This window comes from Thermorhabdus hydrogeniformans (assembly GCF_049310025.1).
GTDB lineage: Bacteria > Bacillota > Thermosediminibacteria > Thermosediminibacterales > Tepidanaerobacteraceae > JBJYKD01.
This window is the reverse complement of the sequence record NZ_JBJYKD010000019.1, coordinates 1-57,593: the sequence shown is the minus strand read 5'-3', so window position 1 is coordinate 57,593 and position 57,593 is coordinate 1. Positions and strand designations below refer to the sequence as shown.

Annotated in this window: 41 protein-coding genes, 1 tRNA gene and 3 riboswitches; of the genes, 7 read left to right on the top strand and 35 right to left on the bottom strand. The window is 48.3% G+C overall.

Translation table 11 applies throughout. The annotated features are described in order from the left end of the window. Positions 1 to 134: 134 nt before the first annotated feature. A complete protein-coding gene (locus tag ACKX14_RS10290; RefSeq protein WP_422447286.1) occupies positions 135 to 1,886 on the bottom strand; it encodes a sigma 54-interacting transcriptional regulator in 1,752 nt (583 codons plus the stop codon). A 236-nt stretch (positions 1,887 to 2,122) separates the two neighbouring features. Between ACKX14_RS10290 and ACKX14_RS10285 the strand changes: the two genes are divergently transcribed. Beyond that, on the top strand, positions 2,123 to 3,052 hold the full coding sequence (locus ACKX14_RS10285) for a L,D-transpeptidase family protein (RefSeq protein ID WP_422447284.1): 930 nt from the start codon (positions 2,123 to 2,125) through the stop codon (positions 3,050 to 3,052). A 30-nt stretch (positions 3,053 to 3,082) separates the two neighbouring features. On the opposite strand, the gene ACKX14_RS10280 is transcribed toward ACKX14_RS10285, so the two are convergent. The 15 genes from ACKX14_RS10280 to ACKX14_RS10210 form a co-directional block, all read right to left on the bottom strand. Next, positions 3,083 to 3,331: a demethoxyubiquinone hydroxylase family protein gene (locus ACKX14_RS10280; RefSeq protein WP_422447282.1), complete on the bottom strand. Its 249-nt coding sequence runs from the start codon at positions 3,329 to 3,331 to the stop codon at positions 3,083 to 3,085. Positions 3,332 to 3,464: 133 nt separating this feature from the next. Then, a complete protein-coding gene (locus ACKX14_RS10275; protein WP_422447280.1) occupies positions 3,465 to 7,115 on the bottom strand; it encodes an SbcC/MukB-like Walker B domain-containing protein in 3,651 nt (1,216 codons plus the stop codon). After that, positions 7,096 to 8,361, bottom strand: a complete 1,266-nt coding sequence (locus ACKX14_RS10270; protein WP_422447278.1) for an exonuclease SbcCD subunit D — start codon at positions 8,359 to 8,361, stop codon at positions 7,096 to 7,098. The genes ACKX14_RS10275 and ACKX14_RS10270 overlap by 20 nt, the downstream gene beginning before the upstream one ends. A gap of 33 nt (positions 8,362 to 8,394) precedes the next feature. Next, the gene (gene addA / locus ACKX14_RS10265; RefSeq protein WP_422447276.1) at positions 8,395 to 12,306 is read right to left on the bottom strand and encodes a helicase-exonuclease AddAB subunit AddA; all 3,912 of its coding nucleotides are present in this window, start codon (positions 12,304 to 12,306) and stop codon (positions 8,395 to 8,397) included. A 43-nt stretch (positions 12,307 to 12,349) separates the two neighbouring features. Continuing rightward, on the bottom strand, positions 12,350 to 15,823 hold the full coding sequence (gene addB, locus ACKX14_RS10260) for a helicase-exonuclease AddAB subunit AddB (RefSeq protein WP_422447274.1): 3,474 nt from the start codon (positions 15,821 to 15,823) through the stop codon (positions 12,350 to 12,352). 236 nt (positions 15,824 to 16,059) lie between these two features. Continuing rightward, positions 16,060 to 16,147: transfer RNA gene (locus ACKX14_RS10255), tRNA-Leu, on the bottom strand. A 135-nt stretch (positions 16,148 to 16,282) separates the two neighbouring features. Then, positions 16,283 to 17,239, bottom strand: a complete 957-nt coding sequence (locus tag ACKX14_RS10250) for an ABC transporter permease (protein ID WP_422447272.1) — start codon at positions 17,237 to 17,239, stop codon at positions 16,283 to 16,285. Beyond that, complete coding sequence (locus tag ACKX14_RS10245) at positions 17,212 to 18,078, bottom strand: ABC transporter ATP-binding protein (protein ID WP_422447270.1); 867 nt, start codon at positions 18,076 to 18,078, stop codon at positions 17,212 to 17,214. The genes ACKX14_RS10250 and ACKX14_RS10245 overlap by 28 nt, the downstream gene beginning before the upstream one ends. 88 nt (positions 18,079 to 18,166) lie before the next feature. After that, the gene (locus tag ACKX14_RS10240) at positions 18,167 to 19,240 is read right to left on the bottom strand and encodes an ABC transporter substrate-binding protein (protein WP_422447268.1); all 1,074 of its coding nucleotides are present in this window, start codon (positions 19,238 to 19,240) and stop codon (positions 18,167 to 18,169) included. A 71-nt stretch (positions 19,241 to 19,311) separates the two neighbouring features. Beyond that, positions 19,312 to 19,431: riboswitch (SAM riboswitch) on the bottom strand. A gap of 315 nt (positions 19,432 to 19,746) precedes the next feature. Further along, complete coding sequence (uvrA, locus tag ACKX14_RS10235; RefSeq protein ID WP_422447266.1) at positions 19,747 to 22,605, bottom strand: excinuclease ABC subunit UvrA; 2,859 nt, start codon at positions 22,603 to 22,605, stop codon at positions 19,747 to 19,749. A gap of 101 nt (positions 22,606 to 22,706) precedes the next feature. Beyond that, on the bottom strand, positions 22,707 to 24,737 hold the full coding sequence (gene uvrB / locus ACKX14_RS10230; protein ID WP_422447264.1) for an excinuclease ABC subunit UvrB: 2,031 nt from the start codon (positions 24,735 to 24,737) through the stop codon (positions 22,707 to 22,709). A gap of 224 nt (positions 24,738 to 24,961) precedes the next feature. Beyond that, complete coding sequence (locus tag ACKX14_RS10225) at positions 24,962 to 25,159, bottom strand: hypothetical protein (protein ID WP_422447262.1); 198 nt, start codon at positions 25,157 to 25,159, stop codon at positions 24,962 to 24,964. 259 nt (positions 25,160 to 25,418) lie between these two features. Continuing rightward, positions 25,419 to 26,171 carry a fumarylacetoacetate hydrolase family protein gene (locus ACKX14_RS10220; RefSeq protein ID WP_422447260.1) on the bottom strand — a complete coding sequence of 251 codons (753 nt, stop codon included), beginning with the start codon at positions 26,169 to 26,171 and terminating at the stop codon, positions 25,419 to 25,421. A 43-nt stretch (positions 26,172 to 26,214) separates the two neighbouring features. Then, entirely contained in the window at positions 26,215 to 26,613 is a 399-nt protein-coding gene (locus ACKX14_RS10215; protein WP_422447258.1) for a secondary thiamine-phosphate synthase enzyme YjbQ, read from the bottom strand. A gap of 30 nt (positions 26,614 to 26,643) precedes the next feature. Next, positions 26,644 to 28,353 carry an ABC-ATPase domain-containing protein gene (locus tag ACKX14_RS10210; RefSeq protein ID WP_422447256.1) on the bottom strand — a complete coding sequence of 570 codons (1,710 nt, stop codon included), beginning with the start codon at positions 28,351 to 28,353 and terminating at the stop codon, positions 26,644 to 26,646. 167 nt (positions 28,354 to 28,520) lie between these two features. After that, positions 28,521 to 28,646: riboswitch (SAM riboswitch) on the top strand. A gap of 72 nt (positions 28,647 to 28,718) precedes the next feature. On the opposite strand from ACKX14_RS10210, the gene ACKX14_RS10205 reads away from it, so the two are divergent. The 4 genes from ACKX14_RS10205 to ACKX14_RS10190 all read left to right on the top strand — a co-directional run bounded on the left by ACKX14_RS10205 (position 28,719) and on the right by ACKX14_RS10190 (position 32,054). Next, the gene (locus tag ACKX14_RS10205; protein WP_422447254.1) at positions 28,719 to 29,753 is read left to right on the top strand and encodes a methionine ABC transporter ATP-binding protein; all 1,035 of its coding nucleotides are present in this window, start codon (positions 28,719 to 28,721) and stop codon (positions 29,751 to 29,753) included. Further along, positions 29,746 to 30,399, top strand: coding sequence for a methionine ABC transporter permease (locus tag ACKX14_RS10200; protein ID WP_422447252.1), 654 nt, complete (start codon positions 29,746 to 29,748; stop codon positions 30,397 to 30,399). The genes ACKX14_RS10205 and ACKX14_RS10200 overlap by 8 nt, the downstream gene beginning before the upstream one ends. A gap of 118 nt (positions 30,400 to 30,517) precedes the next feature. Then, positions 30,518 to 31,363 (top strand): MetQ/NlpA family ABC transporter substrate-binding protein, encoded by an 846-nt coding sequence (locus ACKX14_RS10195; RefSeq protein WP_422447250.1) that lies wholly within the window; start codon positions 30,518 to 30,520, stop codon positions 31,361 to 31,363. Between the two features lie 19 nt (positions 31,364 to 31,382). Further along, on the top strand, positions 31,383 to 32,054 hold the full coding sequence (locus tag ACKX14_RS10190; protein WP_422447288.1) for an Asp/Glu racemase: 672 nt from the start codon (positions 31,383 to 31,385) through the stop codon (positions 32,052 to 32,054). A gap of 65 nt (positions 32,055 to 32,119) precedes the next feature. Here the strand turns inward: ACKX14_RS10190 and ACKX14_RS10185 are convergent, their stop codons facing one another. The 19 genes from ACKX14_RS10185 to ACKX14_RS10095 form a co-directional block, all read right to left on the bottom strand. Next, on the bottom strand, positions 32,120 to 33,355 hold the full coding sequence (locus ACKX14_RS10185; protein ID WP_422447248.1) for a PDZ domain-containing protein: 1,236 nt from the start codon (positions 33,353 to 33,355) through the stop codon (positions 32,120 to 32,122). An 11-nt stretch (positions 33,356 to 33,366) separates the two neighbouring features. Beyond that, entirely contained in the window at positions 33,367 to 34,608 is a 1,242-nt protein-coding gene (locus ACKX14_RS10180) for a S41 family peptidase (protein WP_422447246.1), read from the bottom strand. 43 nt (positions 34,609 to 34,651) lie between these two features. Then, complete coding sequence (locus ACKX14_RS10175) at positions 34,652 to 35,794, bottom strand: murein hydrolase activator EnvC family protein (protein ID WP_422447244.1); 1,143 nt, start codon at positions 35,792 to 35,794, stop codon at positions 34,652 to 34,654. A gap of 303 nt (positions 35,795 to 36,097) precedes the next feature. Continuing rightward, positions 36,098 to 37,786 (bottom strand): IS200/IS605 family accessory protein TnpB-related protein, encoded by a 1,689-nt coding sequence (locus ACKX14_RS10170; RefSeq protein WP_422447242.1) that lies wholly within the window; start codon positions 37,784 to 37,786, stop codon positions 36,098 to 36,100. Further along, positions 37,755 to 37,967, bottom strand: a complete 213-nt coding sequence (locus ACKX14_RS10165) for a hypothetical protein (protein WP_422447240.1) — start codon at positions 37,965 to 37,967, stop codon at positions 37,755 to 37,757. Before ACKX14_RS10165 ends, ACKX14_RS10170 begins: the two co-directional genes overlap by 32 nt. Further along, the gene (locus tag ACKX14_RS10160; RefSeq protein WP_422447238.1) at positions 37,951 to 38,151 is read right to left on the bottom strand and encodes a recombinase family protein; all 201 of its coding nucleotides are present in this window, start codon (positions 38,149 to 38,151) and stop codon (positions 37,951 to 37,953) included. Before ACKX14_RS10160 ends, ACKX14_RS10165 begins: the two co-directional genes overlap by 17 nt. Then, positions 38,148 to 39,020 carry a permease-like cell division protein FtsX gene (ftsX, locus tag ACKX14_RS10155; RefSeq protein WP_422447236.1) on the bottom strand — a complete coding sequence of 291 codons (873 nt, stop codon included), beginning with the start codon at positions 39,018 to 39,020 and terminating at the stop codon, positions 38,148 to 38,150. Before ftsX ends, ACKX14_RS10160 begins: the two co-directional genes overlap by 4 nt. Continuing rightward, on the bottom strand, positions 39,010 to 39,696 hold the full coding sequence (gene ftsE / locus ACKX14_RS10150; protein WP_422447234.1) for a cell division ATP-binding protein FtsE: 687 nt from the start codon (positions 39,694 to 39,696) through the stop codon (positions 39,010 to 39,012). The genes ftsX and ftsE overlap by 11 nt, the downstream gene beginning before the upstream one ends. Positions 39,697 to 40,007: 311 nt before the next feature. Next, positions 40,008 to 40,472, bottom strand: coding sequence for a 6,7-dimethyl-8-ribityllumazine synthase (gene ribH, locus ACKX14_RS10145; protein ID WP_422447232.1), 465 nt, complete (start codon positions 40,470 to 40,472; stop codon positions 40,008 to 40,010). A gap of 63 nt (positions 40,473 to 40,535) precedes the next feature. Beyond that, positions 40,536 to 41,738 (bottom strand): bifunctional 3,4-dihydroxy-2-butanone-4-phosphate synthase/GTP cyclohydrolase II, encoded by a 1,203-nt coding sequence (locus ACKX14_RS10140; RefSeq protein WP_422447230.1) that lies wholly within the window; start codon positions 41,736 to 41,738, stop codon positions 40,536 to 40,538. Between the two features lie 86 nt (positions 41,739 to 41,824). Then, positions 41,825 to 42,490, bottom strand: a complete 666-nt coding sequence (gene ribE, locus ACKX14_RS10135) for a riboflavin synthase (RefSeq protein WP_422447228.1) — start codon at positions 42,488 to 42,490, stop codon at positions 41,825 to 41,827. A 93-nt stretch (positions 42,491 to 42,583) separates the two neighbouring features. Beyond that, complete coding sequence (gene ribD / locus ACKX14_RS10130; protein WP_422447226.1) at positions 42,584 to 43,669, bottom strand: bifunctional diaminohydroxyphosphoribosylaminopyrimidine deaminase/5-amino-6-(5-phosphoribosylamino)uracil reductase RibD; 1,086 nt, start codon at positions 43,667 to 43,669, stop codon at positions 42,584 to 42,586. Between the two features lie 94 nt (positions 43,670 to 43,763). Then, positions 43,764 to 43,908, bottom strand: a riboswitch (FMN riboswitch). 137 nt (positions 43,909 to 44,045) lie between these two features. Then, positions 44,046 to 45,854 (bottom strand): DUF342 domain-containing protein, encoded by a 1,809-nt coding sequence (locus ACKX14_RS10125; protein ID WP_422447224.1) that lies wholly within the window; start codon positions 45,852 to 45,854, stop codon positions 44,046 to 44,048. A gap of 30 nt (positions 45,855 to 45,884) precedes the next feature. Beyond that, the gene (locus ACKX14_RS10120) at positions 45,885 to 46,532 is read right to left on the bottom strand and encodes an HD-GYP domain-containing protein (RefSeq protein WP_422447222.1); all 648 of its coding nucleotides are present in this window, start codon (positions 46,530 to 46,532) and stop codon (positions 45,885 to 45,887) included. Between the two features lie 711 nt (positions 46,533 to 47,243). Beyond that, positions 47,244 to 48,233, bottom strand: coding sequence for a response regulator (locus ACKX14_RS10115; protein WP_422447220.1), 990 nt, complete (start codon positions 48,231 to 48,233; stop codon positions 47,244 to 47,246). 689 nt (positions 48,234 to 48,922) lie between these two features. Next, on the bottom strand, positions 48,923 to 52,471 hold the full coding sequence (locus tag ACKX14_RS10110) for a glycoside hydrolase family 130 protein (RefSeq protein ID WP_422447218.1): 3,549 nt from the start codon (positions 52,469 to 52,471) through the stop codon (positions 48,923 to 48,925). 11 nt (positions 52,472 to 52,482) lie between these two features. Continuing rightward, complete coding sequence (locus ACKX14_RS10105; RefSeq protein ID WP_422447216.1) at positions 52,483 to 53,508, bottom strand: hypothetical protein; 1,026 nt, start codon at positions 53,506 to 53,508, stop codon at positions 52,483 to 52,485. 2 nt (positions 53,509 to 53,510) lie between these two features. After that, entirely contained in the window at positions 53,511 to 54,662 is a 1,152-nt protein-coding gene (locus ACKX14_RS10100) for a glycosyltransferase family 4 protein (RefSeq protein ID WP_422447214.1), read from the bottom strand. A gap of 318 nt (positions 54,663 to 54,980) precedes the next feature. Beyond that, positions 54,981 to 55,454: a hypothetical protein gene (locus ACKX14_RS10095; RefSeq protein WP_422447212.1), complete on the bottom strand. Its 474-nt coding sequence runs from the start codon at positions 55,452 to 55,454 to the stop codon at positions 54,981 to 54,983. A 184-nt stretch (positions 55,455 to 55,638) separates the two neighbouring features. Here ACKX14_RS10095 and ACKX14_RS10090 point away from each other — a divergent pair, with 184 nt between their 5' ends. Beyond that, the gene (locus tag ACKX14_RS10090) at positions 55,639 to 56,016 is read left to right on the top strand and encodes a Na-translocating system protein MpsC family protein (RefSeq protein WP_422447210.1); all 378 of its coding nucleotides are present in this window, start codon (positions 55,639 to 55,641) and stop codon (positions 56,014 to 56,016) included. 308 nt (positions 56,017 to 56,324) lie between these two features. After that, entirely contained in the window at positions 56,325 to 57,329 is a 1,005-nt protein-coding gene (locus tag ACKX14_RS10085) for a Nif3-like dinuclear metal center hexameric protein (RefSeq protein ID WP_422447208.1), read from the top strand. Positions 57,330 to 57,593: the final 264 nt, after the last annotated feature.

Below are 57,593 nucleotides of genomic sequence, written 5' to 3'. Positions count from 1 at the left end.
TTCCAAAACATTCCTTATGAAATTTTCAAGGTTCGGGAAAAGAAGTAAAAAAGTAGGGTTTCTACACTAGAATCAATCTTTAAGAAAATTGAAATCAGGATTATTATATAACATCTCATTACAGCTTTAACCGCTTACTTTTCCAGATTATACTGTCTCAATTTGTTGTAAAGAGTGCTCCGGGAGATTTTCAAAGCCCGGGCGGTTTTTGTCTTGTTGTAGGCGTATTTTTTCAGCGTATCAAGGATCACCCGCTTTTCGGCAATATTTGCCGCCTTATCCAGGTCGTTTAACTCGCCAATGGGTTCTATACCCATTTCATCTTCTTTTAAATACCTCGGTAAAATCTCCTCGGTGATTTGGCCGTTTTCCGAAAGGATTACCATCCTTTCAACCACGTTTTTCAACTCGCGCACATTGCCGGGCCAGCCGTAATCCATAAAAGTTTTCAATACCCTGGGGTCTATATGGTTTATCTTCTTATCATAATAAGTTTCATATTCGCGGATAAAGGTATTTACAAGGGGAACAATGTCTTCCGGCCTCTGCCTTAAAGGCGGTATTTCAATGGTGATTACATTTATCCGGTAGTACAGGTCTTCCCGGAATTTACCTTCGTGGATGAGAGCCGCCAGGTCCCTGTTCGTAGCGGTAATTATCCTCACATTCACATGGATCGGGCGGGTGCCCCCAACTTTATAAAATGTCTGGTCCTGCAGGAAGCGAAGCAGCTTTGCCTGCTGCTCCAGAGGCAATTCGCCAATCTCGTCGAGAAACAAGGTCCCTTTATCGGCCAGCTCCAGGAGGCCCGTTTTTCCGTACCTGCTGGCTCCCGTAAAAGCCCCCTCTTCGTACCCGAAAAGCTCGCTTTCAAAAAGGTTTGGCGGGATGGCGGCGCAGTTTACCTTAATTAGCGGGTAATTCTTCCTGTCGCTGTTTTCATGAACGGCGTTGGCCAGCAGTTCCTTGCCGGTACCGCTCTCGCCCCTGATAAGAATCGGCGCCTGGGTGGGGGCTATTTTTTTGGCCAGTTCGATGGCCTTAATCATGCCCGGATTTTTGGTGACGAGTTTTCCAAAACAGCATTCCTGGTCCTTAAGGCTGTTCAGCTGCTTCTCAAGATACATAAGCTTATGGCTGGTCTTATCCAGTTCCGCAAGTAAACTTACCACATTGGTGATTTCTTCAATACTCAAAATTATACCGCTCAACCTTTGATCAAATTTAAATCTGCAGGTTTTTAAGGTGAACTTTCGATTGTCCTTGCTTTCGAAATATATATCTTCTAGAGGATGCTCCCCCTTTTTTATCTTATCCACCAGCTCTGCGGGCAGAAACTTCGAAGGGCTGAGCTTTACGAGTTTGGACGGCTTGAACAATTCTTCAAAAGCCCTGTTGTAGTAAAGAATTTCGCATGAATCATTTATGATACATACCGCGGTTTTTAGATTATCAAGAATAAGTTTTTGAAAGTCCACGGCTTTCTCCAGTTGCCCGGAAAAACCGTCGCAAATGCTCCTTGCGGTCAATAGCCCCATGAGATTGCCTTCTTCGTCTAATACGGGTGCCCGCCCTATCCCCAGTGTCCGCATTTCGCTGCGGGCTTCAAGCAGCGGCTTGTCGGGCGGCATAAACACCACATTGGGTGTCATTATATATTTTACCTCGGTTTTTCTGTCAATGCCCCTGGCAAGATTTTTTGCAAGGTCATTTCTCGTGATAATACCCACTATCTTTTTATCGTCGTCAATAACCAGCACTTCATCCTGATTTTTTAGCAGCATTATTTCATTTAATTTTTCCACATCGGTGTCATGGGGTACAAGGAAGACCTCTTTTTTCAGGGCATCTCTGACTCGTATATCCATGAGATAATCTGCGTTCACTGGACTTCCCTCCCGACTGCCGATTTGCTGTATAAAAAATAACACATATGCAATTATTTCTACACATTCTTTCAAAAACCTTCTTTTTGTAAAAAAAATTCCCAGCACAGCGCCGGTATATACCCGCATCAATTTTTAAATTGATTTACCCCGGCAAGACAGCGGTATGCCTCCTGAATTAAAATATACAAAACAACAAAAAATAAAACAGGACTGCTTGCAGCCGGAGGTGTAATATGAGGAAAAATCTTAAGATTTTTGTATATATGCTGGCTTTCTTGGCATTTTTTTGTTCAAAGGGAACAGCCGCACCTTTATGTTCCTGCGGCGAAGATAGGATATTGAAACTGCAGGTGCCCCTGATGCGCGGCCGGGATGTGCGAGAGCTCCAGATACAGTTGAAAAAATTGGGTTATTTTAAAGAATCCATTAGCGGTGTTTATGACAAAAAAACCTCTGCGGCCGTAAAAGAGTTTCAAAAAAATGAAGGTTTAATGCAGGACGGGATTTTCGGCCTGAAAACCCGGATCAAACTTGCAAGGATATATGAAAAACCCGTGTCTCAGCCGGATTCCGAAAACCCTGCCGGGGAAATTACACTGGTAGTCAATGCACTTGAAAGAAAACTTACGGTATTATCCGATGGCAAACCCTTCAAGACCTTTCCAGTGGCCGTGGGCACCTTCGACACCCCAACCCCTATCGGCCTTTTTACCATAACACAAAAAGACATATGGGGCGAGGGCTTCGGTTCGCGCTGGATGAGATTGAGCGTCCCATGGGGGATATACGGGATTCACGGCACGAACAAACCCTGGTCCATCGGAGGCTTCGAATCTCACGGGTGCATCCGCATGCACAACAGGCACGTGGAACAGGTGTATAACTGGGTTAAAGTGGGGACAAAGGTATATATAGTGGGAGGTGTGGACGGACCGTTTACTTTCGGCTTAAGGCCCCTGGCCAGAGGCTCAAAAGGTTCCGATGTGGTGGAGGTGCAGAAGCGCCTGGCCGCACATGGTTTTTATAACGGGAATTTCGACGGGATTTACGGGGGCGGCACCCGGGAAGCGGTTAGAGCCTTTCAAAAGGCCAACGGCTTGAGGCCTTCGGGAAACGTGGATGCGGCCACTTATAAGGCGCTGGGCATACAACTCTTTGAATAAGGCCGAATAAAAAGACCCCTGAAATGGGGCTTAATAAAATACTCTCCTGAGTTCCTGGGCCTGCCTGGGGTCAAGCTCGGCAATCATCTTTAAAAGTTCCGCCACATGATGTCTTTCGTCATTGGCTATTTCGTGGAACAGCTGCCTGGCCGGCGGGTGCGCGGACATTCTGGCGTGGCGTTCGTACTGGTTGATGGCCTCCAGCTCGCCTATGAGGTCGCTCCTGAGCATTTCCAGCACTTCGGCGTGTCTGTCGTCGTATCTCATTTCCTGTTCCATTTTCTTCTCCCCCGTTAAGTTTATTATTTTAACTTTAATATAAATATATGCCGCCGGAAACGCTTTTGTTCCTCCTTCCGCCCGGCTCTTACACTGTACCGTCGGCAGTTCTTTCGCTTCATTCCGGACAGGTCTACACCCTTTCCATCCTCACCCGGCTGCCTCTGCCGTCAGGAGTGGACGGCTCCACCACAATCCGGCGCGAGATGCGGTTTTTGAGTTCCTCCACGTGGCTTATTAGACCTATAAGTCTCCTGTCGCCGGCACTGAGGCGCTCAAGGGAATCTACGGCCGTGTCCAGCAGTTCGGAATCCAGAGAACCGAAGCCTTCGTCAAGGAAGAAGAATTCCAGGGGACTCTGTTTTCGCATCTGGATCTGTTTTGACAGGGCCAGCGCCAGAGACAGGGACGTGAGAAAGATTTCCCCTCCGGACAGCGATGAGACCGCCCTGTGCACACCGCCGTTGGCATTGTCCCTTATGATAAAACCGCCGCTGGCGTCGATTTCCAGGGCATAGCGGTATCTTGTCAATACCCCAAGGTATTCCGTCGCCTGCCTTGCCATGTACCTGAGCCTTTCTTCCGCAATGTATTCCACAAAGGCGTTGCCCCGGAGAAGCGCCTGGATCTCCTCCATCAATTCTTTCTTTCTCACATACCTTTCGTGCTCTTTTTTGAGCGCCGCCCACTTTTCAAAATTTGCCGAAAGCCTCTCGTAATCGTTTTTGGCCTTTTCCAGGAAGCCTATGCTGTCGTCACGGACTTTCTTTTTTTCTTCATAAATTTCGCATATCCTTTTCCACTCCTCTTCGGTCAACGTCCTTCCGGAAAGCCGCTCCTGGATCATGTCTTTTCTTGCGGAAATTTCCTGCCTGGATTTTTCGTATTCGGATATTTCCCTTTTCAGAGCCTCCTTTTCCTCATCGGTAAAAATGTGCAACTCCGCCTCCCGAATGTCTTTAAAACCCTTTTCGGCCAGAGCCCTGTTCAGTTTTTCTTCAAGGTCGGTCAATTTGCGTTCATAAACCTCCTGTTTATTTTCAAGACCCGCCTTTTGATTGTTCAGCCCGTCGCGCTGGAGCCGGGACTGCTCCAGTTTCTCTCTGGCCCGGTTCTCGTTTTCCCTGATTTCCTCCAGTAAAAGATTAACCCTTTTTATTTCCTGTTCGGGGTCGGCCTCTCCGCAGGTCTCTTTTATGCTTCGTTCTTTTTCCTCTTTACTCTTTGACAGCTCGCGACCTTCGGCCGCTATGGCCGCAAGTTTTGTTTCCTCCATCTGTTTTTGCTCTCTCATCTGTTCGACGTTTTTCCTGTTTGTTTCAACCTCCGCCTCAAGCCTCTTGATTTCCTCCCGGAGCCTTTCGATGGTTTTTTCCCTTTCCATTACCGCGGCAAGCTCTTTTTGAGCGCTTTCTATCCCAAGGATCTCAATAAAATCGCGGTGCTTTCTGTCCTTTGCCCCGAGCTGCAGTCCGGCCTCTTCCAGGTCTTTTTCGGCTTCTTTCAGGTTGTCTTGAGCTTCGGCAAGTTTGGATTCCGCCCCCTTTTCTTCCAGACTTACGTCATCCAGGGCCTTCCTCGCCCTTTCAATTTCGGCCTCGAGTTTTTTCTTTTGTTCTTCCCATAAAATATACGACCGGTGTTTTTCTTCCAGGGACCTTTCGAGCCTTTCGACCTCCGCTTTCAACCGGTCCACTGTCATGCCGTTCATCGCCTCAGGAAGGGTTTTATACGCCTCCGCGCATCTTTTTATCCTGTCATCCAGTTCGCCTTTGAGCTGCATGTAAAGGGCATCCCGGGCGTACAATTTTTCCTCCGCGGAGGAAAGGCTTTTTTCCGTCTCCAGCAATTCCGCTCGAAGTTTTTCCATCTCCCGGCCGGCCTTATCCAGGTCTTCGTCACAGGACCCGGACATTTGTACGGGCGGTGGGGCGGGTCTTGGGTGGTGCGTGGAACCGCAGACGGGACACGGCCTGCCTTCTTCAAGCTCCGCCGCCAGTTTATACGCAGCATTTTCCGCCGCCGCCCGGCTTAAAAATTCCATACGCCGCTTGATAACCTGAATTTCTTCCTCCAACCTGGCCTTTTTTGTTTCAAGCAGGCGGCGTTCCTCCCGCAACTTCTCTTTCTCCCTTTGTATTTCTTCCAGCCTGCCGGACAGCTTTTGTATTTCCTGGGTCTGGGCCTCGATCTGACTTACACCGGATTTAAACCGCGCGCAATCCGCCTGAAGGGCCATCAAACGGCTTAAGTCGCCGGGCCTGTTTTCCTCCAGGGCCTTCAACGCCGCATTTAACCCGTCGAAATCCTCCAGGACCTCACGCTTTCTTCTCCGTATTTCTGCCAGCTGCCTTTGCCTGACATTGATGCCGTTCAGGATATCTTCGCACCTTTTCTGCAGTTTTTTCTTTTCCTCTTGCGCCCTGGCGAGTTCGTCCTCCAGCCTCACCCCCTCCTGCAGGAGATTCTTAAATTCCAGGTCAACCTTTAATTTTTCAATCTCGCCTTTTTTCCGGTCTATTTGTTTCCGGAGGTTTTCGAGCTGGATACTCTGTTTTGAGATTTCCTCTTCAAGGATGCCTGCCTTTTCTTTTGTCTTTTTGTACTGAATTTTTATGTCAGAAAGTCTTTTTTCTATGGCGCCCAGTTCGGTTTTTAACCTGAGTGCGTTTTCTAGTCGGGCCTTCTGCTCTATAAGGCGGGGCGCCTCTCCGGCGGATCTGGCGGAGCACCTTTGGTATTCCTCCTGGCATTTTTTAAAACTTTCCTCCGCCGCCACAAGATTCATGCAAACCCTTTTAAACTCTTTTTGAGTTTCCCGGAGACTTTCCTGCCCAGCCCTGAACTCTTCAATGAGTTCCCTGACGCTGTCGGCCCTGCCGGCTTTCTCAAAAATCGCCCTTTTTTCCCGTATCTCATTTTCATATAAAAGGAGTTCATTTTCCTTCGACAGTATCTCATTCAGGTCGTTTATCAGCTGCCAGATCTGCCGGGCCCTCTGGTATTCAGCCTCCGCGGCTTTAAATTCGCGCTCTGCCCGGCCGCGGACTTCGCGCGCGACTTGAAAATCATCGAGCGCCTTCTTCAGGGCGTCTTCGGAGATGTCTCCCAGACCAGCCATTACTCCTTCGATATGAGTGAGCCTTTCTTTCAGGGCGTCGATTTTGCCTTTCACCCTTTCGACCAGAGTGCTGCCGTATTCTTCAAGGTAGAATATTCGCTCCAGCATATCCCTCCGGTCGGCGTTATTTAGAAACAGGAACTCCTGGAATTTGTACTGCGGGAGGACCACGGAACGGGTGAAGTCGTCCTTTGTGAGGCCGATCAGTTCCACAATCTTTTGTGTCACATCGGAAGGCCGGTCGGCCAGGATTATTTCTCTCCCGGCGGGCGGCGCCGTGTCCCCATTCCCGCCGGTGAGAGCGTCCGGCAGGATCTCGGTGAGCCTGGCAAGTTTTGCTTCTATATTGCTGGAGTCGTCTTTTTTCCTCCTGTAGAGCCTTTCCACTTTGTATGTTTTAATCTCATCGCCCTTTTTAAAGTCGAAAACGTATAGTACCCTGAGCCGGTCTTTTTCGGTGTTCATGATGCCCTGAGTGCCCCTGGGCGCGCGTTCAACGCCGCCGTAAAGCGCCAGGGTTATGGCGTCCAGAATGGTGGATTTGCCGCTGCCCGTGGGGCCGAAAATGCCAAAGAGGCCCGACTCTCCCAGCAGGGCAAAATTAATTTTTTGAACTTCTTTATAGCTCTGCAACCCCTCTATTTCAAGATACCTCGGCTTCAAATTCGCCACCCCCGTCGCTTGCCGGCAGCTCCTCTTCGCCCTGACCTATAACTTCAAGGAAAGCGTCCAGAAGTTCCCGGCGGATTTCAGTCCCCGTCTTATACCTGTAAAACTCGCAGAAAAGCTCATCCAGCCTCTTATTTTCCCTGCCTTCGTAATCGCCGCCGTTCGCTGAATTCTGACCCAAAATCACCGGTCTGATATTTACAATGCCGGGGACCAGCTCTCTCAGCTTTTTCTGTTCTTCGGCGGATATTACTCTGTCGGTCCTTATTTCCAGGTCTATGTAAGCGTCAATGCCGCGGTTTTCTTCACATTTCCTGAAAGCTTCCTCGATGCTCCCGGCCTTCCACTGAAAAAGTTTTTTTCCGGCCTTTATGTAAATCTGCTTTACCCCGGCCTCCTTTTTGGGAGACGCGTCTACCAGGTAAACCACTTTGCTGTAATCCGCTTCAGAAAAGCTGTAGGCAATGGGTGAGCCGGAATAATAGGCGGGGACGGGGGCATCCTTTACCGCCTGGGGCCTGTGAAGGTGCCCGAGGGCCACGTAATGGGCGTTTTCGGGCAGGGCGTCGGGTGTTACGGTGAGCGCACCGCCCAGCTGTATGGGGCGCTCGGAACCCGATTCTCTGCCGCCCAGCATGTAAAGATGGCTGGTCACAAGATTTACGGTGTCGTCTCTGAAATTGCGTGAAAGTTCGCGGAAGATGGTCTTTATTTTTTGGGAGTAGGCCGACTGCAGTTCGTCTTCGTCGGCCCTCTGTGTCAGAAGTTCCGAAAGTCTGGCCTCGGAAGGGTAGGGGAGGGCTATTATCACCGCACTGTGGGGCACGCCCTCAATCCTTAGTTCAAGCCAGGCGGGCCCGGCCTTTACAATCTTTACCCCACCTCCGGTCTGACAGTCCAGCGGTATGCTGGAAGGGAGTCCCAGAGTGATTATCCCGCTTCTGTAACTGAGAGGGTTCGCCGCGCACAGGCGCTCGGGGCTGTCGTGATTGCCGGCTATGACTATCACCGCCCGCTCTCCGCCCCGGGACAGCCGTTCCACGGCGTAAAAATAAAGGCTTTCCGCGGCGGAAGGTGGCGTATAGGTGTCGAATACGTCTCCGGAAATGAGAACAACATCCACTCCCTCTTCATCGGCAATCTGGCAGAGTTCGTCGACAAACCCCCGCTGCTCTTCCAGCCTGGATATTTCTTCCAGGCACTTCCCCAGATGCCAGTCGGACGTGTGCAGTATTCTCAAAAAAATCACCTCCATGTCTTTGCCGGATATGGTCTAATACGATATCAGGCGGCTGTCCGGTGGAGCAAAAAACAGGCACAGATACTTTTCCTTCACCGGCATTTTTGTAATTTTTTCCAGAGCCCTGGCGTAGTACTCCACCTGCATTCTGTACCTCTCCTTCAGCTCGTCTATCCGCTCCGGGTAGACCCGGTCGGTTTTATAATCTATGAGCACGATTCCGCCCTCTTCTTCGAAATAGCAGTCTATCACGCCCTGGAGCACGACCTTTTCCTCGGGATACCCTTCGGGCAGGTCATAGATTTCCCGCGCATCCAGGGTAATGATGAAAGGCACTTCCCGCCTCACATTCTTCGAGGCCAGCATCCTTTTGCCAAGCGGCATGGAGAAAAACTCCGCAATTTTTCCCACATCGACGGCAGCGGCCTCTTCCGGAGAAAGCAGGTTGTCTTCCGCCATCTCATCCACCTGGGCTTTTATATCCCCTTCACTTCCCACGCGGGCAAGGTCCAGGCGCCGCATCACGAAATGCATGGCCGTCCCTTTTTCCACGGCGGTGAGGCCTTTTTTGGATTCCAGAAATTCCGGTCTTTTAACAAGAGTTTCAAGAAAAATGCCCGCCGCATCCTCCGCATCCGTTTCTGAACCGGCCATGCGGGCAAGTTCGGTCACCGAAATCTTTGTGGGTACCCTGGTGGAAGCCGCATATGGATACCGCCAGGAAAGCCTTTTTTCTATAATTTCACCGTAGGGACTGGCCCCGATTTTTCCACGCATATCCCGCAGCATTTTCTCGAAATCCTGTCTTTCACGCATTTCCTCTTTCTCCATGCCCAGGACGTCCTTTTTGCGGTGGAAAAACACCTTCCATGCGGAGGTGTCTTGAATGAGCGCCGGATTGGAATCGCCGCCCGGAAGGAAGTTATCATCCTCCATTTGCGCCAGCACTCTCAAATCTTTCAACCCCCCGTGCCTCATCAGGGCGGCGCCTATCCAGTCAAGGTAATTTTGGCCCCGGAGTATTTCATACTCGGGGATTTTTTTCCCCTGAACCCTCAAAGCGCCTGCCCATTTCCCGACTGATTTTCTGACACTGTCCACCGTCCCCGTGAGTATCAGCTTTTCCCTCGCCCTGGTAAGGGCCACATAGAGGATCCTCATTTCCTCGGAGAGGGTTTCAAGCCTAATCTTCTGTTTTATGGCCTGCTTTTGCACCGTGGGGTATGTTATCCTCCGGTCCGCGTCCACCACGTCCGGCCCGAATCCCAGGTCCTGGTGAAACAGCACGCTCCTGTTCATATCCTGCATGTTGAACTTCTTCCCGCAACCGGCCAGTATGACCACCGGGAATTCCAGCCCCTTGCTTTTGTGTACGCTCATAATCCTGACAACGTCGTCATGCTCGCTCAGTACTTTGGCGCTTCCCATATCCTGCCCGCCGGCCTTTAATTTTTCGATGAAGTTTATAAAATTAAAAAGGCCCTTGAAGCTGGTTTTTTCGTATTCCCTCGCCCTTTCAAAAAGCGCCCGCAGGTTGGCCTGCCTTTCTTTCCCGCCCGGCAAAGCCCCGACAAAACTGTAATACCCCGTTTGGGTGTAAAGGTGCCATATCAGCTCGCCGGTGTTCATGTAAAGCGCTCTTTTTCTCCATCCTGAAAGTTTATCTATAAATTTCCTGACTTTTTCCCGGGTCTTTCTCAGGGATTCGCCGCCATCCCATGGAATTTCATCTTCTCGGCACGACATCTCATCATCACCCATGGAAGAAAATTTTTCCAGGGCTTCGTAAAAACACCCCTCCCTCCCTTTTATCCTTATGTCCGCCAGTTCCCGTTCGGAAAAACCTCCTATGGGCGAGCGCAGCACCGAAAGGAGGGGAATATCCTGCAGGGGATTGTCGATGATTTTCAGAAGGGAGATCATGGTCTGGACCTCTACCGAATCAAAATACCCCGTATCCAGGTCCGCATAAACCGGTATCCCCGCCGCCGAAAGCTCTTCCATGAAAACAGGGGCATAATCCCGCGTGGAACGGAGAAGGATGACTATATCGCCGTATCTGAGGGGTCTGAATCTGCCTTCTTTTTTATCGAAGACGGCATACCACCCCCCTTCGCCATCGGAGTCCACGAGCTCCCTTATCCTGGCCGCCACGATCCTGGCCTCGGCCTGAATGGCGTCGGGTTCCTCACCGGCTTCCATGCCTGAGTCTTTCGGTTCCGTTTCCAATGAAGCGGGTTCTTCAAAAGGCTCGAGAAGGAGGGCGGGACTTTCCCCCCCACCATCGCCCGGCTCATCTTGATCCTCCACCTGTAACGATTCCTCGCCGGGCGCCTTTTCTATAATGTGTATTTCCACTGGCCCTCCCGTTATGTATTTTGAATCCTCCGGCGTTTCATAGGCCGCCCCGGGCTTCAGTATTTCCCCTCCGTCGTATTCCAGTTCGCCCACATTGAGGGACATGATCTGGCCGAACACGAAATTCACGGCATCTATTATTTCCCGCCTGCTCCTGAAATTCCTGTACAGCAGGATCTTCCTCTGTTTTTCGCCTTCCCCTTCGGAATAACTTCGGTATTTTTCCAAAAAAAGCTCCGGCTTAGCCTGTCTGAACCTGTATATGCTCTGTTTCACATCGCCAACCATGAACATATTGGGCAGGCCTTCGCTATTTCGCGAAATAATGTTGAGGATTACCTCCTGAACCATGTTGCTGTCCTGGTATTCGTCTATCATAATTTCATCAAATCTCTTCCTGAGGTCCAGGGCCGCCCGGGACGGAAGGATGTTTCCATCGCCGTCCACCGTCGTAAGGATCTGCAGGCAGTAGTGCTCAATATCGTTAAAATCTATAACCCCTCGCTCGGCTTTCTTTTCCCTGTACTTTGCGCCAAAATCCATCACAAGACGACTAAGCCTTCGAATCAACGGGTACAGCTTCCTTGAGTCCTCTATAATTCTGTCGCCGTCATAGGATGCAAGGGCTCCTGTAATTTTCGCAAGGCGGTCCCTGACTTCGGCGCGCATCTTTTTTACCCTTTCCTGCAGCTTTTTGTCATCACAGCGGCAGGGCTTCAGTTTTTGAAAGCCGGCATTGCAAAGGGCGGTAATAAAATCCCCCCACTTCCCTTCACTTATGTCCATAAGGCTCTGAAGCATACGGGCATCTTCGCAAAAACAATCGAGGTATGGGGTCAGCTGGGCGTTCTTTTCGATAATCTTTACGGCGTCGTTTATTATAGAAAGAAGGCCGGAAATTTCAATCCTGGCGGTGTTCATCAGCACTTTCGCCCACTTGCTCCTGGAAAAATCAAAATTGGAATCCACATTAAAATCTTCCGCCATTTCCAGAAGCCACTTTTGAGGCCAGGGAAGGCTCTGAGTAAAGTCATACAGATCCAGCACCATATGCTGCAGCTTCTGGTCGCCCCTCTGGCCCCCGTAGCACTCCACCAGTTTTAAGAAGTTTTCATCTATATTTTCTTCATCGTAAACGTCTTCAAAAAGCTCTTCCAGGGCTTCCTGCTTTAGAAGCAGGGCTTCCGTGGCATCAGCCACCCTGAAGTTCGGATCCAGATCCACCATGTGAAAATGATTTTTCACCACATCAAGGCAGAACGAGTGTATGGTGGTGATCGAAGCCCTGCTTAAAAGAGAAAGCTGCCGCTGGAGCCGGCGGCTGCCTGGGTTTTTATCCAGTTCCTTTTCAATGCGGTCGGCAATCCTCTCTCTCATTTCGGCCGCCGCCGCATTTGTAAAAGTGACGACAAGGAGCCGGTCTATATCCACGGGATTTTCGGAACTAATTATCTTCCGAATGATTCTTTCCACCAGGACCGCGGTTTTGCCGGCTCCCGCCGCCGCCGCCACGAGGAGGTTGCAGCCCCCCGCCTCCATTGCCTTTTCCTGTTCCCTGGTCCATCCGGTTTTTCCCAAAACTCTCACCTGCCGCAATAAAGTATTATATCGATCTGTTTAGCGTAATATATCAATCTATTTTAGCCATCGTTCCCTGAAAATTGCCGCTGGCCCCACTGTCCAGAATGTTCCAGATTTCTTTGCCCTTCAGGTTTTTCAGCACCCTGTAGCTGTTCCCGTCTATAATGCTGTCAAATTTACACACCGGCCTGTATTCACAAAAGCCGCAGGGGGTGACGTCACCTTTTTTATACGGCTTTATGGGGATTTCGCCGCGGAGCATTTCACGGCCCATTTCCCTCAGAAGCCCCCGCACGTGCTCCATCAAAAGGTTAAACTGTTTCAAGCTGGCCACCGATGATGTCTTGCTTATGCTCTCATCTCTGTTAATCCTTACGGGCAAAATGAGGGAATCCCCCGAAATCTCCGTGTCCATTCCCCTTATCACATTCACCTCCTCCAGCAGAAGCCCCCGCATCCTGAATTTTTTCATAATTTCCCTTTCTATCTCCTCCCCGGACATTTCGCCTTCTTTTCTTACAAATGGGTCCTGGATTCTAAAATACAATATGCCTGCGGGAAGAACGGGGGACTTAAAACCCTCCAGGTTTTCCGTAAGAGCTCCCAGGTATGCCACCAGCTGCAGGTCGATGCCGTAATAAACGTCTGACAGGTCAAAATCCTTGTTCCCGGACTTGTAATCGATAATCCTTATATACGTTCCCTCACCGGTCTCCAGCACATCGACCCTGTCCACCTTTCCGGTGAGGATTATCTTTTCGCCGGATTCCAGTTCAAGCTCCACCGGCGGGAGGCCGCCCTGCATGCCAAATGAGAGCTCATACCCCACCGGCAGGAATTTTCCCATTTTTATATGCTTCACAATCATCCACATGGTACGGGCCAGCATCTTTTTCAGCCTTCGTGCCAGATATCCGTAGCGGGAAGAGCTGGCAAAAATGGCGCCGGACATGTCTGAAACGATCTGGTCCACTATCGTCGATACGGTGTTTTCTATAAATTCCATTTCAAGGTCCCGCCAGGAGATTTTTTCTTCTTCCACAAGCTTGGAAAATCTGTCTATTACGAGGTGCATAAAGCTTCCGAGGTCCGGCGCGGTGATCTCATATACCCGCCGTTCCCGGGCCTTCAGGCCGTACCTGGCGAAATACGAAAAAGGGCATGATGCGTATTTTTCCATCCTGGACACGCTGGATCGCACCGGCGCCCTGTAGAGCCTCTTTGCCCGCTCCCGACCCAGCGGCTGGACGGAGTTTTTATAAAACAACCCTGCCGTTATTTCCTCGCATTTTTTAAGCCAGCGTTCATCTCCTGTGTACCATCCGTAGACATCCCACCACAGGGGATTCATTTTTCCCCTGGTTATATGCTTTCTCAGATTGGAAACAAGCTCGTTAAACGTGGGAACCGGCAGAGTCACCCGCTCCAGATTTTCCCCGTCTGAATCGCTCTCCACCAGGTCGCTCTCAACGGTTATGTGCGGGAATACCCTCTTCAACCGGGATAGCACCATTGACGGTCTCAGGGCTCTGCCCCGGCTGTCGGCCACGGGAAAGCTGATTCTCAGGTAACCCGACGCCCGGGTGAAGGCGAAATATACCAGATACTGCTCTTCGAAGGCCTTTGACTTGGAATCAGGGGCAAGTTCGATATTATGGTCCTGCAGGGTTTTCCTGTCTTCATCGCTCAGAATCCCTTCTTTAAGTTTTGCCCTGGGAAACCTGCCGTCATTGGCGCCGACTATGAAAAGCGCCCTCACTTCATCGCATTTGGATCTTTCGATGCTCCCCACAAGCACCTGGTCTAAGGATGGAGGAATGAGGCCCAGCTTGAAACTTTCAAAGCCCAGCGCAAGCACTTCCGTGAACTCCTCCACGTTCATCAGGGTATCTCCCATGGCTCTTACCACCTGGTCCAACACCTGCATCGCTATATTCCAGATTCGGCCGTATTCGGCGGCAAGGTCCAGCCTTCCCTGCTCCTTGAATTCCTCCACAAGGTCGTCAATCCTGTTTAAGACGTCCAAATCGCATAAAAATTCGAACAGCGCCGTGCATATATCAACGGCCTTCCTTCTACCCTTGATTTTTTGATGAAAGCCGGCAAGAGGGCCGACTATTTTTTTTCTTATTGAATTTATTCTTTTCAGGGTTTCTTCGTCGTAAGCCTTTTCCTCTTCGTCAAAGGCGGAACTGAAATTAAATTCCCAGTCCCGATCTTTTGTCCACATGTTCCCCCTTATGCCGTATGCCAGCACGTAGTTTTCGATTAAGTCGACGTCGGCGGCGGGAATTCCGGCAAGGCCGGTCTTTAGATAGCGAAAAACCGGCTCGCAGGACCAATTTTTAGAGTAAATTTCAAGGGCGGATGTAATCAGCATAACCAGGGGGTGGTCCATAATGCCCCTCTTCCTGTCAATGAAAAAAGGGATGTCGTACTCGCTAAAAACGGCGGAAATTACGCCTTCATACGCCTCCAGGTCGCCGCACAACACCGCCATGTCGCGGAAGCGAAGCCCCCTTTCCCTTGAAAGCCCCACAATAGCCCGTGCGACGGCTTCGGCTTCCGAGTACATGTTTTTTGCATAAAAAATTTCGATATCGCGCGTCTTTTCCCTGAACTTTCTGTAAGGGAAGGCAAAAAATTGGGATTCAAGGTGTTTTAGTTCGGCGCTGCCCTCGAACCTCACGGGGCTCTTATCGTTCAGCGAAACCGCCCGCTCCACTTCTATGCCTTCATCCTTTGCCATTTTAATCAGCCTGGCGGCTGAAAGCTTGGTGGGGAAGAATACATCCGTCTCGTCAATGTCATAAATTTCACTTAAAAAGTCGGCGCATACGGTCACGTTTACCCTTCTTGCTTTTTTAAAGAGTTCCGCAATCACGCGGTATTCCTGGGGAGTAAACCCTGAAAAGCCGTCTATCCATATTTCCGCACCGTCAAGTTCTTTTGACTCCGGAAGCTTTTGAGCGAGAAGGAAAATGTCGTCCTCCTGGTCTATGTATTCCCGGTGAAGCCTTTTTTCGAATTCCTCAAATATCAGGACTATGTCCGAGAGCTTGTTTTTTAACGGCGAACTATCGGAAAGGCCATCCTTTGCCGCCTGTAGTTTGCTGCAGGAAATGCCGTATCGCTTCAGCTCCTCGAAAAGCTCTATGACTTCCGGTACAAAACCCTTTCTGGCCGAGGCTCTTTTGAAAACCCTGAGCTCTCCGCTTTTTTCTTTGAAAATCCTGTAAAGGATCATGCATTTTCCGGCCCGGTCTATATGCTTAAAAGAAATCCCGCCCACTTCGCTCAGGACCCTCTGGGCCATACGTTTAAAGCTGAGCACCTGGACTCTTATAAGTCCGCCTTCTTCCGCAATGCCCGAAATATTCTTTTCCGCCTCAAGGGAAAATTGTTCCGGGACGAGTAAAATAAGCGGAAAGTCTCCCTTTTCCGTAAGTCTTTGTCTGATTTCATCGAGGCAAAGCCTAGTTTTACCGGTTCCAGCCCGGCCATAAATAATCCTGAGGCTCATGTTTTATCCTCCAAATAAAAAGAGCCACCCACCTTTTTAAAGGCAAGGGGGTGGTGCTTCTCTTAAAATTTTTAAGGCTTGAATGTGTATAATCTTTTATAACGGCATAGAAATCCGTTACCGCATCTTTCAAAAAGTGTTATGTAACGAAAATTTTATTTTTAAAAAAGTGCAATCTACTACAACCATATTTATTAATAATTTATTAAACTATGGCATGTGCTGTAAATTGGGGTTGGTGCCGAAGAGGGGATTCGAACCCCTACGTGCGTAATGCACACTAGACCCTGAATCTAGCGCGTCTGCCAATTCCACCACTTCGGCACTTCATAATGCAGAAATTATATTACCATACCGAATGAAATATGTCAAGAGCCTGGAGTTATTTCGTGTGGTTATTTCGCGACGCAATAGCCCTATAACCCGCTCTACATCTTTTGGCGCTTTACATCGTCAATATTATGTATATATATTTTTTGAATTTCTCTGCCAGCGCAGGCAGTAGTGCCGAATCTTATCAAATATATAGACCACACCTGTGACCACAATACCGATGAAGATAATGCCTGCCAAGACCTTGTCAAATTCTGTCATATCGGCATAGTATGAAACATAATAACCCAGGCCGGCATCAGCACCCACCATTTCGGCTACGGTCAGCATAATGAAGGAAAGAACCAGACCCACCATGGCTCCGGAGAAAATACCGGGGGCTGCCCCGGGCAGCAGTACCCGGAGCAGCAATTTGCCATTGCTTATCCCAAAGCTTTTTGCTGAGTTAATCAGCCTGTAATCAACATTAAAAACCCCGTGAAGAGTGTTGATTAGTACCGGCCAGAAAGCACCGATGAAGATGATGAACATTGCCGCTTGGTCGATGGTTTTAAAAATCATCAAGGCATAAGGAAGTAAGACCGTAGGGGGGATCGGAGAAGCGATCTTGGTGATGGGGTATACCGCCAGCAGCAGCCTCCTGTTCCAGCCGATCCAAAGTCCCAAGGGGATGGCAGATAGCAGTGCCAGAAAATAACCTCCAAGCAGCAGCTTCATAGAACTGAGAAAACTTTGACTCAGAAAGCTCAGGTCTTCATATAAAGCCACCAGCACTTTGGCGGGGGCAATCCAGAAGATGGGGGACCCAAGCCCCAGTTTGGCAACGGTTATTTCCCAGGTTAAGATTATAATGCCTATAATGCTTAGAACATCACTTTTGTTTTGAAGGTAATCATCGTCGACCCTGCCTCCTGCGTTTAAGCAGTTGATAAAAGCAAGGTATCCAAGTATACCCAATATAAGCCCGGTATACAAGACTTTTGATTCAATCTGCTGCTCCGCAGCATCCGGAACCTGCACCACTGCCAGCAAGGCAAGCCAAATGATGGCCGCACCTAGTCTGGTAACTGTTTTGCTGTACATTGCTTGGATACCCCCTTTCCTAACAGCTCACCCATAATCTCAAGCTTCTCCTTTTGTTGTGCTAAAGGTTCGGATAATTCGTCATAAAGTAAAGATAATAGATGGGATTTTAAAGCGATATATTCGGAAGACCGTGTAAGGCCGGTCCGGTTTCTCGGACGCTCAAAATTAACCTCAACTATCTGTTTAACCCTGCTTGGCCGTCGAGTCATAACCACGATCCGGTCGGACAGGATTAGGGCCTCGTCTATATCGTGGGTTACTAATAAAACGGTCTTGCGGTCAGATTCCCAAAGATGCAGGAGGAGGTCCTGGAGATGGACTCTGGTCAGGGCATCGGCAGCCCCGAAAGGCTCATCCATCAACAATATTCTGGGATTTAAGGCAAAGGCTCGGGCGATGGCTACCCGCTGCTGCATGCCGCCGGAAAGTTCGCCGGGGTAGTTATTGGCAAAATCTCCTAAGCCCACGATATCCAGGAATTGTCGTGCTTTGACCCGTAAGTCTTTTTTACTCAAACCTTTTTCCACTTCTTCCAGGGCAAAAACGATGTTTTCCAGGGTGGTCATCCACGGAAAGAGGGTATAATCTTGAAATACCACTCCGCGGTCAGAGCCAGGACCGGTCACCTTCCGATTGTTGACTGATACTTCACCGCTGTTGGGGAACTGGAGCCCGGCCACCAGGCTAATGAGGGTGCTTTTGCCGCAGCCGCTGGGCCCTATGATGCTGACAAACTCCCCCTTATGGATATCCAAGTTTACCCCGTCCAAGACCTTGACCGGCACTTTGTTGACTGGGAAATACATTTCAATATTACGAATACTGATCTCTACCATGGTTCCCCTCCTTCGTTAAATCACCTGCGAACTCAATAGCCATAAGCCCCATGGGGCCAAAATTATGCAGAGGGCCTGCAGCAAAGGCTTATTCATTGTTTTTCTGATAGTTCTCCAAAGCTTTCCTGTAGAATGCATCATCCGGGTTGGCTTGGACCAGCTCGTTTAGGGCTTTCCTGTAGAAGCTGGTATCGATGTTACCTGCGGGGTCTTTAGCGTTCGGCTCCAGGTATCCGACTTTCTTCATATTTTCGTAGAATTCAAAAACCGCCTTCTTGTTGGGGTCTGCTGAAATCAGGCTGGTCTTCTCGTCTACCAAGGTAGCCCGGATGGTATCTTTGTCAACCTTTAAGGCATCAGCTACGATATTCAGACTCTCTTCAGGGTTTTCGTTAAAAAACTTCTCGGCTTTAATCAGAGCTTTTAGGAAACTGACCACAGCCTCAGGGTTTTTGGCAACGAAGTCATTGTTGAAAACAACCCGGCAGCAGGGGTGACCGGGAGCCATGTCACCTGTCCACTTGAGAACCTTAATCTCTCCGGTCTTAATGGCAGCATCGGAGTAAGGGGGCCAAGAGATGGCAGCATCCACCTTGCCGGATTGCAGAGCTGCCAGGGAATCTGTGGCCGAAGGAAATTCAACATATTCAAGATCTTCTGGCTTCAGACCGTCTTTTATAAGCTGGGCTTTGACTACAATGTCGCCAGTAGCCATGCGGACAGTGGCAATTTTCTTGTCCTTAAGATCCTTAATCTCTTTAATGGATGAGTCAGCAGGTACTACGATGGCGCTGCCCTCACCAAGGAGCCCCCCAACAATCGTAAAAGGCGCCCCTTTAGAAATGAAGGTCAGAGGGGCGGCGGTTCCCGCGGAACCCACATCCACTTTGCCGGCCTGAAGCAGATTATAGACTTCGGCTGATTTTTTAATTGGTATCAGTTCCACGTCCAGGTTTTCTTCCGCAAAGAAACCTTCAGCCCGGGCTATGTAATACAGAGCCTGGCCAGGAATGGGAAGGTGAGCAACCTTGATCTTTGTTGTTTCTCCGGCTGGCGCGGCTGTACTTTTAGTTTCTTCAGTTTCTTTGGCTTTACCGCAGCCTGCAGTAAAGGATGCCAATAAAGTAGCTATAACCGCAATAACAATCAGTTTTTTCATCATTTTTTATTCCTCCGTCATAAAAATTTAGCCTCTTCTGATAGACAGAAGAGGCTACAGCTAGCATGCACCCCCTCTTATCTATCAGAATGAAAAACTCATTCTGCAGGAATTGGCACATTTCTCAAACCACTTGCTGTTTGAGCTGTTGCCGGGCTTCATTGGGCCAGTCCCTCCGCCTCTCTGGATAAGAGAGTTTTTATTCAGTTTCGCGAAACTGTATTCGATTTGTATTATGAGATTAAGTAATTCGTTAACATCAAATTTTTCCGGCCGCCACTATCGATTTTGGCAATCCCATAATACCCTATATGATTACTTGGAATTATAGCAAAGAGAGTCGCACCTGTCAATACCTGCTAGAAATTTGTTGCAATCATTCCCGGCTTTAAACTTTCACGCCATAACACCCCAAAGCAAGGGGAATAAGCGGGATAAATGTATGTGTGCAGACTGCAGGCAGAACATGAGCTTTTTCACTCGGGCCTTGTGTTGTTCCACGGCAGCGGTCATTCGGCCGCCGCAAGTCTTTCATTGATATAATTCCTGCTGTTCAGCACCTTTTTTAAAAACTGCCCCGTGTAGGAAGCCGGGTTCTCCGCCACTTCCTCCGGCGTGCCCGTGGCCACAATGTTTCCGCCCATGTCGCCTCCTTCGGGCCCCAGGTCTATGATGTAGTCGGCGGTCTTTATAACGTCCAGATTGTGTTCAATGACTATGACGGTGCTGCCGCCATCCACCAGCCTGTGCAGCACGTCGAGCAACTTCTGAATATCCGCCGGATGAAGGCCCGTAGTGGGCTCGTCGAGGATATACAGGGTTCCGCCGTTGCTTTTCCTGGAAAGCTCCGTAGCAAGTTTCACGCGCTGGGCCTCTCCGCCGGACAGCGTGGTGGAAGGCTGCCCCAGTTTAATATAGCCAAGGCCGACATCCTTCATGGTGTCCAGTTTTCTCTTGATTTTGGGGATGTTCTGGAAGAACTCCGCCGCCTCGTCCACCGTCATGTCCAGCACGTCTGCGATGCTCCTGCCCTTGTATTTGACTTCCAGCGTCTCCCGGTTATAGCGCTTTCCTTTGCACACCTCACAGGGGACGTAAATATCGGCTAAAAAGTGCATCTCAATCTTTATTATGCCGTCACCCTTGCATGCCTCGCACCGGCCGCCCCTGACGTTGAAGCTGAACCGGCCGGGTTTGTACCCCCTCATCCTGGCCTCCGGAGTCATGGCAAAGACCTCGCGGATGTCGTTAAATACGTTGGTATAAGTGGCGGGATTGGAACGGGGCGTCCTGCCGATGGGGGACTGGTCTATATTTATGACCTTCTCCACATGCTTTATCCCCAGGATTTTGTCAAACTCTCCGGGGTTTGTCTTGACTTTGTAGAGCTTTTCTTTAAGGGCCTTATAAAGTATCTCATTGACCAGGGTGCTCTTCCCCGAACCGGAGACCCCGGTCACGCAAACAAAAAGCCCAACGGGGAATTTGACATCTATATTTTTCAGGTTGTGCTCCCGGCAGCCTTTAAGTTCCAGCCACCGGCCGTCGGGCTTTCTCCTTTTGACCGGCACCGGTATCCGCTTTTTACCGCTCAGGTACTGACCGGTGATGGATTCCTCGCACCTCTCCACAACCTCCACAGGGCCCGCGGCCACAACCGTTCCGCCGTGTTCCCCGGCACCGGGACCTATATCTATAATGTAATCGGCCGCCCTCATGGTGTCCTCGTCGTGTTCCACCACCAGGACGGTATTCCCAAGATCCCTCAGCTCTTTCAATGTCTTCAAAAGCCTCTCGTTGTCTCGCTGATGAAGGCCTATGCTGGGCTCGTCCAGAATGTAAAGCACACCCACCAGCCGGGAACCTATCTGAGTGGCGAGCCTTATCCGCTGGGATTCTCCGCCGGACAGGGTGCCGGAAGCTCTGTCCAGGGTAAGGTAATCAAGCCCCACATCGGCCAGGAATTTAAGCCTGTTTTTTATCTCTTTCAAGATCTGGTGGGCTATCAGTTCTTCCCTGGATGTGAGCTTTAAATTTTCAAAAAAGCCTGCGGCTTCTCTTACAGAAAGCGCCGTAACATCGGCTATGGACTTTCCGCCCACCGTCACCGCGAGGCTCTCGGGTTTTAGCCTTGCTCCTTTGCACGCGGGACAGGGCTTTGTGCTCATGTACTCTTCTATCTCTTCCCTGGACCATTCGGAATCGGTTTCCTGATAACGACGCTTGAGATTGTTTATTACTCCTTCAAAATAACCCGTGTAGCGCCTTGTGTTGCGGCTGAAGCGGCTCTCGTAATAAAATTCTATAGGCTCCGCGGAGCCGTATAAAATGATATCCACCATCTCCTGCGGCAGATCTTTTACAGGGGTGTCCACGTCATAGCCGTAGTGCTCGAGCAGAGCCTGCAGCATCTGGAAGTAATACCCGTCAGGGCTGCTGTTCCATGGTGCCACGGCGCCTTCCGCTATGGACTTGGATTTGTCTGGTATGACCAGTTCCGGGTCGATTTCCATATTGACCCCCAGGCCGCTGCAGACCGGGCATGCGCCGTAAGGGCTGTTAAAAGAGAACATGCGCGGTGTGAGCTCTTCCAGACTGATGCCGCAGTCTGCACAGGCGAAGTTCTGGGAAAAAAGCAGTTCCTCGCCTCCCATCACATCGATGACAACCAGGCCATCGGCGTGGGCCAGGGCGGTCTCGATGGAATCGGCCAGCCGCGATTCTATGCCGTGTTTTAAAACAATGCGGTCCACTATGATTTCAATGTTGTGCTTCTTGTTTTTATCCAGCTTTATCTCCTCACCGGCCTCCCTTATCTCTCCGTCCACCCGTATCCGGACAAAACCGTCCTTTTTTATCTTTTCCAGCAGTTTCTGGTATTCACCCTTCCTGCCGCGGACCACGGGGGCCAAGACCTGTATCCTGGTGCCTTCAGGAAACGCCATCACCGCATCCACCATCTGGTCGATAGTCTGCTGGGCTATCTCCTTGCCGCACCGTGGGCAGTGTGGCTTGCCTATGCGGGCAAATAACAGCCTCAGGTAATCGTAAATCTCGGTGACGGTTCCCACCGTAGACCGGGGGTTCTTGCTGGTGGTCTTCTGGTCGATAGAAATGGCGGGTGAAAGGCCTTCGATGTAATCCACATCGGGTTTGTCCATCTGTCCCAAAAACTGCCGTGCGTAAGCCGACAGGGACTCCACATACCGCCTCTGACCTTCGGCGTATATGGTGTCAAAGGCAAGGGTGGATTTGCCGGAACCGGAAAGACCTGTTATTACCACCAGTTTATTCCTGGGAATCTCCACATCTATGTTTTTTAGATTGTGTTCCCGCGCGCCTTTTACGATTATTTTATCGGTCGACATTTACATCACTCTCGCTTTTTACTCAGCATGCCAAAAAGATTTACTTTGAAATGCGTACAGTCATCAATGAAGTTTGTTCCTAACTTTTTATCAACGCCCTGTTACGCTCTTTTCACAGACGATGCCTTCATGGCGTCTATCTTTTTCACCACGCTGAAAGCTTCGGCCTTCAGTTCAAAAATCAGATCTCTGAGCCTCGCAGCTTTTTCAAACTCAAGGTTCCTGGCAGCCTCTTTCATCTCTTTTTCAAGTTTTTCTATATAGGCTTTGAGCTCTTTCTTACTCATCCTTGTAACATCTTTTTCCGGCAGGTATTCGCCACGGTCTTCGGCCACTTTTGTGGCTTCAATTACATCCCTGACGGCCTTTTTTACGGTTTGAGGCACTATGCCGTGCTTTTTGTTGTAATCCATCTGTATCTTCCGCCGGCGGTTGGTTTCATTGATGGCTCTGGCCATGGACTCGGTGATGGTGTCGGCGTACATGATGACCTTGCCTTCCACATTCCTGGCCGCCCTTCCAATGGTCTGGATAAGCGATGTCTCCGAACGCAGGAACCCCTCTTTATCCGCGTCCAGTATGGCCACCAGCGAAACTTCCGGCAGATCCAGGCCCTCTCTCAAGAGGTTGATGCCCACCAGACAATCAAATTTACCGAGCCTCAAATCCCTGAGTATCTGCAGTCGTTCCAGGGTATGGATTTCGGAATGCAGGTACCTCACCCTGATTCCCGATTCCTTGAGGTAATCGGTCAGGTCTTCGGCCATCTTCTTAGTGAGGGTGGTAACCAATACCCGCTGATCTTTCTCCGCCCTCTTCTTTATTTCCGATATCAGGTCGTCGATCTGGCCTTTTACGGGCCTTACCTCTACCTCGGGGTCCACCAGACCGGTGGGCCTTATTATCTGTTCCACCACCTGGGCGCTCTTCTCGAGTTCATAAGGGCCGGGGGTGGCGGATAGGAAGACCACCTGGTTTATGCGCTCCTCAAATTCTTCAAAGGTGAGTGGCCTGTTGTCAAAAGCCGACGGGAGGCGGAAGCCGTGTTCTACCAGGGCCTCCTTCCGGGACCTGTCCCCGGCCCACATGGCGTGGAGTTGAGGCAGGGTTACATGGGATTCATCAATTATTATCAGATAATCTTTCGGGAAATAGTCGAGCAGGGTAAAAGGCGCCTCTCCGGGCTTTCTGCCGGTGAGGTGCCTGGAATAGTTTTCTATGCCTTTACAGTAACCCATTTCCCGCAGCATTTCTATATCGTAGCAAGTCCTCTGTTTTAGGCGTTCGGCTTCCAGTACCTTGCCCTGGCTTTGAAGTTCTTCCAGGCGTTCCTTAAGTTCCTGCTGAATGGATTTTATGGCCGCTTCTATTTTTTCTCTGGGCGTGGCGTAATGGGATGCGGGAAATATGGAAACATGGTTTCTTTCGCCGACTACTTCCCCGGTCAGGGTATCGACTTCGGTGATCCGGTCTATAGTATCCCCAAAAAATTCTACCCGAATAGCCCTTTCCGTAAAAGAAGCCGGGTATATTTCCAGAATGTCGCCTCTGATGCGGAAGGTGCCCCGTTGAAAATCGTATTCGTTGCGGCTGTACTGTATGTCTATCAATTTTCTCACAACCTCGTCTCTTTCCCGTTCCATGCCGGTCCTGAGGGATATGACCTGGTTTTCATAGTCCACGGGAGAGCCCAGGCTGTATATGCACGACACGCTGGCGACAATTACCACATCCCTGCGCTCAAACAGGGCGGCGGTGGCGGAGTGTCTCAGCTTGTCTATTTCGTCATTAATGGAGGCGTCTTTTTCGATATAGGTGTCCGTCTGGGGAATATAAGCTTCGGGCTGATAGTAATCGTAATAACTCACAAAGTATTCGACGGCGTTGTTCGGCAAAAACTCCTTCAGCTCGCTGCACAGCTGTCCGGCCAGGGTTTTGTTGTGGGCTATGACCAGAGTGGGTTTCTGGACTTCCTGAATGAGATGAGCCATGGTAAAAGTCTTCCCTGTACCTGTGGCCCCGAGCAGCGTCTGGAATTTATATCCCTTTTTTATCCCTTCGCTCAATTCTCTAATGGCTTTCGGCTGATCGCCTCGCGGGACAAATTCGGAAATCACCCGAAATTCTCCCATACAAACACCTTCTCCCTTTTGGTCTCTTCTCAGCATTATAACATATATCATTTACCGTGAAAAGACAAAACCGAAAAATTGTTCGCAAAACCCGGTGTTAATTATCTATCCTTTTATCCTTTGCCGCATCCCGACTCACTGCAGGGTGAAGCGGCTGTATCAGCCGAAACTCCATCAGCCAAAATATCGATGAAACTAAAAAAACCGGGAGGGCCCCGGTTTTTTTAGTTCATGTAAATGATTTTATTTCTACGGCGGGTAAAGAAACCATTCGATTTTCTTCCGTAGGTATCCTTGTCGCCGGCCTGAGCATCTATGTTCATTATCTTTAACATTATCTCCCGCTTTTCCTCTTCGCCGGCCGTCATATAAGCCTTCAAAAGCATGTCTCTTTCTCGGTCTAGGTACTCATTCCTGGTCATTTTTTTCCCTCCTTTTCTGCGTATTTTTCAAAATAAATTGGTATAAAAAAATGAGGGCATATGTTATAAGTCTGTTAGTTCTTTCACAAACATTATACTATACGATAAAAATTTGTTCAAGTGCATAAAGTTATAAAAAAGATATATTTTTCGAAAAATTCCTTTCTACATCCATTTTTCTCCATTTCTCTTCAAATTTTCTATTTATATTATGCCACGACTGCGCCATCCTTATACAGAGAAAAGCGCGAAATCGAGGCTAAAAAACACGGTTTTTTAATTTTCCTATGCCTTCAATTTCAACCTCAACCACATCGCCCCTCCGCATGGGCCCGATACCCTCAGGCGTTCCGGTCATAATCACATCGCCGGGCAGGAGGGTCATAATCCTCGAAATAAAGCTTACGAGTTCATAAACCGGAGTAATCATCATTTTTGTGGTGGAGCTCTGTCTGAGCTCGCCGTTTAAAAAAGTCTGTATCTTCAGGTCTTCCGGGTCTAATTCGGTCTCTATCCACGGTCCCAGCGGGCAGAAGGTGTCAAAGGACTTTGCCCTGGTCCACTGACCGTCTTTTTTCTGCAGGTCTCTGGCAGTAACGTCGTTGCCGCAGGTGTACCCCAGGATGTGGCGGCGGACGTCCTGCGGCGGCACATTTCTGCACTTGTTCCTGATGACCACGGCCAGTTCGCCTTCATAATCCACCCTGGACGACATCTCGGGGCATAAGATGCCCTCCTCCGGCCCTATTACCGCAGTGGGCGGTTTCAGAAAAATCACCGGTTCTTCGGGTACCTCTTCGCCCATTTCAAAAGCGTGCTCCCTGTAATTTTTTCCCACGCACACGACTTTGGACGGCTCCACCGGCGAAAGCAACCTCACATCGGCCAGGCCGTATACGTTTTTCCCTTTGTGTATTTCCGCAAAAATATCCCCATTGATTTCCTGCACATTTCCAGATTCCACGACGCCGTATTTCACGTCAGTGCCATGCTTGAATCTTACAATTTTCATTTTCTTCCTCCTCGCACTGTCTTTTAAAATTTTGATCTCTACGCTATACGCTTTTAATAATTTTTATCAGGACTTTTCTCTTCCGTGGGCCATCGAATTCGCAAAAATATATCCCCTGCCAGGTGCCCAGAGCAGGCACACCACCCTCCACGGGAACGGTTATCGAATTTCCTACCAGGCAGGACTTAATATGGGCGTCGGAGTTCCCCTCCATATGTCTGTAATCCCCGCTGGCCGGGACAAGCCTGCTCAATGCCCCAATAATATCCGCTTTTACATCGCGGTCGGCGTTTTCGTTGATGATTACCCCGGCGGTGGTGTGGGGCACGAAAACACAGCAGAGTCCCTCCTCAATTTTTGAGTCTCTGACAGCCTGTTTAACCAGAGGCGTGATATCCACCATCTCGTTTTTCGAATTCGTCTCCAATGTAAAAGTAAACAAACATATTCCCCCCTTTTCAATCCGCCTGTATCAACCTTTAACTTTCAAAGTCCTGAGCCTGTTGAGCCCCGCCGCCACTTCCTGAGGCCTCGGGAGTGCCAGATTCCCCGGATGCTTTCCGGCAAAGAGCGAAACCACATCAAGGCCGTATTTTTCAATATCATCAAAAACCTTCAATACTATTTCCTTTAAACTCCGCCTGCCGTCAACGTATTTTGCGGCCGCGTACCTTATAATTTCTCCCACCGCAGCGGTCTGGCTCCTGTCCACCAGCTGTTCCACGTAGTCGAGCTCTATGTTCTCCCTGCCGTACTGCAGAGTGTCGATATCCCTGGTCCTGACCTTTTTCTTCTCCCTGAGCTCAAGCCCCTCTTTCATAATTATTCGCGGGGTTACGGAAATCGGCCTTCGGCCTATTTCCACCTGCCTGTGCGTCTTGAATTCCGCCGCTATCCTTTTAGCCTCAACGGTAACATCGCAGGGGATATAGTCCTGCATCTTTATAACGCAGTCGGCCACATCAAAGTAATCGCCGCTCCCGCCCATGACAAGAACCGTAGAGATGCCCATTTGTTCGTACAATTGGCGTACCCTGTCTATAAACGGGGTTATGGGCTCCTTGTCCTTTGATACCAGTTTTTGCATCCGGGCGTCTCTTATCATGAAATTAGTGGCCGATGTATCCTCGTCCAGGAGCAGCAGACTGGTGCCTATTTCAACGGCCTCCATTATGTTGGCCGCCTGGGATGTGCTGCCGCTGGCGTTTTCCGTGGAGAACCTCACGGTATCCTGGCCGTCGGGCAGGTTGGAAATAAACGGGCTGATGTCCACTTTTTCCACCCGGCGGCCGTCTTCGGCCCTTATTTTCACCGCATCTTCCACCGTCACTACGAATTCCCTGCCATCCCCCGGTATGTGGTTGTAAACGCCTCGCTGCAAGGCGGAAAGCAGGGTGGTCTTGCCGTGGTACCCGCCTCCCACTATGAGGGTAACGCCGGCCGGTATGCCCATGCCTGTTATTACTCCCGAGTTTGGCAGGTTGAAAGTCACCCTGAGGCTCTCCGGGGATTTGAAGGGCACCACCTTACCGCCCCTCATGGGCCTGTCGCTTATGCCGCTTTCCCTGGGCAAAATTGAGCCGTCGGCCACAAAGGCCACAAGGCCGCTTTTCTTGAGTCTTTCCCTGAGATATTCCTGGTCTTCGAAGAGTTCCACCCACTTTCCCGCCGTTTTTCCATCTATGCTTTTAAATAAAAGGGCCCTGTCTACTATTTGAGGCAGGTACTCCAACAACAGCGCAGCCGCTCCCCTCCCGTTAATGCGCCGGCCAAAGGCGGGTAAACCCACGCTCAGCCTGGCCTCCACGTAGTCTTTTTTCACAATTACCGCGGTCCGCTTTAAAATCTCCTGGTTGCCCCTGTCTATATAAATCTCCCCGCTTTTGCCGGTGCCGCTCACCCGCGGCAGCGTCCGGATGAAATCCGCCGCTTCCCTTGCCAGGAAATCCTCCAGCGCCGTGGTCCTTGCCGGTGTCTTATACAGCCGCTCGTCGATGCCTGCGGTTTTCATATCCACCCTTACTCTTATCCTGGATGGAGCGGCAAAAGGATCCCCCTGGACGTGGTCGATATACAGGTTAAAGTATCCGAAGTCGTATTCGCCCTGTATCTCCTTGTAAGCTTTATATCCCTTTCCGTCGATTCTGTCCAGTACTTTTTTCAAGTCGTCCTTATACTTCATCTCAACTTTCCTCCAACTAAAAGCGGTGCAAATATCTAAAGCTTTATGGTAATATTATACACCATACCCGGATCTATTTAAACCCCGGTTGTGTATTGATCTGCCTATTGACAAACAAAAAAAACCATGCTAATATTTTAAGCAACCAAAGTGAATATGCGGAAGAACTCTTATCAAGAGCAGGCTGAGGGACTGGCCCGATGACGCCCGGCAACCGGCAGCCGGCGGTCGACGAAAGCCGCGGCTGCAGCGGTGCTAATTCCTGCAGAACGCTGTGTTCTGACAGATGAGAGGATTCTTGAAAGCCTCTTCGTGTTGTCAGAAGGGGTTTTTTTATTTTTATTTTGGCAAAAGGAGGGTCTTCGGTGATCCACATCAGAAATCTCACGAAGATATATCATTCGGATTCGGGGGATATCAAGGCGCTGGACGGCGTTAACCTGGATATAAAAAAGGGCGATATTTTCGGTGTCATCGGCCTCAGCGGCGCCGGGAAAAGCACCCTTCTCCGCTGCATCAACATGCTTGAAAAGCCCACCTCCGGCTCCATAGAGATAGACGGTGTTGAAATGACCACCCTTACTCCCAATGAACTAAAGGAAATGCGAAAAAAAATAGGCATGATATTTCAGCATTTTAACCTGCTTTCTTCCAGGACCGTCAGGGGCAATGTCGCATTTCCCCTGGAGATTGCGGGTCTGGACAGAAAGACAATCAATGAAAAAGTGGAAAATCTTTTAGACCTTGTGGGACTTTCCGACAAGGCCGACAGCTATCCCTCTCAGCTTTCGGGCGGCCAGAAGCAGAGGGTGGGTATTGCCAGGGCCCTGGCCAACGATCCAAAGGTCCTGTTGTGCGACGAGGCCACTTCGGCCCTGGACCCACAGACGACTCTGTCCATTTTGAGCCTTCTGAGGGACATCAACAAGCAACTGGGAATCACCATAGTGCTGATAACTCACGAGATGAACGTCATCAAGCAGATCTGCCGCACGGTGGCGGTCATCGAGAAAAGCCGCGTGGTGGAACAGGGGCCCCTCCTGGAAGTATTTTCAAACCCCAGGACTGAAACCGCCCGCAATTTTTTGAAATCCATAACTCTATCGGAACTTCCCGAAGAGCTAAAAGACAGGATAAGGAACCTCGACCACGGGCACCTGGAAGGGAAAATCGTCAAAATCGGCTTTTTCGGCGAGATTACCGCCCAGCCCGTCATATCCAGCATCGTAAGAAAATTTGATGTGGACGTCAACATACTGTATGGCAACATCGACCACATCCAGGACACCCCCTACGGCACTCTTGTGGTAGAACTGAGGGGAAAGAACGGCGGGACCGCCGAGGCTTTTGAATACCTTAAAGGGCTGGGGCTCAATGTGGAGGTGATTGAAAATGTCTGAAACATTAAACCTGCTGCTGGTTTCCACATGGCAGACCATTTATATGGTGGCGGTGTCGGTTTTAATTGCAACGGTCTTTGGCATACCTCTGGGCATACTGCTGATGGTGACCGACAGGGGCCAGATACTGCAGAATATTCTTTTAAATAAAATACTTGGCACCATCGTAAACATATTTCGTTCCGTGCCCTTTATAATCCTGTTAATAGTCCTCATACCTTTCACGCGCCTTCTGGTGGGAAAGGCGATAGGAACTACAGCAGCCATCGTCCCCCTTTCGGTGGCGGCCATTCCCTTTATGGGCAGGCTCACCGAAACGGCATTGAGGGAAGTAAACCGCGGCGTCATAGAAGCGGCCCAGGCCATGGGAGCTTCGCCTTTTCAGATCATAACCAGGGTGCTGATCCCCGAGGCACTGCCTTCAATAGCCGCGGGGATTACCATAACCACCATAAATCTGGTGGGATATTCCGCCATGGCAGGCGTCATAGGAGGTGGTGGACTGGGAGATCTGGCTGTGAGATACGGGTATCAGCGCTTTATGCTTGACATCATGCTGTATACCGTGGTAATCCTGGTGGTCATGGTGCAGCTGACCCAGATGATAGGTGATTTCTTTGTAAGCCGGCTTTCAAAAAACCGGTAATTTAACATCTTATGTGTAAAAGACCCTTTGATTCAGGGGTGCTTTTGGCCATCTCGGGCAGCAGACTGATTCTCTACACCAAAATCAACTTTTAGTTTAAAACGAGGAGGAGATTTATGTGAGAAAGATTTTAACTCTGGTTTTGGTACTGGGTCTTATCGCCGCTCTTGTGGCAGGGTGCGGCGCAAAGCAGGGAGCCAGCTCCGGCGAACAATCTCAGAGCCAAAATTCCGGCGGCTCAAAGGTCGTAACCATTAAAGTAGGGGCTTCACCGGTACCCCATGCCGAAATATTAAATGTCGTAAAACCCATCCTCGAAAAAGAAGGAATCAAGCTGGATATTGTAGAATTTACGGATTATGTGCAACCCAACCTCAAACTGGCCGAGAAAGAACTGGATGCTAATTATTTCCAGCATATTCCGTATCTTGAAGACTTCTCAAAAGAACACAATCTTGACCTGACTTATATCGCTAAAGTCCATATCGAACCTATGGGAATTTATTCCAAAAAGATTAAAAACCTCAGTGAACTGAAAGAGGGAGCCACCATCGCCATACCCAACGACGCCACCAACGGTGGAAGAGCTCTGTTGCTCCTGCAATCGGCCGGAGTTATAAAATTAAAGGAAGGCACCGGCATTAAAGCCACCGTGGGGGATATCGCCGAAAACCCCAAAAACGTTAAAATATCAGAACTGGAGGCCGCCACTCTGCCGAGGGTACTGCAGGACGTGGATGCGGCGGTAATCAATACCAACTACGCCCTTGAGGCAAAACTTGTGCCCACCAAAGATGCTCTCTTCATCGAATCGGCGGATTCCCCCTATGTCAACATACTGGCGGTTCGCAAAGGCGACGAATCAAGACCCGAGCTTAAAAAACTGGCTGAGGCTTTGAATTCTCCTGAAGTTAAAAAATTCATCGAAGAAAAGTATAAAGGTTCAGTGGTGCCGGCCTTTTAAATGAAGAGGTGTGATGATGTTGTCAAAATCCGATAAAACCATCGGCGTAATTGCCGGCACGCCTGTGGACACCAGGATGGGAGTTGATTTTATACAAAAAAAGGGCCTCGCAGCGGTGGGTGTTCCCACCGCATCGGGACCCGAAGAGCAGAATCTGCTGCAGTTTCTGCACCCCGACGCTCTTGTTCAAAAAGTTATCTCTATCATCGATGACCTTGAAAAGCAGGGCATAAACAAGGTGATGATATACTGCAATTCTCTGGCCGCCGCAATAGACCTTGAACTCGTAAAGCGATCCCATCCGGGCACTTCTGTGGTCACTCCGCTGGACATATACCGCAGCCTGGCTTCAAGGTACAAAAGGTTGATGCTGTGGGCGGCCAACGGCCAGTGCCTGGCGGGAATAGAAAAAATCTTTTACGAGCGGAACCCGGCCGTACAAATCCTGGGGATTTCCATGCTCCCGGTGGTAATCGCCATTGAGAATCTGGAACCACCGGAATTCATCATTGAAAAATACGAGCTGGCGGGACTTCTCCCCCGCAGCCTTGAAGTAGATGGGCTGGTGCTCGGGTGCACCCATCTCCCCTACCTGAAACAAGTGCTGCAGGAGAGAACGAATATCCCCGTGATCGACCCCGCTGATGAAATGCTGGCACATCTATTGCACGGCGGCAATAAACGCGTTTAAAAGAATGACGGCGTGGAAATATGGAAGTATGGATGAAAAATCTGCCCTTCGAGCGGAAAGGGCCGCTATTTTCTGAAAAAACGCCTGAGCAGGGGAAACACTCCCGCTTCTTCCGTTACCACATAAATTCCTTGGCCGTTTTTGGGAACCAGTATGGCTCCTATGGAATTTATTCCTCCGGGATATGCGTTGATCTCGGGGTTTTTTGTTTCACCGAAACGGCTTTTTACGGTCATCCACACATAAGTGGGATACAAGGACATAATACTTCTCATGTCCTCCGGGCTGTTTACCGGCTGGCCGTTGACGGAAAGAATGACATCCCCGGGACCAATTCCGATTTTTTCCGCCGGCGAGCCTTTTACCACATCCAGGACCCGCACTCCCTCGGGAGGCGGCGCAAAAAGCGGCGGATTCCGCCTTTCCGTTCTTTTACCGGTTATGATGAGCAGTTCATGGGCGGCGGGTCCGAAGACCGCAGCCGTATAGGCAAAAACGGTGTTTCGCGAAGCCAACACCGATAGGGCCAGCAGTATCCCGCTAAACGCCAGCAAATGTACGGCCGACGCCCTGCACCTGGCCCTTGGTGTTCTGGTTAGAGCTATGTCGCCATACCCCAGGGCCGCCACCACAGGGATCATTAAAAATACCGCTCGAGGATTTTCGAGAATGCCGGAAGGCGGCTTTATGAGAGGCCACCAGTCGGGCATTTGAATCATGTCTCCCACCGGTGCCTGGCTTATGACTACCGTTAAAAGCATAATCGGAACAGGCCAGAATTCCTGAAGAGAGAACCCCCCTGCAATACCACAGCGGTCATCTTTGATAAAAACCGGGGAGGCATTGATGTAACCCGCAAAAAAAATTAAAAAGCTTTCCACCAGGTGAAGAGCCGCGACAAGCGCCATCAACCCGGCCACATCTATTCTGGGAAAACCGGTGAGGAGCGAAAAAAGGGAAACAAGCCCCCCCGCATAGGAAAAACAGATGAATCGGGGATGAACCAGCATCAAAAGCAGTGCCAGCGGCCACACATATGCTAGTCCGGTCCCGGATATGCTTATGCCCACTAATATGACCACCAGGCTGCCTGCAAGGCCCCCGAGGGTTCCATACAATACGGCATATATCACTTTCTCCCGGGGTTTTACCTTCATGGCTCCAAACATCTTGAGCTCCAGTTCCGCCGTCCTTTTGTACTGCGTCCACGCGATCAGGATGACAAGCCAGAAAAACGGACTGAGTACGGCCTGGGGCAAGCCCTGCAGGAGCAATAAGATGATTTTCCCAAGAGGAAACATGAAATCCCCCTCTACTTTCCCGCCATAATCCATGATTTTATCAGTTCAATGGCTTTATTAAGCTGGTTGTCCTTATCTCTGGGCACTGCGAACGGGTTTTCCCCCTTATCCAGCTCCACCTTCACATTTGGCTCAATTCCCACGCCGTCTATGCTCCTCCCGCTGGGTATATAGTATCTGGCGATGGTTAGCTTCAATCCGGAACCGTCTTCAAGGGGTTGCAGTTCCTGGACCGAACCCTTGCCGAAAGTCCTGGTGCCCACAAGTACACCCGCCTTAAAATCCTGAATGGCTCCCGCCACTATCTCCGACGCACTGGCACTGTTTTCGTTTACAAGAACCACCAGGGGGATGGTCAATCTTTGCTCATCGGAATAGTATTCCTCCAGCCTGTTATTATACCTGTCTTCAGTGTATACAACCAGGCCTTTGCCAAGGATCATGTCGGCCACCTTTACCGACTCGTAAAGGGAACCGCCCGGGTTATTGCGCAAATCCAGTATCATGCCTTTAACGCCCCGTTTCTTTAAAGACGCCAGCGCCTCCCTGAACTCGTCTGCGGTGTAGGAATCAAAAGAAGTTATCCTGACATATCCAATGTTTTGTCCCAGCATCTCCTCTTTTACGGTCTTCATGCGGATGCTGTCCCTGACCAGTTCAAATTTGAGCAGGTCTTTAAATCCGGGCCTTTCGATGTACACCGTGACCCTGGTGCCTTTCTTGCCTCTGAGCAGCTTTACGGCTTCGTCAACGCTCTTGCCCCTCAGGTCAGTGTCGTTTACCCGGACTATCCTGTCCTTCGGGAGAATGCCGGCCTTTTGAGCCGGAGTGCCTTCTATGGGGGAAACGACCATGATGGCTCCGGTTTTTTTATCAACACCCAAAGATATGCCGACACCTTCAAAGGAACCCTTCACCGAAATCAGGAAATCCTGAAATTCGTCGGGCCCCATAAAGACGCTGTATGGGTCCCCCAGGGATTGCACCATGCCTTTAACGGCGCCTTGCACCAGCGCGGCGGTATCGACTTCCTTAACGTACCTGTTCTCAATCATTTTCATCACGTCGAGCAGCGGTCTGAGGCGACGAAAATTTTCTATGTCATCTTGGGTAATAGTTGCGTTTTTTTCCGCTTTGTTAAAAACATAAAGGGGCTTATAGCCTATTTTCGCCCCCAGAATAAACGAAAGCAGCGATACCGCCATACACAGTACCGCTACTTTTATTGCGCTTTTCGCCCTGCTTGCCAGCATCTGCTCTACCACCTATCAAGTAATTTCTTTTAAATTATATCACTTATTTTAACCAATTCCAAGGGTTTACATGCTGGCCATTCTTTATTACCCCGAAATCCAGGTGGGGCCCCGTAGACCAGCCTGTGCTGCCCACAAGGCCGATCCTGTCTCCTTTTTTAACCTTTTCCCCTTCTTTCACCAGAATTTTCGAAAGGTGGGAATAGCGTGTAGACAGCTGGCCTCCGTGGTCTATAATGACGGTATTGCCGTATCCGCCGTACCAGCCCGTGTATATCACCACACCGTCGTCGGCCGCCACTACATCGGAACCCGTCGGCGCCGCAATATCAATACCCTCGTGAAATCTTCTTACCTTAAAAATGGGGTGCACCCTCCAACCGAAATCGGATGTAACCTGGGTGGATGCGGGCACCGGCCAGCGAAATTCTCCCGTGCCAATATATGCCCTTTTGCTTTTTGCCTGCATTTGCTGGATCATTTTAGCCAAACGCCGGGCGTCTTCCTGGAGCTGGTCCTCCTGGCGTTCGTATTCCCGCTTTTGCTCCTCCAGTTCCGCCAGAAGCTTTTGCCTGTCGCTCTGGCGCGAGGCTATGGTGGCTCTTGTTATGCTAATTTTTCTGTAATGCTGGGCAATTTGATTTTTCTGTTCCTCCAGTTCCGCCTTCTTTTGGGCCACCATTTCTTTCTTCGCCCTGAATTCCGCAAGCAGGTTTTTATCACTGTCAATAATCCTCTTGACCATGTCCAGCCTCGTCAGGAAATCGGGAAAGCTGGAAGCCGAGAGGAGCACTTCTATGTAATCAACCGGTCCCGTCATGTAAAGGGCCCTTATCCGGGTGTTGAGATTATCCTGCTGCTCGGCGACCTGATCCTCAGCCGCTTTCAATTCCCGCTGGGTCTTTACCAGTTTTTGCCGGGTCTCCTCTAATTTTATTTCTGTAGCCTTCAGCTCCTGCTGGGCTTTATTCAGTTCCTGTTCGATGACGGCAAGTTCCGACAAGACGTCTTTCTTCTGGTTGTTCACCTTTTTAATGTTATTTCTTATGTTTGAGAGCTGTTTCTGGATGATGTTCTGCTTGTTCTTCAATTCCTGCAGGTCGGTGGCAGAAGCAGGTAAAGCGACGGCGTATGCGAACACCGCCAGAAGCATTACTGTGAGTATTTTTAGTTTACCCTGCGACAATTGCCTCCTGGTTCAAAAAACTTGACTGTTTTTATCTTCAGCCAAGTCGGCCCCCGGACCAGGTTTTCGCCTCCTTCCGGATATTTGATTTGCCCTCCGAGGGGCAGGGCGACAGGGGGCCTCGGCCCGGGAGTCCCACCCGGACGGGAGTACTGCACCGGTAGGACACAACCGGTATGAACCACTTGCACGGGAAAGTCTAAGCTTCCACCAGATTGTGCTGACCTCCCGGTAGGGAACCAATCCCGCCTCCCGCGTCCTGTTAGGACGCCTACCGGTTTGTCCGACACCGGCTAAACGGGGTCACCATAAGGACAGGACGAGCTTTTTGAGGTCATGCCAGACGAAGTAATACGCTTCCTGCTGCCGCGAGACAAGCCCGTTGTGCAGCAGGAGCTTCCCCTCCAACCGCCTCAAGCAGGCCCTGACCCCACGGGTCATCCCTTTTCCTTCCCCCGGTATATCAGGATTAACCTTTCGAGTCAGGTTTTGCTTGATTTGGGCTAACACTTGCTTTATTTCTTTCGTTACCCGTTCTTTAAAGCCCATCGCCCGACGGCCTATAACCAGTGCCGCAGCGCAATGCACCGGAACAGCATAACTTCTCCTATACTTCCAATAGCCAATGTTAGACGTGTGCCGGGCAGGAATAGGCTTAAAAGGCACTCCTTCCTTGGTAGCCCTCCTGCACACCGCCTCCACCATTTTGGCAAAGGGAAAGTTGGAAGCCATACGGTTGAACTTCTTATTGGTGTCCAGCCTGTCTTTGGCAAAATCCAGATCCTCCAAGGCAATGGGTTTGCCTAAAAAGAGGGCTATGTCTACCACCACTTTGGCTAAGACGCCTATCAGATAGTTCCGACGGAAGCCGGAAGCGTAAGCCAGATCAGGTACTCTGATGTACAGAAAACCATTCGGGTAAGTAATAACCTGGGATTCTCCCTCATACTTGCCCAGGTTGCCGGGGTAAGGGATATTAAAACTTTCCGGCCACGGCTCCGGCTGGCCTGAAGCGTTTACATTGCACAGGGCCACTCCATCAGGATTGGTGTCCAAGGCTAAACAACCTTTAGCGAAGTCGGGCTCCCGCACCCCACCAAGGTCGAACGTCAGATGCACTATATAGCGGCCCTCCAGGGTGCGTATGAGCTCTCCTGTGTAGGGTAGCTTCACAGCCAGCCACATCCGCACCAAGTGCCGGTACTTCTCCGGCAGCCACAACCTGCCCTCTACCCTGGGGGCACGGCTCATCTTCGGGCGGCCAAGTTTATCCGTGCCTGTCTGTTCGGAAATGTGGGATATGGAGACAGCCAAGCGGAACTCTTGCCCGTCAAAAGATACCTTAATGTTGGGGTTACCACCTTTAGTTTCGTCTCCCCGGGAGTAGAGGCGGTTTTTGCGAGCGGCCCGCCACTCCTCCCGCGTGGCCCGGCCTTTGCAGACCCTTTTCCAGAGTTTTCTCCCGCCAAACACCACCTTGGGTACGGTCCCGTTTTCCCGGTGAACCTCCAGTTCGATCAGCTTCTTCTCTAAAGATGCTACCCGGTTGTTCCGTCCCTTGACTACCAGGCGGAGTTTTTCAACAATGTCCGGGGCATCGCCTTTCCTCTCTGCTTTCACCAGCTTCCTCATGGCTGCGCCGAGCTTCTTCCTCGCCTGGCTCAGCTTCTTTTCCGTCTCCTCAATCTCCAACTCCAGTAACTCTTTTTGGGAGTCCAGCACGGCCTGTGTCTTAAGCCTGGCGTCGTCCGCATACCGGGAGTTGAGTCCGAAGAGCTTCTGGCCAAGTTTTTTGATCTCATCACGGGAAGTACCTTCCAGAAGTCGGTTGAATGCCCACCGCATGCAGGCACAAAAGAGGCGCATCTCTGTCACAAGAGGGTCTTCCTCTCCCCGGCTCCACTTAGAAGACCGGAAGGCTGGGGAAATCTCCGGAAAGAACTCCCCGCAAACCGTCATGCTAAATTTGTCCTTTTTCTGTTTCTTCGGCATCCCTTATCAGCTCCCGAAAGCCCTGCCGGGTTTTTCTGCCACCCCTCGCACCATACAGCCGGGCTGAAAAAGAAGTCACTACAGCCAGCAAATCCTGGACCAATTCCGTATGTGCGTCTTCAGGCTCTTTCTGCGAAGTGATTTCTATTTCCACACCGCAGTACTTAAGATGGCGTTCCAAATAACCCGAAGTGCGCCAGCCGGTCGGGGTATTCGATGAGCAATTTCTTGAACTCGCCCCTCTCGGCCGCTTTCAGCATACGCTCCAGACCCCGGCGCTTTGGGTTTAAACCCGAAGCCACATCCGAATACTCCGCCACTACACGGTAGCCTTTCTCTCGTGCGTCTTGAAGTACGCCGGTCATACGTGTAAAAAACGCTTAATGGAAAAGCTGCTCCCAAAAGCCCCTATGAGCATGCCTATGAGCAAAAATCCGAGGGAATAATAGTAAAACCTCTCGATGGGTATAAGCGAAATCATGGGGACGTTTAGTTTGACAACGTTGTAAATGTAATTGTAGCCAGCCGCCAGGATGCCCACCGCGATGGACGAACCCACCAGCCCCAGGAACATCCCTTCAATGAGGAAGGGCCAGCGCACAAACCAATCGGTGGCGCCGATGTATTTCATTATGTTTATTTCCCTGCGCCTGGCGAAGACCGTCAGCCTTATGGTGTTTGATATTATAAAGACCGACACGGCGGCAAAGACCGCCATTATAACCGCACCCAGCAGCCTCACCCAGTATATGATTTTAAAGAGCTTCTCCACCACGCCTTTGCCGTATTTTACCTCCTCGATCCCAGGCAGCTTTTCAATTTCCGCGGCAACCCGGGCCACCTCCCGGGGGTTGGCCACTTTTATCCTGAAAGAATTTGGAAGGGGATTTTCTATGCCTTCCAGCAGGTCTCTTCCCACCTGCTCCTTGAATTCTTCCAGCGCCTGTTCCTTTGAGACAAATTTAATTTCCTTAATGCCCTCAAGCGCGCCTATTCGAGTGTTCAGTCGAGAGATGCCGGCTTGGTCTACCGAGTCCTTCAAATATGCGGTAATTTCGACCTGAGACTCGACGTCTTTCAGAATGTGGTCGAAATTGACGGAAAGGAGCAAAAAAGACCCCAGAATGATGAGGGCGGAGGCCACCGAACCTATGGAAGCAAGGCTCATCCACCTGTTCCTTACAAGACTGATAAAGGCTTCTCTGAAAAAGTGATTAAAAGTTCTAAGCTTCATTACTGTAGACCCCTCTTTCTTCGTCTCTTACCAGACTGCCTTTATCCAGTTGTAAGACCCGTTTTCTCATGGCGTTTACCAGTTCTTTTGCATGGGTGGCCACAACCACCGTGGTGCCTCTTTTATTTATATCACTCAAAAGTTTCATGATATCCCATGAAGTGTCGGGGTCAAGATTTCCAGTGGGCTCGTCGGCAATAATGACATCCGGGTTATTGACCAGCGCCCGGGCAAGGGCCACCCTTTGCTGCTCCCCCCCGGACAGTTCTGCGGGCCTGGCCTTCGTCTTGTAGGCAAGGCCTACCCTTTCCAGCACTTCCGGAACCCTCTTCCTTATTTCTCTGCCGGACGCTTCCACCACTTCCATGGCAAAAGCCACATTTTCGTAAACGGTTTTTTCGGGCAAAAGCCTAAAATCCTGAAAAACGATACCCATTTTCCTCCGGAGATAGGGTATTTCCCCGGGTTTTAACCTTGTCACATTTTTTCCGTTAAAAAATATCTGGCCTTTGGTGGGCAATTCTTCTCTGAACAACAGCTTTATAAAAGTGGACTTTCCAGCGCCGCTGGGGCCGACGATAAAGACAAACTCACCTTTGGAAATCTTTAAATTTATATCTGAAAGGGCTACAAGACCGCCCGGATAAACCTTGGAGACTCCGTACATCTCAATCACTTGAAATCACTCCGCATTATGTAGTTGGCCTATTTTTTATCTTCGACGTCAATCTCAAAAATCCTTCATAAAACACTAATAAAATATAGAATTAATCAAAGATCGCCGGCTTTTTTAAGTATATCATCATAAACCTTTTTTTCTCAACATCTTTTATCCATCTTCAGGTTGTTCTGAGTGAACTATGGTATTTGTCCGGGTTTAATGGAGCAGTATTCTCAAAAAATTAGTTACTTCCCATCTTAAACCATTGAGGACGGCCTGATGAAGCCGTCCTCAAATTATGTGCAATCAGATGGTTCGGGATGGAATTACAATAACTTTTTTAGATTGGCCATTTCAATGGCCGTCAGTGCCGCATCCCAGCCTTTATTGCCCGCCTTGGTACCGGCCCTTTCTACCGCCTGTTCTATGGTATCGGTGGTAAGAACGCCGAATATGGCGGGTACTTTTGACTCCAGTGCCACCAATGCTATCCCTTTGGAAACTTCGGACGCCACATAGTCGAAATGGGGTGTGGCACCGCGGATAACGGCGCCCAGGCATATTACCGCATCAAAGCGCCCGCTTTCAGCCAGCAGTTTTGCAGCAAGCGGAATTTCGAAACTCCCCGGCACCCGCACCACTTCAATATCCTCTTCTCCGGCACCGTGTCGCACAAGGCAGTCCAGCGCTCCTTCTAACAATTTTTCTGTAATAAATTCATTAAAGCGGCTGACTACGATACCGAATTTCAGGTTTTCGGCAGACAGTTTGGCCTCTATTATTTTGGGCATAAAAATCCTCCCTGTTAAATTTTTTAATATTAAAATTTTATAAAGGGTGAAAACCAGATACAATTATAACAGGTGACCAAGTTTTTCCCTCTTGGTTTTTAGATATCTTATATTATTTTTTGAAGGGGTGATTTTAAGCGGGATTCGCTCTGTTATTTCAAGGCCGTATCCTGAAAGACCCACAATTTTTTTTGGATTATTGGTTAAAAGGCGCATTTTTTCTATACCCAGGTCTTTTAATATCTGCGCTCCAATGCCGTAATCCCGAAGATCCGGCGGAAATCCTAATTTCAGGTTCGCCTCTACCGTGTCGAATCCCGCATCCTGGAGAGCATAAGCCCTTATCTTGTTGGCGAGGCCTATTCCGCGGCCTTCCTGTCGCATGTATAAAATTACACCCTTCCCTTCTTTCTGAATGATTTTCATGGCTTCCCTCAACTGGGGCCCGCAGTCACACCTCTGGGAAAAAAATACATCTCCGGTAAGGCATTCGGAGTGCACCCTTACAAGCGGTACGTCATGAGGATTTATTTCCCCTTTTGTCAGCGCCAGGTGGGTTTCGCCGGTAATGACGTCTTTATAGCATAAAAGTTTAAATTCCCCGAAGTCGGTAGGAAGCTGCGTCTCGGCTATTCTTTCCACCAGTTTTTCTCTGGTTTTTCTATATCTTATGAGTTCCTCAATTGTGATGATTTTCAAATTGTGTTCTCTGGAAAACCTGACAAGGTCCGGCAATCTTGCCATGGTCCCATCGTCTTTCATGATCTCGCATATGACTCCTGCGGGATAAAAGCCGGCCAATCGGGCAAGATCCACTGCAGCTTCGGTATGACCTGCCCTTCGCAGAACCCCGCCCTTTCTGGCTATAAGAGGGAAAATATGGCCCGGCCGCCGGAGGTCTTCAGGTCGTGTGGAGGGGGCTAACAGGGCTTTTATGGTAGAAGCCCGGTCATAAGCCGATATTCCCGTGGAATTACTTATATGGTCAACCGTAATGGTAAAGGCTGTTCCCAACTGATCGCTACCCTGGCTGACCATCAGCGATAAGTTAAGTTCTTTTGCCCTTTCTTCCGTTATAGGGACACAGATGAGCCCGCGGCCGTAGGTGGCCATAAAGCTGATAGCTTCAGGAGTCACTTTTTCGGCAGCCATTAGCAGATCTCCCTCGTTTTCTCTGTCCTCATCGTCCACAACAATGATCATCTTACCCTGCTTAATTTCTTCAACAGCTTCTTCAATTGTATTAAAATTAAATTTTTCAGACATAATATAATTCTCCCTCACGATAAGAATTTTTTATTGATCATTATGATAGTGGATTATATAAGGGTTTTGGCGGAAAAATCGCAAATTCAGAATCCGTACGACCTTAAAATCTCTGCTGTCAGACTTTTGTCGGCTGCCTCCGCAGCAAAATTATAAGCAGTTTTACTCTCCGTTAAAAATTTCTTCACATACTTTCCAATAATGTCTGTCTCGATGTTTACCGTATCGCCGGGGCGTTTATGCCGCAAAACTGTAGACGCCAGCGTATGGGGAATTATAGAAACCGTGAAGCTTTGATTTCCCACAGCCTGAACCGTCAGACTTATGCCGTCTACGGCAATGGAGCCTTTGGGAACCATGTCTTTCATTAACTCCGATGGCACGCCTATCTGGAAAACCACCGCATTGCCTTCAGGATAGGTTTTGAGAATTCTCCCTCTTCCGTCAACATGCCCCGAAATCATATGGCCGCCGAAGCGCCCATCGAATTTTAGAGCCCTCTCCAAATTCACATAATCGCCCCGGGAAAGTTCTCCCAGGTTGGTGCTTTTTAGAGTTTCAGGCATTACATCGGCGACGAATGCACTATTCCTCACATCTCTTGCGGTAAGGCAAACACCGTTTACCGCTACGCTGTCACCCAACTTTAAATCTTCCAGGACCTTTTTGCAGGAAATTGTTATTTCAGCTCCCGATGGCGTTTTTGTAATTTGAGAAACAACTCCCATTTCTTCAACGATTCCCGTAAACACATTTACATCTCCCTATAAAAAAAGTATAAAAAAATTCATTAATTTATCGCGAATTAAAACGGCTCCGACCATCACCTTAACTTTAATCAAAGGTCAGATCGGGTATGCTTCCAACATGAGATCTTGGCCTACTTGCTCGATAGATTTAATTTCAAATCTTGGAACCTCTTTTAAATCATCGATTGTTAGCCTGCCTATCGAACTCAATCCGTCTCCCCCTATCAGCAAAGGCGCCAAAAATATCAACAGTTTGTCCATAAGATTTTGCCTTACAATGGAAGACAGAAGCCCCGACCCGCCCTCCACCAGAATTCCGGTTATACCCATATTCCCAAGAATCTCAAAAAGTTGCGCCAGGTTAACTTTGCCATCTTCAGACCGGGTCTCTATCACATCCACTCCGTTTTCTTTCAAAACCCGTATTTTGTCCCTATCCGCCATTTCCGTCACAGCAAGAATTACCCTGCCGCCGCATTTTAACATCCGGGCATCAAGGGGTATTTTTGCAGCAGAATCCACCACTATTCTCACCGGATTTTTATTTTCGCCCGGCAAACGGCAGGTTAAAAGCGGGTCATCCGCCAGCACCGTCCCGATACCTACCATAACCGCATCATACCAGCTCCGAAGTTCATGCACCCTTATTCGAGCGGGCTCTCCCGTAATCCACCTGGACTTGCCCGCAGCTAAAGCTATTTTACCGTCTAACGACTGGGCTATCTTCCCTATCACAAACGGTCTTTTAGAAGTGATGTATTTAACAAAGACCTCATTTAATTTTCTGGCTTCTTCTTCCATTACTCCAAGCGTTACCTCTACACCGGCCTCCCTTAACCTTTTTATACCCCGCCCGGCCACCATGGGGTTGGGGTCCTGCATGGCTGCTATCACCCGCTTAATTCCAGCTTCTACAATAGCTTCGGCACATGGCGGCGTCCTGCCGTAATGGCTGCACGGTTCCAGAGTAACGTAAAGTTCGGCACCCTGTGCCCTCTCTCCGGCCTGTTTTAAGGCCAGTATTTCCGCATGGGGTTCACCGGCTTTTTTATGAAAACCCTCTCCGACTATTTCTCCATCTTTAACCAGCACTGCACCGACCATGGGATTGGGACTGGTATACCCCCTTCCTTTTTCCGCAAGCTTAAGTGCCCTATGCATAAAAAATTCGTCCCTTTCCATCTATCATCCTCCAAACTTATACATCCTAAGGGCATTATAAAAGCCCTGAAGAAAAATCTTCAGGGCGGTAACGGTCATTGCACATTACAGTTAAAACAGTCTTCTCCCGTCCAGACTATACTGTCGGCCCCGGAATTTCACCGGATCCGCCTTTCGGCTCGCGGGCTCAAAGCTTAAGCTTTTTACCGCCGGTCAGGAATTGAAGGCTTTCGCCTTCTCACCTTGCCCTGAAGACTTTCAACAGTGCATATTCAATTTATTTTATGTGTAATTATTTTATTACAAAATCCTAAAAAAAACAACCTCTCATATTTTGGGCATCACGTTTTGATTTACACGCAGTATTTAAAGCACGCATCATCTGCTCAAATCACCATCATGACTTTTTTAATTTTTCTATATCCAAATTTATGCCCTCTGATATGTTATCGAACTTATAACTGTACTTATCTATCTGGACAATGGTGTTGTAATACGCTTTTTCGATCACCACCTTAGAATTCATTTCGGTATACACCCTGGTATTTACCCCAACTTCCGACCCTAACTCTTTTATGTATATGTCACCGCGAGCATATATCTCACCGCCTCGAAAAACACCATAAATATCAACTCTTCCGCCTGCGTTAATCATTGTATTATAGCACCCATGGCCGGTTACGTATACATTTCCCGTAGCCACCAAATTTGAATTAAGCGCATATTTCATTCTTATGTCACTTTTACTTTTCTGACTCGTATTGAAGAATTGGTACCATTTAAAAACATCTTTAATAAGATTCTCCAGCTCTAATATATTCTTAACCGATAAAGGCGCTTTAACAAGCATATTTTCCAGTTTTTCCGCAAATTGGGTCAATCCCGTCGGCCTCAAAATATCCGGCATTTTTGACACTTCGGAACTGAAGCTCTCAACATCGCGAGATATTTCCGGCACTTTGCTGTCTATTACAATTTTAACCAAAGAACCCAGAGAATATTTATATTCTTCAGGCGCAACGTTTATGAGCTGGTTAATTATTGAAACCAGTTTTTGTAATTGGTCTTTCAATTTTTTGATTAAACGCAGCAGATTGGTATTTGACGCCTCATTGCCCGCCACTATGGTTGAAGAAATCACATTGCCATTAATTGTAATAGAATCTTCCGCTTTCACAGTGGCATGCGACACAATACCGCCTATTTTAACTTTGCCCGCCCCTATTACAGAAAAGCCGTCTTTAACATCGCCCGATATCAAGATATCGCCTGAAAAATGTATATTACCACTTTCCATATTTACATCGCCGAAATGTTCGAGATACGGCAAAATCTTTACCTCTACCCTGTTGCCATATTTATGTAATACAGGCCTTCCCTGGGACGCGGCAATGATCATGTTGCCGTCGGAACTCAGGACGGTCCCGCTGCCTGAAACCAATTCTATATCAACAAATTCACGCGGCAGAATAACCTGTCCCTTTACATCGATTCCGGGTTTACCCTGAATGCCTGGTGTTTTTTTTACAAGCAACTCGCCGGGGTAAACACAAGTAAATTTAAAACGATTTTTAAAGTCAACCTTCCCATCTTCAAAATGCACAACTTCTTTCTCTTCAGTTGGAAATAATATTTCAATCCTGGGATCAATACCATGCTCAGGAGGTCTGCCTCTCGCTACTATAATCTTTGTCGGCTCTTTAATATTGCTGACAGAAACACAAGCAGGCCAGTCGATTCCATATGAAATATTAAGTTTTTTCAATTCCGATAAAAGTTCGTCCGGCGTCAGCGGACTTTCATAAGTTCTTATTTCTAGAGGCTCAAGATGTAAACGTTCTGCAGGGGAAAAATCCGGCAGGTACCTTTCGATTTTAACGGAAGGTTCTACAGAAAGCAGAGCTTCAAGCCCATCTGTTGATATCTCTATACTCCATGAACCCTTTTGATATTCGTTAATAACTTCTACTTCCAACCTGTCGCCCATGCTAACAGGTGTAGGTTCGCACTTTTCTTCACCATTGACTTTAAATAGTAAATTTTTACCAGGAACGACAACAGGAAAAGGGCCTTGACTGGGGTGGTTTACTTTGAACTTCCCCTTTTCAAACGCTACCCATGTTTCTCCTTTATTGTCGCTATTGACATTTATATCTGCGCACATTTCATTAAAGCCAGCAATCATATCAGGGTTTTTTTTATTCATCATTTATGCCCCCAGTTTTTTAATGGACCGCTAATTCTTTTGATATTCACTGCAAACTATCGCTATAAAAGCTTTTACGATATCCGGATCGAATTGGGTTCCGCTGCACCTTTTTAACTCCTGGCACGCTTCAAAAATGGTCATCTTTTTTCTGTAAACCCTATCTGAGATCATTGCGTCAAAAGCATCCGCTACTGCAATTATCCGTGCCCCAACCGGTATATTTTTGCCTTTAAGTCTTGTTTCCGGGTATCCATTGCCATTAAAATGTTTGTGATGGTAAAGCACATTATCTGCCAGTGACTGATACTGCGGAACATGGCCCAGTATTAAAGCCCCTATAATCGGGTGCCTTTTTATTTCACACCACTCACTTTCTGTAAGAGGTGAACTTTTATTGAGTGTAGATTCTCTGACACCGATTTTCCCGATATCATGGAGAAGGGCCGAATAATATATTTCTTTTACTTCCGAAGAGGATAAACCCATGCCGCGAGCGATTTTTTGAGCGATTTCCGCAACATTTTTTGAATGATTATGCAAAAAGTCATCTTTTGCATCAATTGCACTAACTAAAGCGCTCAACATTCCGGTGTAAACCTGTTCAAGTTCCTTATTTTGGTTTTTAACAAATTCACTACTGCTGATTAACTCTATGAGCATTGTTCTAAATTGCAAGCCCGCCGTATAAACCAGCCCAAAAACTACCGGATAAAGCACAAATCTGTATAAAGCAAGATTTCCGGCATGTTCTTTCAGGTAGACATAGCCCCACAGGGAGATTAACACAGGCAGGCAAACCCAGCTCCACTTCGTGGAAAAGCTTATAGCCGATAGAAAAATAAGTATTATGTAAAAAACCGGTGACAAAATGTCAGAATCCGGTTCTGTTAAATAAATTAAAAAAATAACCGACACAAGCGCAAAGACGATGACTCTGGTCTTATCTTCATGATTCCATTTTGAAAATAATTGCATTAAAATCCTCCTAAAAATATAAGCAAAAGGCTTAGAAATCAAACCCGACGCTTAATTTGAAATTTTTATTTATATTTAATTTTTGTTGAATTTATAAATATTAATTATTTTTATGATATTATTATTTCATGTTTTTCATCCACCCTTATAAAACCCGGCGGAAACCTTACCCAGTATTTAGGGTATTTAGGATTATTGACCTGGAAATATAGGTAAATTTTACTACTCTATGTACAATATATACTATAAAAATATTAAATGCAAATCTTGCAGGGGTCATATTTGTCACAATTTTTATCATTATTCGTCACATTTTTTGCAATCACCTGTGTAACTTTTGTCATTATCTATATAATTATGTCGAATTTCACAATCACCGCAATCGCTATTTAATCCATGTCATTTTTATAATTATCTTTGAATATATAAAATTTTCATGGCATACGATGCCACAGCAGACCGGTTGGGTAAATTAAGCTTGCGCAAAATCTTTGAGACGTAATTTCTTACTGTCGCCGGGGACAGATACAGTTCACTGGCTATCTCCTTGTTTGTTTTTCCCAAGGCCAACCCGTAAAAAACCTTTTGTTCTTGAGCCGTTAAAAGGTGCAGCGGATCTTTACCGCTCTCGCTACTTGGTTTTGCCAGCAATCCATTAACTATTTTCGGATCTATAAATTTCCCCCTTTGAACTACTTTGGTTATGGCATATATTAAATCGGTTTTATCACAATTTTTTAGCAAAATAGCATCCGCCCAATCTCTAATATATTGAAATGCAAGCTCCTGCTCTTCATGGTTGCAGAAAATTACAAAATGCAAATACGGATGCTGAACTTTAATCAGCCTACAGGCTTCCAGCTCCTTACTATCTTGCAGGTTTACACCAAGCAGGATTACGTCTGCGTGTATTTTTTGCAGCAAGGAGACGGCATCGCACGCCCTTTCCGCCTCGCCTGCGTAATTAAAAAAAGATGTATCCTCTATTATCGTCCTGAGACCTATACGCAAAATTTCAGTCGGCTCGATTATCATCACATCGACGCTCCTGTTGTCCAGGGCGCACAAAAAAATATTGTCTTTCGTTTCTCTAATGTAATTAAAAGATAATTCGGCAATTACTTCAGAAAATTCTTTATTTGCATTGCTTTCACTATCTCCGATATAATGGGCAATATACCTGCTTTTATTGTAAGTGAAATGTGATGGTGAACAATCCGGTATGTAAAAGTCAGAGGAAGTTACTCTCGTTATTATGGCGTCAAAGTTATCCTCCCTTAATAATTGAACCGCTTCATAAAAATCGCTGCATTCTTTCACCCGATGCCCCGTCTGCCTTATTCTTTTCGACATTTTTGAATTGCTCTCACTGTCGGGATCTATAAGAAGTATATTAAGCATTGCGCGACCTCCATACCGGAGTTAATAATGTCTACGCGTAATATAAATGCAGAGGAAGTTAGCATGGAAGAACCCATTCCCGATCGACTAAGCCGCATCTGTTTTGTCGAGGTCTTGCAAATACCTTATTAATTATCGGCACAATCAACGGAAATTCTCTTTTAAAGTTTATACAAAATTATCTTATGTTTTATAAAAATCACCTGTAAATATTATATATGTCACCTTTTTATATGTATTTTTAACACTAGAGATAATGTCATATGTGTTATTTCAGGTCGGCATAGTCGCCGAATCAAAGGCCGGCCTATACCCCGCTTAATAAAAAATCGCCCCGCCGTATATAGAATTTTGTTTTTATTTTATAATTTTCTTAAATCTTGGCCGCGAACTCGATTCAATAAAAATAATACCACGATACTATAAAAGAAACCATTGTAAAATTATGCCAGTCTTATATAAACAATTTTTCCGGCGTTTTTCTCTTTTTTCATAAAACGGTCTATTTACATGATTGAACGGCTTTGCAACATGTAAAAAAGCCCATTAAAATTACCCTGAAGGAAAACCTCCAGGGTTTAAAAGTTTGTTATAATAACACCTATAATGCTGACAATTTCAAAGAAACAGGGTCTAAATAACACTTTTTACAATATTCTCCGGGTTACAATCATTCTCCGGGCAGCACCTCACATTGTTTTTATCCTTCTCCTGACCTCTTCCGGAATCAGCTCTCCCACTCTGCCCGTGGCGAGGCAGATGTTGGTATCCGCGGCGCCGTAATAAACCAGAATCTCGTCGTCATCATCAAGCACCTCTTTGTCCTCGGCCGGGACCGCTCCGCAGGTGAACACCACATTGGGCACCCAGCATTCTCCTTTCTTGCCTATTTCGCACTCGGTCTCGGGGGACAAAATAGGATTGGGGGAGCGGTATAGCAGCCGGCCCGGGTCCTTCAGGTCGGCTAAAATGACACCCAGCCGGTAGACCATCTCCTGGTCCACGCCGTGGTATATCAACAGCCACCCATACCTGGTTTTGATTGGCTGGGATCCGGCTCCGATTTTCAGAGAGTCCCACATCATACCCGCCCGGGGGCCCATTATAATCTTATGGCCTTCCCTGGGCCACGGAAATACCAGTTCATCTGAATAAGCCATCCATATACTCGGTTCCAGCCTGTGATATATCACGTATTTGCCTTCAATCTTTTCCGGAAACAAAAGTGCGTCTTTATCCCACAGGCCGGGGAATGCAAGGCCGCGCCTCTTCCACCGGTCAAAATCGCGATTCAAAAAGTCTTCTATGGATATGGATGCAGCGGCTATCTGGGCCACCACTCCATCATAGGCGGTATAAAGCATAAATATTTCATCGTTGATCAGCACGACCCTGGGGTCCTCGCAACCCTTTTTCTCCTGTTCGGTTTCCGGAGCAAACAGGGGCCTGTCAAGCCTCTCAATGACATTATAACCATCCGTAATGGCCAGGCCGATTCTTGACACCTCATCCTTTCCGAAAGCCCTGTAGAGAAGGTAAACCCTGTCCTTTATCCTGATGGCGGCGGTATTCAGCACATAGCGGTTTTCCCACCAGTGTTCCTTTACGGGATTTAAAATAGGATTCAACCTGTACCTCTTCAGTTCCCCAGCCGCGGGCCACGTTTCCGGTTCCTGGATCACCACTTTCTCCGACGGCGGCTTAATCCCAAGAAGTGCATTTGTCAGATCGCTGCTCTCGCGGCCCTGACTGATGAGCTGGAAAACCTGCTCCATTATTTCCCCCGGATTAAACCCCATTTCCTTATATATCTCTTCCAGCAGGTCATGGTTGAACCAGTCCCTTTCCACATGTAAAAAAAGTGGGGTGGGAATTCCTTCTCCGCCTTTGAAACTGAAACTGGCCCAGCTCCATGCAGAACACGGCATGAAGGTGCCATCTTTCAATATCATGCTCAGGCCGTGCCCTCTGGCCATCAAACTTATATCCTTCGACTCCTCCGCCAAGTTTTCTTCCGCCAGCCTCCGGGAAAGTATTTCCAGTCTCGCCGCAAATTCCCTCTGGTGCCAGTTTTCAAATATGTGATGGGCGGAAAACATGGCCTTTCCGTAGTGCCCCAGAATGGAATTCGCAAACTTCCGCCCCACCTCTTTCCGCTCCCGGGCGTACATTCTCCATAGATCAGAAAAGTGTTCAGCTTCCACTATGCTCTTGGCCACCCTCGTAAAATACCTGAGTTTGGGAAAATCACCGCCCATACCCTTGCCAAGACTCGTGACCGCGATGCGCGCCGTCAAGCGGTTCAGGTCGGAAATCTCCCTGAACTCTCCTATCCCAGCAAAATTATGCTGGCTTATGACCAAAGGTTTGAGCTCCGCCTCTTCAAAACTGTCAGGCCTCAAGTTGTCTTTGAGCCAGTAAAATATCCTGTCAAAGTAATCCTTGTCCTCCGCAGTCTGAGCCAGGGTCAGGATGTCCCTGACATCCATGTTGTCCAGGAGCTGGCGCATGTTTTTATAGCCCAGTCTGAGCAACAGATTGGCCGGCGGAAATTCATAGAGCAATTTTCTCAGGATCTCCCATTTGACACAAAATACTTTTTTATGCGGGAAGATCTCAAAGAGCTCTCTGAGAAAAATCATGGTGCCTTCCGCCGTGTGCAGGTCTCCCGGGCACAGCCTGTCAATGGTATTTTCCATCCGTTGCATAAAGCTCTTTAACTTATCGCCTATTTCCGCCGATGAAGCGCCGGTATCCGTTCCCAGAAGGTGCATGAAATCCCTGAAGGCGTTCTCGTATTTTTTCTGAAGCCTTCTGAAAACGTCGCCTGTCGAAATTTCCCTGTCTCCCGCCCCCCTCAGTTTTCTGGGCAATACTATCGGAACTCCGGGTATAAATTCCAGGTAATCCAGCGGAGTGAGCACCGGCCTTGCTTCATCTGCCTTCAACTTCCATTTTCTTAAAAATTCGGATTTATATGCCAAAAAAGCGTGAGCGAAATCTTCGAAAATATCCCGGGCCCTGGCCGAAATTATGGGAGCGGCATCCACGCCGCTTGCTGTCAGAGCTTTTTCAAGGTCGGCCATTTGCTTTAAAAACTCCGCCACAATGCCGTCGTACACGGCCCTGAGGGCCTCCAGCAGGTCTTCCTCCGCGACTCCTGATTCGAAACCTGCCGCCAGCAATATATCATAAACCACCCTCGCCCAGACGCCGGGCAAAAAATTGAAATACCCGGCCCGGCTTTCGGCCAGGCGGTCCAGTGCATCTATTAAATCGCCTTGCAGTAGTTTTTCAAAAAGGTGCTTGTAATGAAAATAATACCTCTTAAATGTGCGTGCAAACTCCTTGTAATCGCAGATTACCTCCAGCGGCTGATCCTTTTCTTCTCCCACAAACGCGTCTGGTCTTTTTAAAGTGATACTATTGTTTAACCAGAAATCTTCGTCCTTTTTGATGCAGGCAATAAGAGCCCTGGTCATTTCTTTAAATACAAGATTTTTCTTTACCAGGGTGACAGGCGACATTTTGGCCCCCAGATACACCTCACATATGCGCTTTTGCCATTTCAGCGCCGTGGTGACAATCCAGGGGTTTATCCCGTAACCTCCCGCTCTTTCCCTGAACTGGTCGAATTCGGCGCACATATCCTCCACCAGGTCGTGGGATATGGCAAAAACTCCGCTCAAAGGGTCGGAAAACCTCATACCGTACAGCGTCTCAATCAAAGGCGATACCAGGAAGTTTCCCGTAATATCCTCAAAGGGATGCCGACTGAACCTGGCTATGGCGAGGTCGTATTCGCCGAATATGGGCTGCGCCAGTCTGTCTATCCACTGCGGTTTTAAACCCCTTTCTCCATCATTTTTTAAATCGGCTTCCAGGAGCACCACATCAGCCTCAAAAAATCGAGCCACTTCGAATATGGCCCTGATGCTGTAACCCCTTCCGTTTACTCCGGAAGGCATTAAAAAAGCGGTGACATCGCTGTCCATTTCTTTTAATCTTTTTAAAACCTTTTCACCGGCGGGGTCTCCGGCGCATACGATAAGTTTACTGTGATTCCCCGATTTTAAACTCTCCCTGGCAACTCTGACGACTTCAGGGAGGGTTTCCTCTTCATTATAAAACGGAATGCCTATAACCACATCCACTTCTCCGGTTTTCACCAGGTCTTTTTTTATGTTCTCCAGTGTTTCGTAAAACAGGTCCTCCCCGTATTTTAATCCAGCACCCATACAGTTCCTCCTCACACCGCGGGAATTAACACCTGGCGTTTTTCTTCCATCACGTCATTCAACACCTGGTGGGCCATTAAAAACGAAATTATGGCTTCCGCCCCCTGGTTAAGATTTACCCCCTCGGGAATCAGACCGTCATGACATCCCTGGGTTTCCTCATTAAAGAGGGGCAGGCCGTTTATGTTTTTACCCCAGTACCATTTGTACGCCATTTGCGCCTTTTCAACGTATTCCGCTTCCCCTGTGGCGATATACGCCTGCAGACAGGCAAGCACAATGGAAGCCGCATCCACAGGCTGCTGGTCGAAAGGCGGAATATCGCTCTCCTTTTGCCACCAGCCGCGGTTGCCCACAATAATTAGATAACCCCTCCTGAACAGCGAGTCCGTCAGGAACTTTAACGTTTCCCTGGCCACCTTCAGGGCCTTCCTGTCACCGCTTATGGTGTAAAAGCCAAACAGGGAATGCGGCAGAAGGGCATTGCAGTAAGTGAGTTTATCTTCAAACCACAGCCAGCCGTCGCCGCGGTTTTTTTCATAGAGGTCGATCAACCGGCCGGCCATTTCTCTGGCCTTAGGCAGAAGATGCGCAGGGTCGTAAGAGTTGTTAATCAGGTTTACAAGCCCCAGAAGCAAGTATGCCATGGCACGGGCGGAAGTTAATCTGGAGGCCACCGGCAAAGCCTTTTTTAACATCCTCACGGCTGAATTTTTCGCCTCGGCTATATCACAGCTCAGAGCGAAACTCGCCGCCAGCACGCCGCGGCCTATACAGTCTTCGGAATTTAAAACCGGTGAAAACTCTCCATTTATTTTCAGGTTCCACCACACACCGCCGCTATCCTGCGCTTCTTCCATAAATCTGGAATAGACTTTTATAAGCCTTTCCCGTTCCCTCTCCTTCATGCCCATGGCCACAATGAGTGCCCGGGCATTGTCGTCGACGGTATAACCGCTTTCCGGCATGGGCTTTGACTTGTCGGAAAACTGTATCATGCCGGTGTTGTCCGTCATATTTATAAAGTGCCTGTACATGCCTAAAACACCTTCCTGCTGGCCTTGATCTGGAGGATATTTTCCAGGATATTGACGTAAGACCGGGCCACTTCGGGCCAAAACATCGTCCTGCCCAGTTTTGCGGCCCTTTTTTCAAGCTGTGATTTCAACTGGGGATTTGACAGGATGGAATCTATCAATGAGGCAATTTTCTCAGGGTTCGCCTCGGACGCCACAAGTCCCCTTCCGTCGGAAAGCACTTCAAGAGAATAATCATAGGGAGTTGAAACTATCGCCCTGCCGCAGCCGATGGCATAGGATAGGGTCCCGCTTACCGCCTGGTTCCGGTGGGGATAAGGGGTAAGGTAAACATCGGTCATGAATAGAATTTCTCCCAGTTCATCGAGACTGATGTACCTGTTGATGAATCTTATATTTTCTTCCAGCCTCAGGGTCTCTATCAGTTCCACCAACGATTCCCTGTAGACCTCCCCCATCTTCTTCATTAAATTGGGATGCGTCTCTCCGGCCACCAGATAGACAATATCGGGGTATTTTTCCCTTAAATAAGATATGGCCTTAATACCCAGCTCGATTCCCTTACCCGGCCCGATAAACCCGAAGGTGGTCACAAGAGGCCTTCCGGCGATCCCGTATGCTTTTTTAAGGGCTTCCCTGGGTTTTTCTTTAAAAATGGGCACACCGTGAGGCACCACATAAATTTTTTCCATTGGGACCCTGTAAACCCTGTTTAAAAGCTCTGCCGAACGCCGGGTCATGCATATTACAGCTGTAGCCTTCTGCCCCAGTCTGCTCAGAATGCCCCTCTGACGGAACCCCGGTGCGGGCAGGACCGTATGGGTATTCAGTATAAACGGCTTTTCAAGATTCACCACAAAGTCCAGTACAAAGCTGCCGTCATTTCCCCCAAATATGCCGTATTCATGTTCCACGAAAACCGCATCCAGGTCCGCGGTGTTGACGAATTCCGCAGCCAGGTGATAATCGTCTTTTTTATCTTCACACAGTTCAAAAACCACTTCAGGCGGGTATTTATATGATGAGTTTTTGTCGCTGACGGCCAGGATCTTTACATTCTGGTCCCACATTACAAGGTTATCCCTTAGATCTTTTGAAAAAGAAGCTATACCGCATTCCCGCGGAGGATAAGTGGTTAGTATGGCGAGATTCATATATATACCCCCTTGTGTCGTTATTTTGAAAAAGGCATGCATTACCCATTATATGCTCATTCAGTCAGTATTAATATTATTTTATATTCAGCCCTGAATTATCCAACCTTATCGCTTTTTTAATCAATTAAATTTTCTAAACAATTCCTTTGGTGGTATAATATTTTAGTATATGTCGCTTTGAATTGCAAATATTGCATTATAGTCTAAAAATAAAAAAAAATGCCCCCGGCGCGGATAAAGGACAGGTGATTAAAAGTATTCATTCTTATTTTTGAATAATGGTCAATAATAGTCAAATATGCATTCAGACCGGCGTTAAAATATGCGTCTTTCAGCATAGAGGACCCTTACAAAAGTTCCAATGTCGATGACGAACAAACCTCTTTTTGGCCAGGCCATTCTTATATCAGGCCTCGAAAGAGGTATTTCCAGAGTCCTGTTTTCCGAGTATATTTTTAACATGACATCCTGAACAAAAAGACCCGGGTCAAGCCATACATTTGTCTCAATAACAAGGTTGATTTCATCTTCCGCGTCCAAAAACATAAAGTTAATACAAGTAGCTGGCTCGGCCTCAAAAATGCCCACCAGGTCCCCGTAAGTGTAGCGCTTTTTCCGGCCGATGGCCGAAAGTCTCTTTCCGCCGGTGATCATGCCGAAAAACTCGTAGGAATCTTCGCCTATACTTTCTTCCATGACTCTTCCGTTTACTTCTATTTTCATCAGTATTTTGTGGTCGTCCATAATATTTACCGCCTTTAAGGCGTATAGTTCAAGCCCCAGTTGCATATTGATTTACCCCCCTGTCAGATTTGCTCTTTATTATTTTATAATATATTCATAAATGCCGGAGGCTGTTACACAGCTTCACTTAAATAATTTTCAAGACAAGGCAGGAAAAAAACATACCGCGTAGAATATAAAGTAAAGATTAAAAAATCCCCCGCTGCCGGGGGTAAAAGTCACCTGGGGAGTGATTTTTTTGAAGGGCCTTGGCGATTTTAAGCAGGAGATTATAAAAATAAACAATCAGGTCAATGAAGAGATGTACGGCAGGGGGCTCGACTGGCAGAAAATAGACATACTCGGAGACAAGATAATTATTCTGGCCCTTAATCGCAGAATATCGGTTTTGAAACACCTGGATGACAAAGACACTTTCACCGCACGGCTCATGGATCTGGCACTGCTTAATGAATTCAAGATTCGCTTTAAGAGAGCCTTCGAGGAAGCCACGGGCTTAAAAATAAGGACGGTATTGAAAGATTATGATCCCGTCAACCAGCTGGCCGCAACCATGATAATCACCGTGGAACCGGTGGAAGAATTCCTGGCCAGAGAATACTCTTGAGAAAGGCCGGGGGGAAAATTTTAATTATATAATGCTTCAGGTTACGGTTATTCCAAAATTTGATAAAAGATTTTTTAAAATCATTCTTGACAAAAGTGTTATTTATCTGTATATTAATATCAGGCTTGTATAAAATTTTATATTTGGACTGGATAAGAAAGATCCGAAAGGATAGTTCGAGGCCGTCAAATAAATGCTTCCAAGGGAAATGTTATGCTATTTTCCTTCGAGGAATGATAGCATGATTTTCCCGGGGTGAGGTATTTATTTGGCGGCCTCTTTATTTGTCCAAAAAAAGGAGGACCAACATGAAAGTAAAAGATGTGTTAACGGCGCTGGACCAAATCACCGGCGGAAGGGTGGTATCCGATTTAAGCCACGTTTTCTCCGGCCAAAATCCCTTCGTGGTCATAAAATCTTCCAACATACCCGGAAAATCGGTAATGGAGATTCCCGGCCTGGTAGCAGGCGACCCGGAGGCGGAAGTTAAAAAAGTAGCAGTAACCATGACCCTTACGGAAGGGAGCATTGAACTGGCCGGAGCCACCGGAGTGGATCTCATTGTGGCACACCACCCCGTAGCCGATGCGGCAAACTCCGGCGGAGTGACATTGAAAAATTACCTGAGCCTGTACAACATCTCGGTAATCGAGTTGCACGAGGCTTTTCACGGCCTTCACCCAGGTATATCCTATATTCACGGTCACAGGGCTTTCCGGGTAGATATAAAATACGGCGGGATCCCTGGAAACATCATGTATGTGGGCAAAGCTCTCGACGATGTGAAAACTCTGGGCGACATTCTGGAGCGCCTGAATAAAATGATGGATATGGAAAAAGAACAGGAAGTCATGCGGGTGGAACGTTCCCTGTTCGGCTGCACGCAAATTAAGGACTCGGCTACCGCCGTCGGCGGCGAAATCCTGCTGGGAACGCCCGCAAGCCCTGTAGAAACAATCCTCCACATATTCCCTCATACGGGATTTACCGCCGAACACCTGGCAAAAGCAAAAAGAGAGCATCCGGAAATAGACACCGTACTTGCCACCATCAGCAGGGTAAAAAAGGACAGCGAACTGGTCAAAAAGGCCGGTGAACTGGGGCTGAACTTTATATGCGGCAATTCTCATGCACTCGAGATCTTTGAAAACGGGCTGCCTCTGGCCTACGCCCTCCGGCACTATCTGGCAGAGGATGTGGAAATTGTCGTCTTCAGGGAGAGAATTACCTCCACCCCGCTCGAGGACTTTGGATCAACCGAGATTCGGGAATACGCCAGGTTTATAACTGACAATTATTTGATTAAAAAATAGCCGCATATTTGATTAAAAAATAGCCGCAGGAAGCTGTTAAACCGGTTGACCAATATTTAGAATTTGCAGTTTTAATCCACAATTGTTATAACGATTCCCGCCGTTTTCGATTATGGGTTTGAAAAATCAGATCAGCTATTTTAATTTAAATTTTGTGCAAGTGCATATTTTAGCAAATGTATTTAAAAATAAGTCCTGCGGTAAAAAGTCAAGTACCTAAAAATAACAAAATGGAAAATATTTAGCTCACTTTTTGTAAAAAAG

Bases quoted from the DNA above. Each gene is read 5' to 3' on its own strand.
- ACKX14_RS10285 (WP_422447284.1), top strand. From the start codon at position 2,123: ATGAGGAAAAATCTTAAGATTTTTGTATATATGCTGGCTTTCTTGGCA.
- ACKX14_RS10280 (WP_422447282.1), bottom strand. From the start codon at position 3,331: ATGGAACAGGAAATGAGATACGACGACAGACACGCCGAAGTGCTGGAA.
- addB (WP_422447274.1), bottom strand. From the start codon at position 15,823: ATGAGCCTCAGGATTATTTATGGCCGGGCTGGAACCGGTAAAACTAGG.
- ACKX14_RS10250 (WP_422447272.1), bottom strand. From the start codon at position 17,239: ATGTACAGCAAAACAGTTACCAGACTAGGTGCGGCCATCATTTGGCTT.
- ACKX14_RS10245 (WP_422447270.1), bottom strand. From the start codon at position 18,078: ATGGTAGAGATCAGTATTCGTAATATTGAAATGTATTTCCCAGTCAAC.
- ACKX14_RS10240 (WP_422447268.1), bottom strand. From the start codon at position 19,240: ATGATGAAAAAACTGATTGTTATTGCGGTTATAGCTACTTTATTGGCA.
- uvrA (WP_422447266.1), bottom strand. From the start codon at position 22,605: ATGTCGACCGATAAAATAATCGTAAAAGGCGCGCGGGAACACAATCTA.
- uvrB (WP_422447264.1), bottom strand. From the start codon at position 24,737: ATGGGAGAATTTCGGGTGATTTCCGAATTTGTCCCGCGAGGCGATCAG.
- ACKX14_RS10225 (WP_422447262.1), bottom strand. From the start codon at position 25,159: ATGACCAGGAATGAGTACCTAGACCGAGAAAGAGACATGCTTTTGAAG.
- ACKX14_RS10220 (WP_422447260.1), bottom strand. From the start codon at position 26,171: ATGAAAATTGTAAGATTCAAGCATGGCACTGACGTGAAATACGGCGTC.
- ACKX14_RS10210 (WP_422447256.1), bottom strand. From the start codon at position 28,353: ATGAAGTATAAGGACGACTTGAAAAAAGTACTGGACAGAATCGACGGA.
- ACKX14_RS10200 (WP_422447252.1), top strand. From the start codon at position 29,746: ATGTCTGAAACATTAAACCTGCTGCTGGTTTCCACATGGCAGACCATT.
- ACKX14_RS10185 (WP_422447248.1), bottom strand. From the start codon at position 33,355: ATGTTTCCTCTTGGGAAAATCATCTTATTGCTCCTGCAGGGCTTGCCC.
- ACKX14_RS10180 (WP_422447246.1), bottom strand. From the start codon at position 34,608: ATGCTGGCAAGCAGGGCGAAAAGCGCAATAAAAGTAGCGGTACTGTGT.
- ACKX14_RS10170 (WP_422447242.1), bottom strand. From the start codon at position 37,786: ATGCCGAAGAAACAGAAAAAGGACAAATTTAGCATGACGGTTTGCGGG.
- ACKX14_RS10160 (WP_422447238.1), bottom strand. From the start codon at position 38,151: ATGACCGGCGTACTTCAAGACGCACGAGAGAAAGGCTACCGTGTAGTG.
- ftsX (WP_422447236.1), bottom strand. From the start codon at position 39,020: ATGAAGCTTAGAACTTTTAATCACTTTTTCAGAGAAGCCTTTATCAGT.
- ribH (WP_422447232.1), bottom strand. From the start codon at position 40,472: ATGCCCAAAATAATAGAGGCCAAACTGTCTGCCGAAAACCTGAAATTC.
- ACKX14_RS10140 (WP_422447230.1), bottom strand. From the start codon at position 41,738: ATGTCTGAAAAATTTAATTTTAATACAATTGAAGAAGCTGTTGAAGAA.
- ribD (WP_422447226.1), bottom strand. From the start codon at position 43,669: ATGGAAAGGGACGAATTTTTTATGCATAGGGCACTTAAGCTTGCGGAA.
- ACKX14_RS10125 (WP_422447224.1), bottom strand. From the start codon at position 45,854: ATGAATAAAAAAAACCCTGATATGATTGCTGGCTTTAATGAAATGTGC.
- ACKX14_RS10115 (WP_422447220.1), bottom strand. From the start codon at position 48,233: ATGCTTAATATACTTCTTATAGATCCCGACAGTGAGAGCAATTCAAAA.
- ACKX14_RS10110 (WP_422447218.1), bottom strand. From the start codon at position 52,471: ATGGGTGCTGGATTAAAATACGGGGAGGACCTGTTTTACGAAACACTG.
- ACKX14_RS10105 (WP_422447216.1), bottom strand. From the start codon at position 53,508: ATGTACAGGCACTTTATAAATATGACGGACAACACCGGCATGATACAG.
- ACKX14_RS10100 (WP_422447214.1), bottom strand. From the start codon at position 54,662: ATGAATCTCGCCATACTAACCACTTATCCTCCGCGGGAATGCGGTATA.
- ACKX14_RS10095 (WP_422447212.1), bottom strand. From the start codon at position 55,454: ATGCAACTGGGGCTTGAACTATACGCCTTAAAGGCGGTAAATATTATG.
- ACKX14_RS10085 (WP_422447208.1), top strand. From the start codon at position 56,325: ATGAAAGTAAAAGATGTGTTAACGGCGCTGGACCAAATCACCGGCGGA.